Here is a 57671-nt window from a genome sequence, read left to right as displayed (position 1 = left end):
GTAATCCTCTCCAAAATCAATAATCATTTCAACGGGTAAGGCATTCGCTCCAAAGTCAAATACCCATCTGTTATCAGCATCAACGATATTACCATCAACGGCATATTCAGGTAGGTATTGATAATTTGTGCTTCCATTCGTCCAATGGGTTGCTCCATTGGTTCCTGTAACTGTTACTGTTTTATTTAAAGCAATATTATCTAAAGTTTCCCCAAGTTCTGAATGGTAGGTTCCAAAAACTTCCAATTCGTATAATCTCGCAATAAAATCGCTTGGTGCCCCATCCATATATAACCTTACTTTATTCCCTCTTGTAGTTGTAAATGCTTTTAAATACACAGGGTTGATGTTATCTGTTTCGCTAATAACGGTTATCCAACTATTCGTCTGCTCATTAAATATCTGAAAATCAAACTCATATATTTGTCTATTATAACCGTTAAGTCCCGTATAAAAACTCATAGCATCTATATCATAATTAGCACCTAATTCTATTTCTAGCCATTGTGGGGTCGTTCCAAAATTAGAAATACTGCTACTTGTAACCCAACGACTCGAGTTATCAACAATATTACCATCAACTGCTTTATCAGGAGTGTAAGTTGAACTAAATTCAGAACTTGCTGTTGCTGGTTTATTTAAAGCGATATTAGGGCCACTTGGTCTTACATAAAAAATTTGATCAACTGGAGCAGCTTTATAGTAAGTCGCATCACCCGCTTGGGTTGCACGTACTCTAACAACTCCAACACCAGTTACTGATAGCGTAGAACCAGATATGGTAGCAGGTCCACTTAATACTTCATAAGATACAGGTAAGGTAGATGAAGCCGAAGCAGTTAAACCAAAATCAGTCACATCATCCTGAACATCATTAATAGAGTTGAATGTTATCGTTTGACTTTGTAGGGTTTGCGTTGAAGACCCTTCTAAAGTTACCATGGCTGTTGTTACACTATAAGGTGTTGTATTGATAACAACTTCACTTAGTGGTGTTGTGTAAGTGGTGTTTTCAATTTCAGCAAAATCCAAAAACTCATCAGTATGAATTACTTTTACTTGCTTGATGCCATCTCCTTTAAAATCTAAATTAATTTGGTTATTAGTGTTGTATAAATTTAAAATATGCACATATACCAAATTAGTACCTTCTTCTCTAAAAGCGACTACTTTATGTTTAGTATCTCCATACTGATTAGTAGCATCTGTAAAATCTCTTGAAACGCGTTTAGAACCGACAGGGTGGGTAGCCGATAAATGCTTGAATCCATCGTATATCCATGTTTTTCCAGGTGTACCTCCCCATGGTGTTCCTATAAGCCCTGCATTATGCGCTGTAGTTGCTGTATTGGTTAAAAAGCAGTAAAATGAATTACCTCCACCATTATAAAAATCAATCATTTGTTTTGCAATTTCTGCATCACTCACAAATGGTGGGTAATATGTTGGATCTGGAAACTGCTCTCCTAAAACATCAACCCCATTGGCTTCGTCTGTTTGTATTTTACCTGTTTGCTCACTTTGATAAAACGGTTTTCCTTCTGATAAACTAAAGGTTTCCGTAAAATTTTCTTCTCTACTATCTTGATAACCATGTGTTGTTACAATATCTACATTAGCCCATGCATTTGGTCTGTCATTTTTCCATCCATTTATAAAAGTTTTTGGCGATTTTGCACTCCAAGTTCCTGGACCAGCAATTTTTGGCATAGGTACACCTTTTGTATTGTAACTTGGATCATTGATTAGTGCTTTGAACTTATCTGCAGCCATATCATACAAATCTGTTTTCTTTGAAAGATATCCTTTTTCGTTTATCAATTCAATAATATCCACAGTATGCCCTCTATCAAAATACCCTTCACACACACTAAAATAATATTCCGCAATCTTATCCATGATATTTGGAATTGATGGGTCATGCTCATGCTCACTAATTTCCAAATCATCAGGTAGATTGTTTGTACACATCATAATCTCCAAATTGGGATTATACAGTTTAGCATTTGCAATTGCAACGGAAATATTATCGTAAACATCGGGCCTATCTTCATGTCTATGTCTCGTATAGTTTTTAAAAGCATTTAACTTTAAATCTTCGTATAACATTCTAGAAGCCTCCAATCTATTTGCTTCAGAAAGACTTAAATAATGTCCAATATATAATCCTGCACTTGCTCCTGTACCTGTAAATTCTTGTTTATAATCATCAGCATCTACACTAATTTGTTGCGCAGTTACATATCCCACCACAAAAAATGACAGGAAAAAACCTAGTACTGTTTTCATTTTCATAATTTTCTTTTTTAGCTTATTACTTTATCTATTGCTCCTCCCAAAACTCCCAACTTAAATGTGGTAGGGTTGGTGTTAAAACAGCACCTTTTGCTGTTCCTATTTCAAGACCCATGGTGTTTTCACCTCTATTATCTGGTGTATATCGATAGCCTTTCCATTTAGGGTTCTCTATTCCTGTATTCAAACTAAAGGTGTAATCTTTTCCTGTTCTATTAGACACTACAATGGTTCTTTTTCCATTAGGTTTTACAAAAGCTAATACTCTGGCATCTTTGTTATAATTAGCTTCACTAATATCTAACACTTTACAATCCCATGGCATACGTTTTACAAAACTTCCTACGGCATTCCAGTTGTAATCGTTAAAAAACCAATGCCCTGGTTTTAAATTGGCTGCAGCTTTTTCCAGCTTCATAGCCTCTGAACGTATTTTCATCGGGCTGTTTACCCCTACATCCAATTTAAAAGTAGATGCGTCACTAGCTTGAACAAACATGGCATGCGGAGCTCCGTAAATTTCGCCTTCATTTCCTTTGTGAGCACCAATAGCATGAGAGCCTTTTTTTAATTCTTTTTTGTAAACGACATCTGTTCCCCCACTCCAAGTTACTTTAAAATCAGTTGATTGCCAATCTTTTGGGATGAAACCACCTTTATTTTCTACCAACATATAAACCGTAGCATTTTGATTTAACACAAAATTGAAACTCAACCCAGGTTTTTTATTTGATTTACGCTGAATATTTACAAACTCCATAGTTTTAAATTCTTCTGGTAAATCTGTAATTTCTGGACCTCCTACCCAACGCTCGTAAGCATTTATATCTTTTGATGGTTTAGTGTCATCCAAAGATTTCCAAAACCCAAGAGAATACCCACTTGCTTCAGAGTTTTTAAATGGTTTTAAAGCGTGAATCCAGTACCAAGTAGGGTTTTCTCCTAGTTGAAACGAATTCATAATATGCTGCGTCGTGTTTAAACAACGTTCTGGAGTAGCCCCTCCTTTTAAGTATTCATATTCATTTTGAAACCACGGACGTGCAGGTAATTCTTTAGTGATTTTCTTATGATAGTCCATCACTTTTTCTGAATCTACACCAATGGAGTGAATCACATAAGCATCAACCAAACTCGCCACTTCTGGGTCGCTCATACCTTTAGCAATCTTCTTTGGAAAACCCCACTCCGTATCACTCATTAACAAAATAGAATCATCGTAATTTCTAACTGCTTTTGCTGTAGCCGTATGTGCAGCTACATAGTCTTTAGCTGTAAAATATTTACAGGCTGAATATTGTCCGTTATTGGTAAACGGCTCGTTTTGTAAGCCCCATTGCACCGTTTTAATACCAGCTGCTTTTAGGGTTTTAATGTCTTCAACACAGGCAGCTCCAAAGTCTTTTAAAAACTGAATGGTATCGCCTTTATAGATTGGATCTTTTCCAAAATCGGGTCCAAAACAGCGTAATGTATTGTACTTATCTTTATTGTTCTTACCTACATAACTATTGTTAGCTTTCCAAAATGGTGCTGGTGACCAGTATTCTAAAGACACCCCTTCTACACCTGCTGTTTCCATCATTTGTCGAAGTTCTTCCAATTGTTCTGGCCAACGCGGGCGTAAATATTTTCTGGTTTCATCTAAACCTCTCCAATATAAACCTCCTGCTAATCGGCAATAACGGAATCCTTTTAGCATTTCAGTTGCAAAGCGTTCTCTTTCTGATGGCGTTAAATCATGTGGTACCGCATGCTTATTATCGGGTAAACCTGTATTTCCAGAACCTATGGCATCACTTTGTATTTCAAAACCAATACCCCAAACGGTTTGTTTTTCCTTTTCTGGGAAAATTGTTACTTCTCCATCAGGAATTACTACTTTCGCTTCTTTACAACTTACCACTAAAAATAGTGATACTAAAACTATAGATTGAATTAGATGTTTCATTTGTTATACTTTAATTCTTATGAATATTTCTTTTTAATTTTCTCTCGTTCTCTTCTGAATTTTTAAGAGTCTTCTATCCTAACAGAATAGTGTTATGGGGTTGCTAATCTGTTTAAACCAATAAAATTACTTTTCTTTGAATATGCGTTATAGCTTGAATCTGATTAAACTATTTGTTTAAAACTTCCTTTTTATGATTTGCTATAGCTTCATTATACTTTTTAATAATTTCTTGACCTTCTTCTGTTTTTGCAATGTTTTTCACCTCATCGTAATCTGCTTCTTGACTGTACAATTCTTCAAAATTAGTAGCATTTAATTCAGAATTTTCAAAGGTTTTTATATATCTATAATCTTTAGATATTACGGTTAAATTAGGTTTTGCACCTCCGTAAGTTCCTAAGCCTTCATATACAAACTCTTCTCTCCAATTTTTTGCAGTTCCTTTTAATAAAGGCACCATGCTTGTACCATGCATATCCTCTGGAATTTCTACACCTGCCAATTCTAATATGGTTGGTGCCATATCTATATTCAATACAATTCTATCGTTAGTTCCTTTTTTCAAGTCTGGACCCAAAATAAAAAATGGCACGCGTGTTGCTGGTCTGTACGGCAATACTTTACTTGTAAATCCATGGTCTCCCAACATCCAACCGTTATCACTCATAAAGAAGATATACGTGTTTTTACGAAGTCCTAAATCATCAATGGTTTGAAATAAACGTCCTAATGCATCATCCATTTCAGTAATTACTGAATAATATTCTTTGGTATGCTTCTGAATAGCCTCAGCATCAGGATACCCGTATTTTTTGGCTTGTCTTAAATTTCTAACCTTCTTTAAATATTTTGGTTTATCGGATAAATCTTCATTTCTACTGGCTGCCACAGGCATATCCTCTTGATTGTACTTATCTAAAGTTTCTTGTTTCGCTTGCCATTTTAAAACACCGTTCATGTGTGGTAACTGTGTGTTATGATATAAAAAGAAAGGCTGCTCTTTTTTGGCGGCTTCTTTTAAGAAATCTATAGAACGATCTACACAATATTCATCACAATGTTTTTCAGGCTTTACTTGAGTTCCCATATCATCAATGGCTCTTCCGTAATAAGCCCCATTACTATGAAAAATCACACTAAAATCGAAACCTAAATCTTTGGGTTCTTGCCCTAAATGCCACTTTCCTGAAACTCCAGTATTATATCCTATTTTCTTTAAATAATTGGCGACTGAAACCTCATTATCATTTAAGTTACTGCCTAATTCTAACACCCCATTGGCACTTCCGTAACGTCCTGTTAACAATGCGGCTCTACTTGGACTACATAAAGCAAAAACGACATTGGCATTAGAAAACTGCACAGATTCTTTAGAAAATTCATCAATTTTTGGAGTTATAATGACTTCATTCCCATTAACACCTAAAGCATCTTGACGTTGGTCGTCAGTATAAATAAATATGATGTTTGGTTTTTCTGTTACAGCATTAGTCCCTGTAATACTAGTTTCTTTGTTCTTTGCTGTATTACACGACACAAAAACAACGAAAAACAACATTATAATATAATACCTTTTTGAATCTAAAATCTGGAATTTACCGCTCATCTTATTTGCTATTTTCTTCTTCTTTTTTCAACTTCTCCTTAAATGCTTTTAACTGCCCTGGCGAATGAATTCTGATTGGTCTATTATTAAACATATCTTGATACATATAGCCTTTTACTTCTTCCCATTTAGGGCTTCTACCAATACCTGTTGGCTCTGGAAACTCGCTTTCCCAAGCTTCATAATCTTTGACTAATCTTTCAAAAGTTACTTTATTTTCTTCTATTAGGTTATTGACTTCTCCTATATCGTTGCTTAAATTATAAAAGCCTTCACCAAATTTTCCTGCTCTCACAATTTTTAAAGAATCTTCTCGAACTGCAGACCAAGGATTGATGCGCCAAAACAATTGCTTATGTGGTGCTTCATCAATTTCTCCATTTAAGTAGGGTTGCCACGCCACACCATCTAATTTGTTTTTGGGTTGCTCTGTGATACCCGCAGCTTTTAAAAACGTTGGATACAAATCTAAAGCCGATGTTAACTTTGTATATTTTGCATTGGCTTTAATTTTATCGTTCCACTTTATAATGAATGGCACACGATGTCCGCCTTCAAACTCTGTGCCTTTAGTCCCTTTGAAAGGCGCATTAGATGATGTATTAGAAGTTGGCCCACCGTTATCGCTAAAAAACACCACAATGGTATTGTCATCTATACTTTCATCTTTTAAAGTTTGCATAACATGTCCAATAGAACGGTCTAAACTCCAAGTCATGGCCGCTAACTTTTGCCTTGAATGCCCTTTAAATAAAGCCATATCTTCTTTAGTAGCCTCCATTGGTGTATGCACCGCATTGTATGCTAAATAGATGAAAAATGGGTTTTCTTTATTCTTTTTGATGAAATCTGAAGCTTTATAACCTAAATCATCTGTGAGATAGCCCTCAAAATTCACATATTCTCCATTGCGCTGCATAGAGTTACCATTATTTTTAACCTCTTTATCTGGAAAATAATGACGATGCCCGCCTATAAACCCGTAAAACTCATCAAAGCCTCTTGTGTTTGGATGATGTGCTTCCTTATACCCTAAATGCCATTTTCCAAAAGCAGCTGTTTTATAACCATTGGCTTGAAAAACTTCAGACATCATGATTTCTGATTTTGGTACAGGGTTTTCATTATACTCTGCTCCAAAGCGATGTTGATAACGCCCTGTTATTAAACCTGCTCTTGAAGGGCCACAAACACCAGCACTTACATGAAAATCTGTAAACACTGTTCCTTGACTTGCTAACTTATCTATATTTGGTGTTTTTAAATCTTTACTACCATTAAACCCAAAATCTGCATACCCTGCATCATCTGCTAATAGTATGATAATATTTGGTGGCTTTTCTTCTGTCTTACAACTAAATATCAACATGCTTATAGCAAAACAAGTAGTAAATATTTTAAGTGTTTGTTTTGATTTAAAAGTGCCCATTGTATTTTTCATTTAAGTGTTTAGAACATACCTTGAATTACATATCTCTTATAATATGAGATAATAAACCCTTCCTCAAATAGTGCTTATTCGAGGAAGGGTATTACTTTACTATTTAGTAACCCTCATTTTGTGACAAATTATCATTCTTTTCCCTTTCGGCACTAGGTATAGGCCATAAGTATTGTTTCTCTGGAAACTCTGTATCCGCTAAGATTCTACAAAAATCATTTTCCAATAGACCTGAAAAATCAGGTAATCCATCTTCATCAATTTCTGGAGTCTGTCCCCAAAAATAAAGCCCTGGGTTAACCAAATTATCCATTAATGGCCCTCCTGGATTTGCAGATCTAGTTACGTTTAACTGACCAATAATCCCTGTGGCAAATACTTTTTCAGCAAATCTCCAACGAATTAAATCCATATAACGAATGCCTTCATTTGCAAACTCCATACGTCTTTCATTTCTAACTTTCAATCTTAACTCAGCTTGATTTGTTGATGTTACCAGCGGTGCTGATTTTCCAGTTCCTCTATATGCTCTTTCTTTAACATCATTAATTGCTTTTAATACCGAAGCATCAATTTGGTTTAGTTCAATTTTCGCTTCTGCATATGTTAGAAGTACTTCAGCATAGCGCATCCAGATATCATTACTATCTTCAGCAAGATCATCAACCCAGTCTTCATCAATACCTTTTTTCCAAGCCAACCCATTAAAAGACGCAAAATTTTGTCTAGATCTCGTGTCGTTATTAACTCTCATATTTCCTGTAGAATAATCAAGAACTTCTCTGCGTAATGGGTGTGGAGTATACTCAATACCATTGAAATTTGAACCAGCATCGGGTCCTAATCCGTCTCCATCTTCAAGAGATCCAAATGGTACAATAGTCATGGCACAACGTGGGTCTCTATTTTTAAATGGATTTTGAGGATCAAACAATGGTGATTCATCAATTGGCAACCCATCAGTACACTCAAAAGTAGCTAACAATTCCCAACTTGGGTTTCTAGCACAAAATCCTCCAAAATTTCTCGGAATAAAATCTTTGGTATTACCATTAAATTGATCAAAATCAACACTATTAGGTAATTGAAAAATAATTTCGTCAGAGTTTACTGTTGACGATTTAAAAAGATCAGCGAAATTAGCGTGCAAATCATATACTCCTAAGTCCATACAACCTTTTGCAGCTGTAGCCGCTGTTGCATAATCGTTTTGAAGTAACGCAGCTCTTGCTTTAAACGCATAGGCTGTTCCTTTGTTCACAAAATCAGCAATATCTTGATTTGGAGGTAGTCCTTCAATAGCAATATCAAAATATTCATAAATTCTTGGCAAAATTTCTGCTTTGCTTGTCCTACTAAGTACAAAACTTTCATCAATAGTTAAAGATTCTTCAAAAAAGGGCACATCGCCATAATGGTTAATTAAGTATGACCAAAATGCGCCTAAAAAAAAGTAAGCTTCACCTCTAAACGCCGCCTTATCCGTATCACCCAATATGGATTCGTCAGCTTCTATTCTATCAACCACAACTAACATTCGTGTTATAATTTTGTAAACATCCGTCCAGTTGGTCAAGGCACGGCCATTTTCAGAATCAATGGTTCCCGCTTTTACGGCGTCAAGAAACGCACGACGAATAAAATCATCATCTATTCCGTTTTGAGATTTATCAAATTTCCACCATACCGGTCTATATCCTTCATTTAGGGCTTCTCTAAATTGGCCTCTAGTTGCAAAATAACTTGAAGTGCTTGGATTATCTACTTGAACCAAATCCAGCTCGTTACAAGAAAATAAGCTCAATGCAACCACAAATGCTACTTTCCATTTATTTAAATATTTTTTCATCGTTTTTTTTTTTAAAAATTAAGTTTTAAACCGACTATATAAGATTTTGTTATTAAATAATCTCCTCCTCCTTGTTCTGGATCTATACCATCTGGTAAATTATCAAAAGTGAACAAATCATTTCCAGAAACATATATTCTAATTCTTGAAATACCCGTGTTTGTAAACACCTCAGACGGTAATGTGTACCCTAGCGTAATATTTTTTATTCTCAAATAAGATGCATCTTTTAAATAAAAATCTGAAAAACGGTAATTATTACCCGCTGATGTCTCAGATAATTTAGGATATTTGGCAACCAAGTTTTGCTCAGGCGTATTATAGGCACTCCAATAATTACCATCATATAGAGCTGGTGGAGACAAAAATGATTCTTTAAAAGGCCTAATATAAGCAGAACCAATATTTGATAAGTCTTTACCTACTCCTTGAAATGTTAGTCCAAAATCAAATCCTTTATAGCCCATAGTAATGGTTCCGCCATACTGATATCTTGGTAAGGCACCGCCTAAAAAGGTTCTATCTTCATCACTAATAATACCATCTGGAACACCATCTGGCCCACTAATATCTTTGTATTTTACATCTCCTGGGCCAACTCTATTGTTTAGAACAGGAGAATTATCTACGTCTTCTTGAGTTTGGAAAATACCATCAGACTGCAAGCCAAAGAAGGTATTAAACTCTTGCCCTTCAGTTTGGATGAAATTAGTATTATTAGGAAAGATTTCCTTTCCATCTATAAAATCAATATTTGATTTAGAATCAAACATATTAGCAGTAATAGAATAATTAAACTCTCCAATATTATCTCTCCAAGTTGCTGATGCTTCCCAACCCGTGTTAGTCATCTCACCTACATTATCATCTGGATCTGGATATCCAAAATATCTAAGAAGACTTCTGCCTAGTAACATATTTTCTGTTTTCTTTTCGAAATACTCTCCTGTTAATGATAATTTATCATTAAACATGTTTAGGTCTATAGCAAAGTTGGTTGATTTGGTGGTTTCCCAAGTAATATCTGGTATGGCTAAATTAACTTGACCTCCTGAACGCAGTGATTCGATATCATTACCGTTGGTAAACAACACATCTGAAAGTTGAATGTTAGCCTGATATAAATAATTACTACCCAATCTATCATTTCCTAATTCTCCATAAGATGCTCTAAACTTTAAAAATGAAATGGTCTTACTAAACGGCTTCATAAAGTTTTCTTTAGAAATTACCCAACCAGCAGAAACTGACGGGAAATTACCATAACGATAATCAGATCCAAAACGAGAAGAACCATCTCTTCTTATACTTCCTTGTATTAAATATTTTTTCTTATAATCATAAGAGGCCCGAGAAAACATGGATCGATAAGCCAATTCCTTAAAGCTTGTTCCATTATTAAAAATTTGTCCAATTGGCGCCCGGTTAATAAACGGAAAATTATTATCAAGATAATTGTTACCATCTACTCTAAAATTTTCTACCTCAGACTTAAACTCTTCATAACCAACAACAGCATTAACGGTATGGTCTCCAAAAGTTTCATCAAAATTAGCCAAAAACTGTGTTGTTAAGGTAATGGCTGAATCTCGTCTTTCCTGAAGGGTAATATTTGAACTTGCATGGCCAATAATATAACCTTCAGGCGCACCTAATTCCTCTGCATTATCAAAAGCCCAGTACGGAATTTCTTGATTCCAATCTTTCCATTTTGTGAAATTATATTTAGGCGCTATATTAACCGATAACTTCAAGGAGCTTATGGGCTTAAAATGTAGTCCGAATTTCCCATAGAATAAATGATCTCTACTCTTAGTAAATCCACCATGATGCAATCTGGCATGAATATTCTCCCCTGTTTTACCTTCCGCAACATTTCCATTTTCCCAAACCGCAGCATAGATTGGAGCGCCCTCAATGGCACGAACTGTTGGATCTACTCCAGGTGTATCAGAATCCGTTAATTTAAAAGCAAAATTAAAATCAGCACCAAATTTATCAGTAAACTTTAAACTATTATTTATACGCCCTGTGATTCTTTTCCATTCCCGACCTGCATACAATGCGTCTTGAGACTCATAGCCAAAATTAGCCACAGTTTTAACTTTTTCAGATCCCGCAGAAAATGTCATGCTATGACGGTTACCTGTAGAATTTTTCTTTAAAATTAAATCTCTCCAATTTGTATTAGGAAAATTATCTGGATCTATCTGATTATTGGCGAGGTAATTGTTTATAAATTCTTCATCAAATTGAGGAAATTGATCATCAGGATCATTTCCAGCATCATTCCACACCTGTTCATTAAACATTTCCAAATACCTTATAACACCAACTGGGCGTCTAATTTGGGTAGGCGTATTAATTACATACTCCCCGGAATACGAAGCCGTAAACTTACCTGTTTTGGCTTTCTTTGTGGTAATTAAAATAACACCTGCAGCTGCACGAGATCCATAAATAGATGCAGACGCACCATCTTTTAAAATAGACATAGATTCTATTTGATCTGGATTCACATCATTTATACTCCCTACAGGAACATCATCAACTAATACCAACGGATCACTACTTCCAACAAGTGTAGAGATACCACGAATTCTAATGGTATTTCCTGAACCAGGAGCAGAACTACTTCTTGTTACCGTAACACCAGCAACTTGACCTTGTAAAGCATTAGAAACATTAGTAGTACTTCTAGCTACAAGATCATCACCTCCAACAATGGATACAGAACCTGTTAAATCTTTTTTACTCTGAGTACCATATCCGACTACAACCACCTCATCAAGTTGAGATACATCTTCTTGTAAAACAATAGTTAATTTGGTTTGTGTTCCTACTAAAATCTCTTGTGTAATAAACCCTAAGTAACTAAATACTAAGGTGTCATTTTTATTTACACTTATAGTGTAATTTCCATCAAAATCTGTAGAGGTGCCTTTTGAGGTGCCTTTAACTACAATGGCAACTCCTGGCAAGGGAATCCCTCCTTGATCTGTTACAACTCCAGTAATGGTTCTTTCTTGGATGTTGTATTTTGAAATTGAGTTTACAGAATCATCAATAGCAAAACCTGCAATTGAATATCCCATAAAAATCATTAACAAAACTTTAAATGCTCCTTTTTTTACAAAGGATGCCTTAAAAAAATTTTTCATAGTTTAGTCGTTTGATAATTATTAATTAAGTGATAGTTATTTATTACGGCTATTGAGGGTCTCTCATACCCTTGATAGCCTCGTTTTTTTTACTAATAAACTCTAATCTCGTAGATACAAGCTCTTGTATCTCCGTTGGTAGCTTTTACAATAATTTTTAATTCATTGGCATGATATGTTTTAGTTAGTTTATGATTTCTTTGACGTTGATAATTCCCTTCTACGGTTTCTAGTTTTATCCATTCCCCATTTTCTAATGCCCAAATTTCATAGTCTTTCGGACATTGCGGGTCTTTATAAAACGGTGCATAAGCATGATATTCTCTTAATAGATGCCCTGGAAATGTTAATTGAATACTGTTAATTTCTTGTGGAGTGTCCCACGATAATTTAACCCATTGATCTAATGGTAAATTCATGTCAGACATCCAAACATTCGTGTATTGATAAGGGCGTGTAACACCACTAATTACATTGCTTGCGTGGAAACAATCTTGTTCTGGTGATATTTTGAAACTTAAGGTATTACCGTTGTAATAACGTCTCATTTTCTCTTCACCTATTTGATACATTGCTGTATGCCCAGGAATAATACAACCTGCTTCTTTCCACTCAACATTTTTGTTTACTCCTAAATCTAATCTGATGTATTGGTCTTTAGAAAGTCCGCTATCTGGTGTTAAATTTACATTCCAATCTACCCAAACCTTTTCGCCTACTGGAACTTTCAATACCGTTTTAGCCAAAGGCTGATCTGGATTTACTCTATAGTCCCAAAGGTGATCTATGGCATGAATCCAAGCTTCAACCTCTTGATCTTCATTTGATAAATTTGATAAACACACCGAAAGTGTTTCTATTTTTGAACCGTCAATAGCAATGATTTGTCCTTTTATAGTTTCTAAAACCTCAACATGATATTGAGGTTGGTCTGTCCAAATGGACAAGCCATGATGCGCGCCTTTTGATTCTGGTCCAGCACCGTATAACTTATCTGTACTACTAGCAGTAACATTTGCTTTTAGCGCTAAATCAAGTACATCTTCATTTTTAGAGTTTGGTAAAAAACAACCTCCTTTTAATAATTCCTGCTGTACTTCTTCTATAAAATCTTTAGGAACATCTTTAACCCCTTTACCTTTATCTAACGCTATGGAAGCCGCTATTCCAACTGCTTCTCCCATTGTAGCGGTAGTTCCCATTACACGTAATGTTCCTAATGCAGCATGAGTTGCACTAATATTTCTACCTGCCATCATTAAATTATCAACATCTTTGGCTATTAGAGAACGTAAAGGAAACCCATAAGGTCCGCAATACGATTGTACTAAATATTCATTAAAGGTGTTATACTCTTCGCCTTCAGTTGCTGCAGATTGTTCAGCATGTTCTGCCAACAAACCTCCTGGAGTATGTAAATCTATAAACCAGCCACCGAAACCAACTTCATCATTAAAAACCGTTTTATCTTGGATGTCGTTTTCATTAATTAAATACTCCCCCATAATACGACGACTTTCACGCTTTCCTGGAACTTGCCCAATCCAATCTAAAGCATAGTTTTTGGTTTGCTCTTTCATGATAGGGTCGTGGTTTTTCATCCAATCCCAAATCCCCAATGTATGTCTGGTTAATTCATGACGAATATCTTCATTATCATAAATAGTATGAAAAGGCACGCCTATTTCAATCCACCAAAAACCACCTCTTTTTTCTTTTGGAATTCTTCCTTGCTCGTAAAAATATGCAGGGTCGTCATGTTTTACAGCCCAATCAGGTGCTTTATAAGGCACAGGTCTTCCCATATCTTTCGCTCTAAAATGTATGGAGTTCCCCATCACATCATCACTTGCTTTTTCTGGTGCATGAATTTCGTTAAACTCATCTTTTCCTTCACTTCCCATACGCCATTCGCAACCTGCTCTATCTGCTACAACACCATCTCCAGTACAATCAATAAATACATCACCATTAACTGTTAATTCTGTTTCAGCATTTTGAATATTTGCAATGACAGCTTTGATGTTTTTTTTATCCGAAGACATTTCAACATCAACCATTTCAGTATTCAGATAAAATGTAAGGTTTTCTTCTTTAACAGCTAGATCATACATGACCATATCCCAAACACTATTTATCCAACCGTTTTCATAAATTTCAGCATGATTTACAGCTCTTTCTTCAATCATTAATTCTGAAATAATACCTGTTTCTCTAGCATAAGCATGAAACGCAGCAGCCCCATGGATGGTAACTCCAATTTCTGAAGAACAATTCCCTCCAAATACTGGTCTATTTTGTATTAAACACGTTTTTTTACCCTGACGTGCTGATGCCACTGCAGCTGAATAACCTGCCATTCCACCTCCACATACAACAACCTGATAATTCTCTTCTCTTTTTTTCATTATTATATTAAAGTTCTTTTCTTTTCTATTCTTTTAATTGACATCCAAATAAGTCCGCTTAACACAAATAATATTAAAGCAAGAATCCATTGGAATGCGACATCTGCTGTAGCTAAAACAGCTAAAATGGTAACGATACAAGCCAATACAGCAATTGATATTGCCATAATTTTACCAGGAAATAGCGATGGTTCGATTATTTTATCGGCTTCTTTTGATTGATCGATTTTTATAAATTTAGGACTCTCCGTTTTGGTTAAAATTTCAATCCCTGTTAAAACAACAACTGGAATAAGAACACCTGCTACTGCCTCTATAGTTCTGTAATACGTTGAAAGCCATTCTGAAAAATCAGCAGAGACATTCCCCCTAAACCAACCATCATCACTTAAATAGCCATATTTAATGAGGACTAAAAATATAGCACTTATAATAATGGCGGCAAAAACGCCTTTTTCACTAATTTTTGGCGAAAACATACCCCATAAAACAGGTAAAACAGTAATACCAGCGACTAATGCTGTAATAGATAATATAATATCTTCTGCACCACCCATGTTTGGTACTAAAATAGCAATCCACGTTACTAATCCTCCTAAAACTAATGTTAAAATTCGACCAACCCTTACCAATATTTTTTCTTTGGCTTTTTTAAAGATTCTACTATAAAAATCTTTTGTTAATACGCCTGCATATACATTTAATTCAGAATTTATCATACTAACTGTAGCTGCAAACATTGAAGCTATCATAAGCCCAAGCAAACCTTCTGGAAGTGCATATTTACAAGCCAAAACATAAGCTTGCTCATAATCTGCTGATGGGTCTATTACGTGATACATCATAGGAGGTAGCATCCAAATAACAGGACTTATTAAATATAATAACCCAAATAAATAGGTTGCTTTTCGTGCTTCCTTATTAGTAGTTACGCATATAAAACGTTGTACGAAAGCCCACTCGCCTCCTACTTTAAACATATGAATAACAACCCATGCCGCCATAAACACCCATGTAAATTCTTGGTTAACTGGGTTGAAAAAATCGTCTGGAACTTTATCTACAAAAGCTGAGACACCTCCCATTTTAGATAGTGCTAAAGGAATAACAGCTATTACTGCAACCATTAAAATAATAAACTGCAATACATCTGTTAATAAAACCGCCCATAAGCCTCCAAAAATGGTATATAAAATAATGATAATACCACAAAAGATGATTATTGTATTTACAGCTGAAATACCTATGCTTTCAATAAACATCGCATTCCAGTTAAGTGGTATTATAGCCTGTAAGACTACCGCCAAAGAATACAATGCTACTGCCATACCCAATAAACGGTACAAAATATTAAACCAGGTGTAAACATTTAATGCCCAATTTCCAAAGCGCAAAGAAATAAATTCTGCTGCTGAAGACACTCCCAGTTTCCTCCATTTTCCTGCCAAATAATAGCCTACAAATAGTGCACTAATACCAAGACACATTGAAATACTTACAGCTACAAAACCTGCCTTAAATGCAATGCCACCCCAAACCACAAAGGTTCCTGCTGAAAACATAGTCATAAAAGCAGACAATCCACTCAACCACCAAGATGATTGATTTCCTGCAGCAAAATAATCGTTAGAGTTTTTTATCTTTCTACCTAAGTAAACACTTATACCCACATTCCCCAGGATATATAAAAAAAAGACAATTAGATCTTTTGAAGTCATAAAATTAGTTTAGTTGGTTAGTTAATTAGTTGGGGGTGTTGTTTAAACACCTATAAAATTATGCTTATAAGTCATTACCTCTTCAATTTTGGCTATTTTTTCTTGTAAAACATCAATATATTCCTGCACAGGCACTTCATTATTAATATTTGCCAAGGCTATTGCTGCTCTTGCTGGTTCTCCTATTTTCACAGCTATACTAGCTCTGCTACCAAAAACCGTGTATCCAAAACCTTGTTTTCTAATTTGATTGATGGTTGCCATAAAATCATCTTTAGAACTAAAACCAGATATTACCTCATTAAAATCAATAATTTCTGCGATGCCCTCATCTGTTTTTTCAGATAAAAGTTTAAGTCCAATACTTGATTGTGTTGCTGGGAACAAATCGACTCTTCCTAATCCATCAACTGGTTCTATCCCAGGCTCCCAGTGATAGGTATAAGCCACCTTATCGCGCCATAAAACACCCATGGCAACCACCACATTCAATTCTGTTAATTCTATTAAATACCTTAAGGCATTTTTAATAAGTTTAGATCCGTGTAAAATTTGAGCCGACAATACATGTATAGCAGGCCCCAGTCTGTATTTCTTATTTATTGAAACCTCTGCAAAACCTTGATAAGCCAGTGTTTTAAGAATTCTATTTACTTTTGTTTTTTCAATTTTTAAAGTTCTAGATATATCGGCACCTGACATTTCTGTATCTGTAGAAGCTAGAAGTTGTAAAACTTCCATACCATCTATGAGTCCAAGAATAGGTTGTGAAGGTAGTTTATTCATTAAAGTTGCTATTATAGCAACAAATATAATAAAATATATGATATATTGTCATTTATGTATACAATATTTACATTGCATAATAAAATCTTAAAATAAAACTTTTGAGAATTTATAAACCAAAAAGAAAGGTTATTCCTATTATCAAGCCAAAAGTCGTATCATTAGAAGACATGCTCTAATCTTTAAACGACTAATATTCACAAAGTTTAAACTCATCTCTAGTAATCTAATGAAGCGAAAGATAACATTTTTTTAATGTCCTCGATTGTAGAATAAAACTTTTCTGATGAATTATAGAAATGTTTGTGCTTTGCCTAGCACATAGTATTGATCTATAGACCTAAGTTTGATAAATATAAATAGCTTAAAATCGTAATAAAACAAAATCGTTTTTTAATCCTGTCAAATCTTTTTTTGCTTTGTAGGTATTAGTCCTTAGCAAAAAACCTTACAAAGTTTTTAAAACTAGCAGAATTATATTAACGTGATATCTATCTTGTATCTAATATTAAGTAAAATAAATATAAATTGAAATTACAATAGCGCAAATTCCAAAACCAACTGGTTTCATGTACTTCCATGGTGTGATATCTACTTGCTCTGTATAAACTTGCACGTAATCTTCAGTTCTTGGTTTTAATTTCCCAATAATTAGCATTAGGATAACGATGATTAAAAATATCAATCCCATTAGGTGTAAGAAATGTGGAAAAGCTTCAACCTTAACCAAATCTAAGGCTACAGCATCTGTAATTCCACTAGCCTGAGCTTTTTCTAAAGCAGAACTTACCATTATTGGTTTAATGACGTATAAAGATATGAGATATACAAAAAGACCAAATACAATAGAAATATTTGCTGCAATTTTAGGCACTCTTTTAGTTAAATATCCTATTAATATAATCGCTAAAATGGGTACACTATAAGATCCATTTAACTCTTGTAGATAATTAAAAACACCACCTTCAACACCATATAATAAAGGTGCTATACCCATAGAAAGTAAAGCTAAAAAGAATCCAAAAGTTTTACCAGCTCTAACCACCTGTTTTTCATTAGCATCTTTATTGATGTATTCTTTATAAACATCTAAACCAAATAAGGTTACAGAACTGTTTAGCGCACTATTAAATGAACTTAAAATAGCACCAAATAAAACCGCTGCAAAGAAACCAATTAAAGATACTGGCAATACTTTCTTAACTACCATTGGATACGCTTCGTCAGCATTAGGTAAATCGCCATTAAAAATTTGAAACGCAATAATTCCTGGTAATACGACTATAAAAGGTCCTAATATTTTTACAAAAGCGGCTAACGATAATCCTTTTTGCCCTTCTACTAAGTTTTTGGCTCCTAAAGCTCTTTGAATAATGGCTTGATTGGTTCCCCAATAGTAAAAATTAACAATCAGCATTCCTGTAAATAAGGTCCAAAATGGTACTGAAGATGTCTTACTTCCAATGGCACTAAATTTTTCTGGTAAATTAGTTGTTAATATATCCATCCCTTGAAAAACATTCCCATCTCCTATATACATTAGTCCAAAAATAGGAATTAAAGAGCCTCCAATAATTAAACCTACAGCATTAATAGAATCTGAAACTGCTACTGCTTTTAAACCACCAAAAATGGCATAAATACTTCCGATGATACCAATACCCCATACGGTTACCCATAAAGCCGATTTATCTCCTAAGCCCATCATTTCAGGTAAATCAAACATGGTATTAATAGCTAATGCTCCAGAATACAATACTGTTGGTAACATAGAAATGGCATAACCAAACAAAAACAAAATAGTTACTAAAGTTCTTGTAGATTTTCCATAACGTCTTTCTAAAAATTGTGGAATTGTAGCAATCCCGCCTTTTAAATACCTAGGTAATAATACCATAGCCGTAAAAATCATGGCTATTGCAGCAACAACTTCATACGCCATAATTAATATTCCTTCGCTAAAAGCAATACCATTCATCCCTACAATCTGTTCAGTAGATAAATTGGTTAACAATAATGATCCCGCAATTACTGGTCCTGTTAAACTTCTACCTCCAAGAAAATAACCGTCAGATGAGTTTTCATTAGTTTTACGCGTTGACAAATAAGAAATAACGGCTACTAATAATGTAAATGCCGCAAAAGAAATGATGCCCATAGTTTAGTGTTTTTGGTTTGTTAGTGTATTTAAAAAATTATGTTCTTACCTTTTTATTTACTATAAATCCTTATGATATTTTTGTTTTAACACAAAATTGCTAATATTAAATGTCTTAATCTTTATTTCTACTGAATCTTAATATTAAAAAATTCAGTACTACAAGTACTAAAACCAATACAGAAATTTTAAATATCATAATTTAGAAATAGTTGGGGAAATTATAAACGGTGCTGAAACATATTGTAATATGCTTCGTTTGCATTGATTTTATCTTTGAAATCTCTAACTGTGGTGTTATTATCAATTACTAATAATTCAATACCAGCTATATCTGCAAAATCTTCCATATACTCTGTAGTGATGGCTTGAGAATACACAGTATGATGCGCACCTCCTGCTAAAATCCATGTAGTAGCTGCAATATCCAAATCAGGTTTTGCATCCCAAAGTACTCTTGCTACTGGTAAATTTGGTAAATCTGCCATTGGTTTAACAGCTTCAACTTCGTTTACTATTAATCTGAAACGATTTCCCATATCTACTAAAGACGCATTAATTGCATCGCCTTCTGGTGAATTAAACACCAATCTAACAGGGTCTTCTTTTCCTCCAATACCTAAAGGATGTACTTCACAAGACGGTTTTTTATCTGTAATTGAAGGACAAATCTCTAACATGTGAGACCCTAATACATAAGACTTTTGTGGTGTAAAATGATACGTGTAGTCTTCCATAAAAGAAGTCCCTTCTTCTAATCCGTAAGCCATCACTTTCATGACTCTTACCATAGCAGCTGTTTTCCAGTCGCCTTCACCACCAAACCCATAACCATCAGCCATTAAACGCTGTGTAGCTATACCTGGCAATTGTTTTAAAGCCCCTAAGTTTTCAAACGTATCTGTAAACGCTCCAAAACCACCTTCTTCTAAGAAAGCTCTTAAGCCTAATTCTATTTTAGCGGCTTCAATTAAAGAATCTCTTTTTTCTCCACCTTCTTTTAAAGCATCTGATAAGTTATAGGATGCTTCATAGACTTTTAATAGATCCGCTAATTGAGCATCAGTAACTTCGTTAATTTTAGCAACAACATCTGAAGAGTCAAAACCATTTACAGCAACACCAAAACGAATTTGAGCTTCTACTTTATCGCCTTCAGTAACAGCAACCTCACGCATATTATCTCCAATTCTTGCTACTTTTAAGTTTTGCATTTCATTCCAACCTAAAGCAACGCGAGAGAAAACACCTAATTTCGCATGTACTTTTTCATCTTGCCAATGCCCAACAACTACCTTACGTTTTTTACGCATTCTAGACATAATGAATCCAAACTCTCTGTCACCATGTGCAGACTGGTTTAAGTTCATAAAATCCATATCGATAGAACCCCAAGGAATCTCCGCATTAAATTGTGTATGTAAATGACATAATGGTTTGCTTAGAATATTTAAACCAGCAATCCACATTTTTGCTGGTGAAAAGGTGTGCATCCAAGTAATAACACCAATACAATTATCGTCATTACTAGCATTTTTGCAAAGTGTTGTGATTTCTGAAGGTGTAGTTACTATAGGTTTAAATACAATTTTTACAGGAATTTTATCTGAACTATTCAATCCTGCTGCAACTATTTGAGAATGACTGGCTACTTGTTTTAAAGTTTCCTCTCCGTACAAATGTTGGCTCCCAGTTACAAACCAAATTTCTTTTTTAGAAATATCTATCATCTTAATCTCTTGTGTTTTTCTTTACTTAATTATTGTCCGTAATATGAATTCTCTCCATGCTTACGTTCATAATGTTTTTTAATTAATGAATCTTTTAACCTTGGTGCCGATGGGTTTATTTGTTTGGTTAAATAAGCCATTTCTGCAACAACTTCTAACACCTTACTATTGTAAACCGATTTTGCTGCATTTTTACCCCAAGCAAAAGGGCCATGGTTTCCTAATAAAACCATTTCTACCTCTTTATAATCTAAGTTTTTCTCTTTGAAACAGTCTAATATTTGAATGCCTGTGTTATGCTCATAATTTCCAGCAATTAATTCATCAGCCATAGGAGCTGCACAAGGAATATCTGCCGTTAAATGATCTGCATGTGTGGTACCAAAAACTGGAATATCCATTTGCGCTTGAGCCCAAGCCACAGCATACGTAGAATGTGTATGTGTAATACCTCCAATCTCTGGCCAATGTTTATATAAATAGGCATGCGTTTTGGTATCAGAAGAAGGTCTCATATCCCCTTCAATAATAGTGTTATCAAAATCTACAATAACAATATCTTCTGGTTTTAAATCTTCATAAGGCACTCCACTGGGCTTAATAGCAAACACACTATTTTCCCTATCTACTGCACTTACATTTCCAAAGGTATATACTACTAAATTTAATGCATTTAGTTGCATATTCGCTTCGTAGCATTCTTGTTTTAAGTCTTTATAAACTGAACTCATTTTCTCTTTTTTTTATGGATGTATCTACAAATTCACAAAGTGCTTCGTAAGATTTCATAGATTCTTTATAGGCTGCTACTTTTCCAACTTCTGGATAATATTCAGCTTCAAAATCACTACCCATTTTTTGACTAGCTTCAATAACGTTTTCATAAATACCTGCTGCTACCGCTGCATAAATTGCTGCTCCTAATGCTGGTGCTTGGTCTGAAGCCGCTACTTTAATAGGTCTATTCAACACATTAGCCAAAGTCTGCATAATGAATGATGACTTTCTTGCTACACCACCAATACCAATTACGGTTTTTATTTCTACACCTTCTTCTTCAAATCTATCTACAATTTTCTTAGAGCCAAAACATATCGCATTTACCAATGCTTTAAAAATATGTGGCGCTCTAGTTCCCATAGACAAGTTAGTCATAGCCGCTTTTACTTCTTGATTGGCATCAGGAGTTCTACGTCCGTTAATCCAATCTAAGGCAATTGGAATACTTTCTGATAATGGAATTTTATTGGCTTCTTCACTTAATTTACTGATAAAACTTGCATTTACTTCTTTGTCTAATGCTTCTTTTTGTTCATCCGAAAGAATTGAAGAGGTTAATACTAAATGATCCATTGTCCAAGACAACATATCTTTAAACCAAGCTAATAAGTCTCCAAAAGCCGATTGTCCTGCTTCCAGCCCTATAAGTCCAGGAATTACAGAACCATCTACTTGTCCGCAAATACCACGAACCGCTTTTCCTTCTTGAATATTATCTGGTGAAGATACCATAATATCACAAGTTGATGTCCCCATTACTCTCACTAAAGCATACTCTTCAATTTTTGCTCCAACCGCACCTGAATGTGCATCAAATGTACCTACAGCAATCACAGTATCTGTACTTAAGCCTAATCTTTCAGCCCATTCTTGATTTAAGTGACCTGCAATTTTTTCTGAAGTAAAAGTCTCGTTATATAAATTGTCTCTAAGGTTAGCCAAATATGGGTCTAACTTTTCTAAAAATTCCTTTGGAGGCAATCCATTCCAGTCTTCATGCCACATTGCCTTGTGTCCTGCTGCACACCTACTACGTTTAAACGATGCTAAATCTGTAACATCAGAGAGCATAAATGTCATTAAATCGCAATGTTCTAACCAAGTATGTGCTGCATTTTTAACCGCCTCGTCTTCTCTAACAATGTGCAAAATTTTTGCCCAAAACCACTCTGAAGAATAAATTCCGCCTTCGTATTTTGTAAAATCTTCACCTCCCCAAGATGCCGCTAATTCATTAATTTCATTAGCTTCTTTTATGGCTGTGTGGTCTTTCCAAAGTACCATCATAGCATTAGGGTTCTCTTCAAAGCCTTTTGTAAATGCTAAAGGTGTCCCATCTTCTAAAACAGGTACTGGTGAAGATCCTGTAGTATCAATACAAATACCTTTTATTTGTGAAGCATCTACTTCAGATTTCTTAACTACCTCTTTAATGGTGTTTTCTAATCCTTCAACATGGTCTAAAGGATGCTGTCTAAATCTGTTTTTAGAAGCATCACAATAAGCTTTATCTAACCATCTTTTGTACCAATGTACACTAGATGCTAGTTCATTACCGTTATTTGTATCTATGAGTACAGCTCTTACTGAGTCTGACCCATAATCTAATCCTATTACATAGTTTTTCATCAAACAAACATTTTAGTATAGCAAATATAGTATTTATTTTTATAAGTGTAAAAAAAACACTTGTGTTTTTACTTTTTAGATTTTATTTTTTTATTTTCAGTATTATCAAGGTGTTCTTCTAATACGGTTTTTAATTCTTGGACTCTTGGAATTGTCAAATCATTCATAATAGGATTCATTTGAAATGGATCTTCTTTCAAATTATAAAATTCTGAATGCTGCACTACTCTATTTTCATCAAATTCTATAGTAAACAACTCCGTTTCTGTTCTAACCGACCGCCAATTTTTATAACCCACAAAAGCATATTCTATTTTATTTTCGGCAGCACTTAAAATTGATTTACTCCAATCTTTTCCATCAACCGAATTTGTGAAACTTAAATCCATAAGTCCCAATAATGTAGGTGCTAAATCTACGGAATTAAACACCTTGTTTTCTTCGGTGTTTGCTTGTATGTGCTTTGGCCATCTTATAATTAATGGTACACCAATAGATTCTTCATAAAAAATTCGTTTTACCATTCTTCCTTGCGAGCCCATCATTTCTCCATGGTCTGCGGTATAAACCACAATGGAGGTTTCTTTTAACATTTTATCAGGGTAACGTGGGTCTGGTGTATTTGCCAAATACGTTTCTAATTTCCCAAAATTATCGTCGATTGAATTGATGGCTCCATAATATCCTGGTAAGCATTTGGTTTGCGAATAATGATTATTAGGCACATTGGGTCTTCTTTTTAAATCTGTTCTTACTGAATCGGAATAATTTGTTCCTGTTCTATATGGAATTTCATATTCAAGAGGCGCTTTATAATCGAAACTTTCTGATCCTTTACTGCCCTTACCATAATAACTGTTTTTTTTCGCTTTACCAGCAATACGATAAGATGCTTCGTTACCATCGATAGGTTTTGGTCCATGGATAGTATGTGGCGGATTGTATGACACATATAACGCAAATGGTTTTGAATTGTCTCTAACCTTGAAGCTGTTTTTTAAATAATCTAATGCTTTTCTGGTGAGGTGATTAGGGCCCCAGCTTTCTTGTTTTCGTAATTCTAAATCTTTATAATCTTTTGAAGGCGTAAACGGATTTGGCAAGGGTTTTCCATTTTTAGCATATGCACCTAACCCATCAATTTCATTTTCATAATGATTCCATTGTATATCAAAATGCTGATGATTATGCGTTGGTGTTCCATACCAATATTTAAAACCTCGTTTTGCGGAGTCTTTGGTAGCTGTAAATTTTTCCCAATTTCTGCTGTTGTATTTATCAATATGCCATTTGCCTAAATGTGCAGTTTCGTAACCATTTTTACTTAAAATATGAGCTATGGTAATATTATCGTAATCAAATTTTTGATAATTGGCATTATCAACCAATTGATGAGTGGAAGGATAATTTCCGGTCATTAACGTAGCTCTATTAGGTGAACATAATGGGGTAACGACTACTGAATTATGAAATATTACCCCTTCTTTTGCCATATTATCCAAATTAGGCGTTTTTACGGGGTCTCCTTGATTTACTGTACCATCAAATCGTGCATCATTATAATAACTCAAACCCATTCTACGATGCTGGTCTGAATACACAAAAATTAAATTAGGTTTGATTTTTTCTTCCTTTCGTTTACAAGAAAACACCATAAAAACAATTAAAACTAACAAAAAGCATCTTTTTAAAACCAAATTTAAAAAGCGTGATATTTTAAAAGTAATACTTCTAAACTGCTTACTCATTGATAGTTATTGTAAAAAAATTAACGCTTAGGTCTAAAGTTTTTAAAACGTCTTGTCTTCAATTGCTACAGGTAAACCTTAACCTTGTTGTCTTTAAAACGAAACAAATAGGAAACATAAAAAAAATCTTCCAGTTTAAACCATACCTGCAAGGTCCAAAAAACAGACCTTGCAGGATGACTTAAGAAACTATTCGAAATGAATATCTTTCACGTATTTGTTAATTTTAAACTCCCAATCATCAGTGCTTTTAATATCTTTACCTAAGAAGTTTAGATTTTTTAATTTTATATCTTGAATACCTCCTTTACCTGGGAAACCGTGAAAAATAACTGGTTGTGGCTCTCCACTTAAATATTTTATATTTGAAAACGTGATGTCTTTTATGGCTCCTAAATCTTTATTTACTGTCCAAGGTGTTACTCTTTGATCTAATTTAATAATTGGTTTTAGGGCACGTTCAATAGTGATGTTTTCAAATTTCACATTAGAAACCACATCTGCATCTGCCACTAATATACCAATAACACCTTGTGCTGTTTCTGCATGTGTGGCATGTATGATATCACAATTTCTAAAGGTAATATCGTTAACAGGCATTCTTGTTTCGTAAGTTATTCCTAAGGCGTAACCCCAATCACTCCAAATGGTACAATCTTCTACCAATACGTTTGATGTTGATGTACGTTCTTGTGGAACTTCTACAATAAAAGCATCCATGTTTCCTGTATCCATCGATTTCATTACAATACCATCATCTCTTTGTCTTAAAAAACAGTTTTTAATATGTACATTTTGACTTAAAACAATATTTAAACCATCCGTATTATAACCAGCTCCTATTTCTTTAATATTATCTATCACTACATTTTTAGAACGATAAATAGTGGCATGCCAACAGTTAGCTCCTCTCATAATTACGCCTTCAATTTCTACACCATCACAATTGTTGGTATGTATTGGGTTTTTACGTCCCATTTTCTCCAAAACACGATTAAAATCAAGGATACCTCTTCCTTTAATCTTGATGTTTTTAGCATTGATAGCTTCAATACCATGGTCGTATCTATCTAATTCTATCTGGCGTCTTTTTCTATATTCTTTTCTATAAATAGAATCGCCTTCAAATACATCAAAATAAACTACAGCACCACCTGCAACATATAATGTTTGATTACTTTTTAGTTTGATGGTATTTACTACGTGTTCTCCTGGACCAAAATAAATGACGTTTTCATCATCAGGACTTGGTACATTTTCTTCTTTTGGGTTTACAAATAAGTGCAACACCTTATGCTCGTTTCCATCAGGCTCAATAGTTAATGCTCCTGGTTTATCCACATAAAATTCAATGGTATTATTTTTTACGGTAGCTTCAATATTTCTGGATAAGGGTCTGATAGTTGCCGACGAAATTTCTCTGTTAACTTTTACAGATACTTTTACTTTTCCTGAAATATCAAAATATCCAAAACCTACGGTTGAATATTTTATTTCACTTTCGCCCATTAGTGTACCTTCTGTAAATCTGGTATCGAATACTTTTCCGCTGTAACAAAAAACATCAGAACCATCAACAGTAATTTTATAATCCTCAAAAGGTTTTTCGCTTTTTGGTGCCGAATAAACTGTTAAAGCTTCATTTTTCGCTATTGCAACTTCTTTTTTATCTTCTTTTTTGCAACAAGTCACCAATATTACTAAAACTAATAGAGGCAAATACGCCATGTACTTTTTGTATTGTTTCATCTGTAAATATTTATTTATTTTTTAATGATCAGATGTAGTTCGCCAATTAACATATCGCTTAGTATCAAGTAATGGTTATGGCTCATTTCATCTTTATTATCTTATTTTAAATCTGTGTTTTGTTCTTTTCTAAAGTCTGAATCTTTTACCCAATGTAATTCTGGCATTTCTTCACCTTTTATGAATCTGTTGTGGTAGTTCATGAATTTTGGAGGAAAGGTTCTGTAATTATCAAAGACATCGCCTTCTCCTAAAATTCTTGGGTCTTTTTGTGCTGTTAATTCTGCTTTCATTTGTGCAAACAATTTCTCTTTTTTAGCCTTAAAATCAGCATTAGCAGCTAAATTATTCATACACAATGGATCTGTTTTAATATTGTATAATTCTTCTTCTACCCTTTTCCCAAAACTCATTTCCCAGTACTTTTTATCTTTAGTACCATAGGTATCTAAAATGGCTGTTTTTGTTGGCCCTCCATCACAGTTTAAATAACCTGTTTCTGGGTTTCCTGCTGGCCATCTGTCTGTTTTAAAATTTTTAAGGTATAAATAATCACCTTTAAAAATACCTCTAATTGGGTATCCGATATTATTTGGGCGACCGATATCGTGACGTTCTTTACCAATTAAAATGTGGTCTCTACTTGCATCTACAATACCTGATTTGTCACCCGTTAATAATGGTGCTAATGATTTTCCTTCAATAGCTGCCATCCCTGATGCTTCTTGAGAAATACCTGCAAATTCTAAAACTGTTGGTGCTAAATCAATAAAGTTTACATAATCATCAATTTTTCTATCTGCTTGCTTAATCCCTTTAGGCCACATAATGGCTAATGGCAAGTGGTTAGACAATTCATATTCTTGCCCTTTAATTCTTGGGAATGGCATACCATTATCTGAAGTTACAATAATAATGGTATTATCTAATTTATTATGGTCTTCTAATTGTTTGATTAGCTTTCCTAACTGTGCATCAAAATATTCTAACTCTAAAGCGTAGTCTAAAATATCTTTTCTAACCTCATCATTATCTGGCCAAAAAGCAAAAACCTCATCAATTTCGTTTAGTTTTTTACCTGCTCTTAGTCCTGATTCGTATTCGTATTGTCTATGAGGTTCCCAACATCCGAACCAAAAGAAGAAGGGTTTATCTTCTTTATTATCTTTCAAGAACATATCAAAATTTCCAGCATAATCACAGTCGCTAATTTCTGTTGTAGGTGGATTTAATTTAGCATCGTTGTAATACTTTACCAATAAATTTCTTTTTGAACCATCTTCATTAAATGCTACCCCTGGCAACCATCCTTTTCCTGTGTACCCAACGTGGTATCCGTTTTCATTTAAAGTTTCTGGAAAGGTTTTAAATTTTGATGGGAAATACGGCATGTGATTACCACCTTGTTCTAATTGCCAAGAATTACGCCCCGTTAAAACCGAAGCTCTTGAAGGCGCACATTTAGCATTAGGGGTGTAGGCATTGTTAAACAATACGCCCTCTTTAGCTACTCTATCAAATGCTGGGGTTTTAATGTAGTGACTCCCATAAGCTCCCATGTGTCTCACGGTAGCATCATCTGCCACTACCAAAAGTACATTTGGACGCTCTGTTTTTTCTTCTTGTTTCTCCTTATTTTCGCTTTTACAGCTTACAAGAAGACTGACTAAAAGGCCAAAACATAGTATTAGTTTATCAGTTTTCATAATAACGGTTCTATAATTATATTTAGTTAATCTTAAAAAATTCACAAATGTTTTATAACTCCTCATCAATAACTTGGTACTGCTTCTTTTTCCCAATTTAGTAATTTAGTTTTCAATGTTTTTCCAATTTCAATTTCTTCATTGATTAAATCTTTCTTTTCAGAAATATCCTCTTTAACATTAAATAATTTATACTTGCCACTCCTGTATTTTATCAATTTCCAATTGCCATTCATAATGGCTGCATATTGGTCTTCATAACTACGAAAAAAATAAAGGTCTCGTGTTTCTAAAGTTTCTCCATGTATTAAAGGTAGTAAGCTCTTACCATTAATCTGTTTATCTAAACATCTTTTTCCACTAGCTATTTCAACCAAAGTGGGATACACATCGATGGTTTGTATGGGTGAATCGCAAACACTATTTGCTGTAGTTACACTTGGGTAATACACAATAAAAGGTACTCTGGCTCCTCCTTCTCCCAAAGTGTTACCACCAATTTTACCGCCGCTTAAAGGTGCATTCGTAAATTTACCTCCTTGGTCCGATATTAATAAAATAACTGTGTTATTAGCTATACCCTTATCTTCCAGAGCTTTTCTCACTCTTCCTACAGATTCATCAGTAGCTGAAACCATAGCCGCATATTCTGCATAAGCCCCTTCAAAACCTTCTTCTTTATATTTCTTTACCCAATCTGTTCTGCCAACATGAGGACTATGTACGTTATAATACCAAAATGATAGCACAAAGGGTTTGTCTTTATCATAATTTTCAATAAAACTAACTGCCTTATCTGTTAAAACATCCGTTAAATAATCATTCTTTAAGCTGTTCTTTGAAAAATTATATGTATCATTTTTTGAATTGAAATAAGGAGGATAATAACTTTTAGGATGTGAAGCACTTGTTACTCCAAACTGTTCATCAAAACCTTGATGAATTGGGTAATAAGGTTCTTCTCCCAAATGCCATTTACCTATAAACATATTATAATATCCAAACTCTTTTAATCTTTCTGCATAAGTTATTTCTTCTAATTGTAGCCAATTTCTAGAAGGCATTTTCGCAGGGTCATTAGGCCAATAGTTATATTCATTATCTGCCCCTCCAGATATATGACGAGGCAACTCCATTCTTATAGCCTCTTTTCCTGTTAGCAATGTTGCTCTACTTGGGCTGCATGTGGGTGTTGGAATGTATGCCCGAGTAAATTCTAAACCTTCATTTTTTAATTGGTTAATATTAGGAGTGTGAAATTTCGAATTTCTATAACCCACATCTGACCAGCCATAATCATCAACAAATAATATTACAACATTTGGTTTTTCCTGTGCATGGCAAGAAAATGTGATAAGCATCAATAAAAATATTATGCAAATACGCTTCACTATTTTAATCAGTTTTAAAAAATATGACACTTTACAAGTGTTAAAATAACACTTGTAAATATAGTTATAAATTTAGATTATCCAAATTATTAAATATAAAAAGTGCTTAATGGCTTAAATACTTAGTTTTAAACACAAAAACCAATATTGATTTTTAATCTATATAAAAACATTTAAATATAAATCTATACTCTAATTATTTAAAAAACTTCAAATGAAATATTGAAAATATGTAACCTAATTCTTTGAAATAATTTTTGATTGCGAAAAATTATTCCCAGTAACTTTTATTATATATAGCCCTTGCTGTAATTGGTTTAAGTTTAAGGTGTTTCTTTCTCCATTATTTATAACCTTACTAAAAACTCGTCTGCCATTAACATCGTATAAATCTGCTGTTAAACTTTTGTTTTTTAGAGCAATAGGCACTAGAATATTAAGAACATCGTCCGCTGGATTTGGATAAATACGGATATCATTATCCAACTTAATATCATCATTACTACTAAGTGTAGTGCCATTATCTAATAAAAATAAACCATCTAAAGCAGGTACTGTAACTGTTGCACCTACATCAGAACCATCATTTACTACTGTATCATGCCCTGAAGTTGCTGTTAATCTTTTAAAAGATCTTCCTGGAAATAATTGACTTAAATCAAAGGTATAATCGCTAATAGACGGGTTAGACAAAACAACTCCGTTTTCAAAGGCTCTTGCCAATGCTTGAGCTGCTGGTCGTAATCTAAAGTTTGTCAGATCAATATTCGCATCACCTTCAATAGTTAACTTAATATCTACAGTTGTAACACCTATATCTCTAATGTAATAACTTGTTTTATAAGCTTTATCAGTAGAAAAGAATCCTAATATTTCTTCTGCATCATTATCATAATTTGCTCCTCCCAGTATTTCCATTTTTATCAATCTTGGCGTTTCTTCAGGAAAAGCATCTAATTTAGCTTTAGCTAGTGCATCAAAACTAAATACAAAATCTCCAGATGGCACCGTAACATTCTTAAAAGTAACTGTAGCTTCTCGTTCGTTATTATTAATAGAAACTCGTAACCTTCTGTTAAACTGAGTAATGGTGCAAAAGGTATTTTCTGTTGAAGTCATTAAAGTGGTTAATCCATTATTGTTCCATAAATCTGCTGTACTCTCAGACAAATCTATATAATCTCCTAAAGGTGCTCCTAACCAATGTGGGATAGCCAAATTACCTGCATATAACTCGTCTTGAATAATAATACTTGTTCCTGGGTGTCTAGGATATTTACGCACAAAAGAATTAAAAGCAATCCCCAAACATTGTGAAGATGCTAACACAAAACGTTCGCGCTTTCTAAATTCATCATCAGTAGTACTCTCATTGTCCTTGTGAGTTACATAACTAAACTTTGGAGCATTGGAAATTGATGTGTAATAATTAAACGAATTTACCGATTTAGAAAACTGTTTATAAGTATTTTTTATATCCCCAAAACCTTCTGCTTCTATACCATTTATAACAGATGCAACGCGTTGGTTTCGAAAACTCCCTCCATCTGCCATAATCATTTTTCCAGCACCCATTTTAGTTCTCAAAAACTCATAAAACGCCACAACTCCCAACTCGTATTTTTCACGAAGTTCTGGAGAATAATTATCACCTACTCCATCATTATTTTGATCAACTTCCCTAGCGTTTCTATAGTCCACATAACGAGGAGAAATATCAAATTGAATACCATCTACAGATTCTAACAAACCTCCAGGGTTAAACCAACCCGATACTTCATCAGAAAAAACATCAATACAGCGTTTTCCGTTACTATCTACTGGAGAATCAATTGCATAATTGTATAACCAAACCAAGTTATTGTCATTCCAAGGCCCACCTACAACATGAGGTGCTAAATATACTCCTGCATCGAAATTTTTTGCTGTAGTACCATAACGTCCTCTTATCACTTCTATTTGATTTCCGTTTTTTGAGACCAATGTTACTTGTTCTGATTGATCCCAGAGCCTATTTCCAGAACCATCAAGAGGTACAATAATTATATCATCATCTCTATCTGCACGTCCATTACCAAAGCTTAACCTAAAAACTGAGGCATCGTTTACTGTAATAGTGGTTTGCGAAGTTGTTATAGCTTCAGTTGAAGTTGTTCCAGGATGATACATCCAATGACCTGCAAAATATAATGTACCGTTATTCATACGTGGATCTCGTTCTCTTCCGTTAAAATGTACCATAACTAATTTCTCAGGATGGTTGACAGCAAACTGATTGAACCAACTAGCACTTTTGGCAGTATCGAAAGTAGGCAGCTCTTCTGTGAACATTTTTCCAATAAAACCATCTAACTTAACTAAATTTTTTTCCCAATCTGAGTAGTTGTCAAATTGATGTGTTTTTTCTGAAAGAAACCTAAATACAAAAGATTTTGGATAGGTGTCATTTTGAAATATATCTTTATTTACTAATTGTGCATAACAGAAATTCATTCCGCTAAATAAAATCAGTATTACTTTTAATGATTGTAGGTTTTTCATAATTGTATTCTATTTGGCTATTTTATTTTATTTTTTTATTAAGAAAAGACCATTTAGACCTGATACTGAAACGGTTTTTCCAACATCATTTCCATTATTAACTTTTTTATCTTGATGAGCTGATGCCTTTAATCTTTTAAATTTTGAATCTGGAAACAATTCATCTAAATGAAACGTAAAAGGTTCTAAGGATGGGTTAACCAATACAACACCATTCTCAAAAGCTCTTGCTAAGGCTAATTGCCCATTAACAAGTCTAATGTTTTCTATAGCTACTTCTCCTCCTCCTTCAATTTCAATTTCTAAGTCTCCATTTGATGCTGATACGTTTCTGAAGTAAAAACTACAAGGAAGTGCCTCTAAAGAATTGATATAATTCATTACAGAAGATGCTGTTCTTTCTACATCTTGAATAGCGTCTGTACTTACAGTAATTTGTCTAGGTACCAAAGCATTAAACCCAGAAATAGGTGCTGCTGTTTTTGCTGAAAATTTCAAATGAAAATCGCCTGTACCTAATGGCACGTTTTTAAGGATTAATCTCATACTCTTTTCTGCCTTATTTGTCTTAGAGGATATTATCAATTTATCATCCTCAATTTTATAACTACAGCCAATAGTTTCTATCTCAGTATCGTTTAAATTTAAGGATTTAGATAATTCTGTTTGCTCGGATAAATCAATGATTTGACCAACTGGTTTTCCTAACCAATAGGGTTTATTTTCATCACCTTTAACCAATTCATCTAAAATACCAATTCTATAAGGTCTTTCTGATTTTGTATTTACAAATGTGTTAAAACCAATCTCTAAACATTGTGCTGTTGCAACAACCATACGTTCAATGTCCTTTTTTTCTTTAGCTGTACCTTTTTTAATCTTATTGGTAACATAAGACAACGAAGGTGTTATCGCATAACGTTTCCAATAACTAAAAAAGTTTAATGGCTTTGCATACTCTTTGTAGGCATCTCCCCAGTCGCAAAGTCCTTCTGCTTCCATACCACTGGCAACACCTACAGCTCGCATCCCATAATCTACTCCACCATCACCCACTATTAATTTATTTGGCCCTAATGCTTTACGCAATAAGGTGTAAAAATTGTAGGTTCCCATGCCGAAAACATTATCGCCGTTTATAAACCCTTTATCAATTTCACCATTGGTATCAATATCTACAAAACGTCTTCCTTGGCTTTTCTTGTTTGCTTTCCAAGAGGCGATATCAAATTGAATACCATCAAAAGCGAAAGCCATACCATCTTTGGCAAACCAAGAGCCTATATCTTCTGCCAAAACATCGGCACATTGTTTTCCGTTTTCATCTACTGGACAAACTGATGATAAATTATAATACCACAATAAGTTATTATTTTCTACATCGCCCCAAGGACCACCACTAGCATGTGGAGCTATATACGTTTTCCCTTTTTTAAAGTCTCTGGCTTTGGTTTCGTATTGTGCTCTAAGCACTTTTATACGTCCTTTTTCTTTAGACAATAATGTTACTTGCTCTGCCTGCTCCCATAATTTATTGCCTTCATCATCTATAGGTACTAGAACAATATCATCGTTCTTTTTTGCTCCATTTAACCCAAAACCTGTTTTAAAAACTGAATCGTCTGAAACTTGAATGTAAGCATCTGATACAGAAAGGTCTTCTTCTAAATAGCAACCTTTGTTATAAATCCAGTGACCTGCTGAATATTTTGAAATGCCTTCCCAATTAGGATCACGTGAGCGTCCATTAAAATGAAGTATTGTTAATTGCCGAGGATGTTCTAAGGCAAATCTGTTCGCATAATTTAGTATTTTATCTTGCTCTCTATCTCCTAGCTCTTCTGCCATTGCTTTAATAAAAATACCACTTAATCGCTCATACTCTTTAACCCATTGGTTGTATGGATTACTTACTTTGTCTGGTTTTCTAAAAAAGAAGGCTTTGGGATATTGGTCTCCTAATAAGGTTTTAGAGGTTATAGGTGTATCACTATGTATATTCACCTTATTTATAAAGGTTTGAATTTGTTTTTTATTTGCTTTTAAAACATTCTTTAATTGTGATGCATTACTATAAGTATAGTTGCTTTTAATCAACAAGTTGTAACCTTGTAAGTTTTCTTTTCTAAGATGTTTGTACTTATACTTTTTTAAGATTTTACAAGTTAAAATAGGTTTGGTAGTATTATGAGAAATAATACCATTATTTGATTCAGTTCCTTTTTTTATTGTTTGTGCTGATACCACGTTAAACAGAAAAAAGAAACCTATTATGAAATAAGAAAAGTAGTGACGAATCATCTTATATAATTATAAAAATGGGCAGAAATAAATATAACTTATTCTTGCCCATTTAATTTATTGTTCTAATTAATACCCAGGGTTATTTGGTAATAAATTAGGATTAATTACTGTTTGTGTTTTTGGTATAGGAAACCACATTTTAAATTCGTTACCTACCCAATTTCCTTTAAGAGTTGTTATTGTAGGATCTGTATTCCACTTACCAACCCCTATTTCTAGAGCTTCTATAGCAGACTCATGCCTACCAAATCTAACCAAATCAAATCGTCTTTGGCATTCAAAACATAATTCTCTTGAACGTTCATCTAAAAGTTCTTCAATAAAATCTGCTTTATTATATGCTATATCTAAAGCATCTCTAACCGCAACATCATTACCTGCAGCTCTTAGTCTTACTTTAGAAATAGTAGTTCTTGCACCTGTTTCATCTCCTGTGTAGTACTGTGCTTCAGCTTTTAATAATAAAACATCTGCAAATCTTAACAGTGGAAAGTTACCTGCTGAGTTAAATCTAGCTAACCCTCTTGTTTCATATGGTAATTGTCTAAATTTTCCTTGGCTATAAAACCTATCATTCTTAACATTATTTACAGGTAATGGGACATAATAAAGAGCTTCATCTATCATTTCTGTAGGAGAGTTATTAGCAAACCCCCTTGTTAGGTTATGATCTCTTCTAATATCTGCCTCATCATATTTTAAATACAATTCTCCTGTTGGTACAAAATCTGTTGGTCCAGCACCTAATGGAAATGTTCCTCCATTTCCTCTAGCTAATAAAATACGGAACCAATAATTTGTTGCTTGTTGGTTTTCTTGATTAGTACCTTCTGCCATTAAAAAACATTCTTTTCTCTGGTCTGCAGCTGTGGTTTCTCTAAATAATCGATCATATTCATCAATCAAAACATAACCACTTTCTGTTTCTAGGCTATTTAATATAGTAAGTGCTTTAGTATATATATCATTTGCATCAACCCACTGAAAGCTATTAAGCGCAAAGTTTAAACTTTCGCCTACATTATTCATTTTACTACTACCTAAATAACAGTATGTTTTTGCTAAATACGCTCCTGCCACCCATTTATTGGCTCTACCTAAAATTGCCGATGTTTCATTTAAATTGTTATAAGCATATTGCAAATCTTCAATGATTTGGGTATAAACAATTTCTAATGATTGTCTTCCTTGATTCGGTTCTGCTATAGGTGTTGTATTAACAGGAATGGCACCAAACATTTTTGCCAAATACATATGATAAATTCCTCTTAAAAACGTAGCTTCAGCTATAATCTCATTTTTCCTAATTTCCTCTTCTTGACTAGAAGCAACCATTAATGGCACTCTATCTATAAGAACATTTGCAGCGTTAATACCTGCATACCAGAAGTACCAATTATTTACTAACTGAGATTCCTCACCTGTATAAGCGGCAGTGGAAAAACTCAGAACTCTGTCACTTTGATTTCTATCAATCATCTCGTCAGTACCACCATTTAACACATAATATAAACTACCTCCAAAGGTATCATTGTTACCTACCCCATTTACATTATTTGCGTTAATCACAGAATATGCACCATTAAGCGCAATTTCTGCCTCATCAATATTATTATAAAACGTTTCGGTAGCTATAAATGACTCTGGACTTCCGTCTAATACATCTTCACAAGATGAAACTGCGAAAGCAAGCATCAAAATACAACTATATTTAACTAATTTTTTCATGTTTCTTTTTATTATTTTTTTATTAAAACGACACATTCATTCCTAATGTAAATGTTCTTGCTCTTGGGTAAGAACTTCTATCAAGACCTGATAATAGTCTATTACTGCTACTTACATCAGGGTCATAACCAGTATATTTTGTCCATACTTTTAAATTGGTACCCGTTACATACAATCTTGCGCTTTGAAATCCTATTTTATTTAAAACCTTAGTAGGTAGATTATATCCTAAAGTAGCGTTTGCTAACCTAATGTACGAACCATCTTCAACAAAATAACTAGATGTATAATTTGAAGTACTATTATTACGTATTATGGTAGGGTATTCATTAGTTGGATTATCTGGTGTCCATCTGTTATTATAGAAATCTTGTCTTACGTTCCATAAATTTTGCCCCTCTGTATTATATCTTGATTGATTAAATATTTCATTTCCGTATTGCCATTCTAAAAAGAAATTAAAATCGAAGTTTCCAAACTTAAATGTATTGTTGATCCCTCCAAAGAAATCTGGATTGCTATTACCAATATAAGTTTTATCATCATCATTAATAACGCCATCTCCAGCATCTGGTATACCATCACCATCTGTATCTACAGTTAATTGATCTTTAAATTTTAAACTTCCTGGGTTTATTACATCTTGTAAGCCTGTTACTACATCAGGTTTTAATTCTCCAGACTCCCCGTTAACAAAATCATCTAATTGATAGACCCCATCAAACTCAAACCCGTATATAGAACCAATAGGCTGACCAGCTTCTATTCTACCTATATCCTGAATTATGGCGCGTCCTACTGTTACTGGAATAATACTACCATCAATACCTAAACTTGTTACTTCGTTTTTATTGTGAGATACCGTTATATCTGTTTTCCAAGAAAATTTAGAGGTAGTAATGTTATAGGTTGACAAAGATAAATCCATACCTATATTTTCCAAGCTACCAATATTTTCTATTCTAGAAAAATAACCTGTTTGTGAGGATAAAGGTCTATCTAACAACATATCGTCTGTTGTTTTTTTATAGGCATCAATGGTTAAATTTATTTTATCATTAAATAATCCTAAATCCAAACCAACATTATATTGACTGGTAATTTCCCAGTCTAAATTTGGGTTAGAAACTCTAGCAGGAATTAATCCTAATGTTTCAACATTATCCAACGCTATTATAACGTTTGCAAATCTTGAAAAAGACACACCACTTTCAATACGCTCATTACCTGTTACACCATAACCTCCTCTAAACTTAAGGTTACTAATAACGTTAGAGTTCTTTAAAAAATTTTCTTTACTTACCGTCCACGCTAATGCAGCAGATGGAAAGTTTGCAAATCTATTTTTTTCGGTTAAAGCATCAGAACCATCTCTACGTATTGACCCTGTAAAGAAATACTTTCCTTTATAATTATAGTTTAACCTCCCTAGATATGATATTCTATTTCTCACATCACGATTTGTGCCCTTTTCTAAAACTGTACTTGCAATAAAAATATCATTAATTCCAGTAGTTTCAAAAGGAAACCCTCCAACATCTAACAGAAAGTTTTCTCTAACATTCTTAGTTAACTCACCAGCAGCTAACAACTTAAAACGGTTGTTTTTATTGATATTGAAACTGTAATTTAATTGATTTGTTACAGATAAAGCAGATGTAGAAACTTGTCTTAAGACACCACGACTACCAAAGTCTCGCCCAATCTGCGTTGTTTGATCATGAAACTCATCTCCTTTTGATTCAGAAGTATTACTGGTTCCTAATATTTTATATGAAAATTTATCGGTAAAATTATAAGTTAATGCTAATGACATTAAATTTCTAGATAAGGTAGAATTTCTATCTACACCGTAAATTCTATCTAATGGAGAATTATTTAACTGATCATCAAGAACATCAGAATTTGGCACTGGAATAGGGTTTGCTATTAATAAACTTCTCATAACCCCTCTATATCCTCCAGAACCTGTAAAACCTGTTGTTTTGGTATATGTTGAAGACAAATTAAAATCTGCTTTGAATCTATCTGAAAACTTATGCCCTACTTTCATTCTACCATTAAGGCGCTCAAAACCATTATTTATAAGAAGCCCTTCTTCATCATAATAACCAGCACTTGCTGAAAATGTAGTAGTCTCATTACCACCAGACATAGATACACCATGCGATTGTGTAAACGCAGTTCTTAATCCTTCTTCTTCCCAATCATACTCTGTTAAACCTGATACATCTAATAAAGAACCATCTTCATTTAAATAATCTGAAGTATCTCCCTCTATACTTAACCTGTGTTCTATATATTGTTCAGCTCGTAGCATGTTCATCTCATTAGCCGCATTAGAAACTCCTAATGACGACCTAAATGTAAAAGAGAATTTACCACTCTTACCGCTCTTTGTTGTTACAATAATAACACCATTAGCACCACGAGATCCATAAATAGCTGTTGCCGAAGCATCTTTTAAAAACTCTATGCTTTCTATATCATTAGGATCTAATGTTGACAATGGATTAAATGAACCAGAGTTGTTTATAGTAGAAGTTGCTACATCACTTTCATCGGCATCAATTTGAATACCATCAATAACATAAAGCGGTGTAGACCCTCCATTAATTGAATTAACACCCCTAATACTTACATTAACCGCTCCACCAGGTTCTCCAGACTGCAACTTTACCTGCACCCCAGCAACTCTTCCTTGCAATGCCTCTAGAGCTGATGTTGACCTTGATTGCACCAAATCTGCCGCCTTTATACTAGCTACAGAACCCGTTAAATCAGATTTTTTTACAGTACCATAACCAACAACCACAACTTCTTCTAAAGAGTTTAAATCCTCTTGTAAGATGATATTGATTGTTGAGCTATTCCCAACAGTTACCTCTTGCTCTTTATAGCCTAAATAAGAAAACACCAGTATATCTGAATTGGATACTTTTAAAACGAAGTCCCCATCAAAACCAGTAACGGTCCCCTTGTTAGTCCCTTTTATTAAAATACTTACTCCAGGCAATGGCATGCCATCTGTTACAGAGGTAACCACTCCTGTTACAGTTTTTGATTCTTGTGCACTTGAATTAAGTGACATTAGCAAGCACGCTAAAAGCACTAACAAATGCTTTCTCTTAAGTGCCATGAATACATGATCAAATAATTGATTAATTGTCATTTTTTTTAGTTTAGTTTGAATTTAATTGATAAGTGTAAATATAACACTTGTAAAATACGGTAATTTTTTTTAAATAAGCAAATAATATGTTGACTAAATATAAATTTAACAATAAATAATCATTTGATAATTAATTTTATAACTAATACAAGCAATATCTGTCTCATGTTTTAAAATATTTTTTACTTGTTCGCAGTTTATAAAAACCAAATGGCATCAACACTTGTTTTAGATTCTCAAAACATGTTATTATAATGTAAGATTCTGGAATAAATTCGAAATAACTTAAAACAAACATTCTGATATTTTTAATACCAAAAAAAATGCAACATGTTCTAAAAACTATAGACATGTTGCATTTATGCTTTTTTACGAAATAATTTGTATTCTCAATAAAGAAAATTCTATTTCTTCACAAACTTCTCAACTTTAGCATTATCAAGTACTAAGAAATATAATCCAGATTTTAAACTTGAAACGTCTAAACTTGATGCATTATTTTTTTCTCTAATAAGTTGACCAGAAATATTAACTAGTTTTACAGTTTGTATAGTTTTAGAAAATGTAATATTAGCATCTACGAAAGATGGATAAGATATTCTTTTTGCGCTTTCATTAACAAACTTATCAACCGAAAGCGTGTTACCTTGCACTAAAAAACCACTTGCATTAATTGTAGTACCCGTGTATCCATCCATTGAGATTAAAGCTAACTGATCTACAGTTAAGTCAGTATCATTAGAACCAAATTTAACATTACTAACCTTAGAGCCATCATAAGTTGCTCCTGTAATAGTAACAGTACCTCCTGTCCAATCTTTTCCGCTTGAATTTGAAAAAGAAAGATCTGAACCATTTGTAATTGCTATAACAAGATTTCCTTGAACATCAAGAGTATTCGTATTTGCCGTTTGGTTAGTATTAACATTAAGAGTTAAGTTTTTTCCAGCAAAAACACGTATAGGTGTATCTAAAGTATTTGCAACATTAAACTCTAAAACTGCAGAACTATTAGCTCTTCCTTCATATTCCGAAAACCCTAAATCAGCAAGAACAATATCGGTACCAGCAATATCTAACTTACCTGAAAATAATTGAACATCATCCGTTGCTGCAGAACCATCAAACCCAGTAGCAAGCTCAACATTACCTCCAATACGAAAATTATTCGCAGTAGTTAGAGAACCAGAGTAAGAAATTTTACTTGAAGCATCATCTCCAGATCCATGATCTACATCATTTGAATGAGTTACTGCTCCAGAGAAAGAAATGGTACCAGCTGCACCACTAGCTATTTCTACTTTAACTCTTTGCCCATCCGTATTAACAATAACTAAAGGCGCACTAATTACTAAGTCAGCTCCAGTTACTAAAATTCCTGACGCATGATTTGTAGCATTCCCTGTAGTATCAATAGTTAACGTACCAGAACCTGACAATGTAGTATTAGCTGTAACAGAAAGCAACTCTACAGTAGCATCAACATCCATTGTTACATCTGCATTTAAAACTGCTGTATCACCAGCAACTGGAACAGTATCATCACTCCAGTTAGCTGCTGTACTCCAATTGTTATTAGCTCCTCCACCATCCCAAGTGCGAGTAGCTTGTCCAAAAGCAGTAAAGCCCACAACAGACATAATTAATAATAAAAATGTGTAATTTTTTTTCATGATTTTTAATTTTATATTTTAATAAGCTATTTTAATTAATTTCAATTCTATATTTAAAGAAAAATTTTGAATAAAATTAATAAGTGTTATATTTACACGTGTAAAGATATCATTTTTTTTTATAACAACAATTTTTTTAACAAAAAGTACGATTTAAAAAGTTAAATATCAAAAAACTACCGTACTTCCGTAAACTTTAATATATTTATATGCTAACGTTAAATAGAACCTCTATGCTAAATAGTTACACCAAAGAAGACAAAGTAATGCTTGCAATTGACTGTATTATTTTTGGATTTGATGAAGAAGGCTTAAAAATTCTTTTAATTAAAAGAGATTTTGAACCCGAAAGAGGCAAATGGTCTTTAATTGGTGGCTTTTTAAAAGTAAATGAAACTCTTGATGAAGCTGCTTCAAGAATTCTTTATACACTTACTGGTGTACACGATATATATATGGAACAGTTTTACACTTACAGCGAAATAGATAGAGACCCTGTAGAGCGTACACTTTCTGTTTCTTATTATGCCTTAATAGATATTGAAAGGCATAATGAAGAGCTCATTGAAAATTACAATGCTAGTTGGCATAGTATAGCTGAAGTGCCTAAATTGATTTTTGACCACGACAAAATGCTTGACAAAGGTCTTAAAAGATTAAGAAGAAGAACCTCTATAGTGCCTATTGGTTTTAATTTATTACCTGAAAAGTTTACGATGCTACAGCTTCAAAAATTATATGAAGCTATTTTGGATAAGCCACTTGACAAAAGAAATTTTATAAATAAAATAAACAGCATGGATATCCTTATCAAATTAAACGAGAAAGATATGAGCTCTTCAACCAAAGGCTCTTTTCTTTATATGTTTGATGGAGAAAAATACAACGCTAAATTAACGGATAACTTTTATCTTAAATTATAAAATCTATCCTGACTTAAATTATAAAAATCAATTAACAAAAACCACTTATCTATCGTTTAAGTGTGAAATGCGCTTTAAAGGTTCTTAAACTACCGTCTTTAGGTTCGGTATAAACTAAATTAAACCAATAATCGCTTGTTGGCATTAAAACACCATTAAAGGTTCCATCCCACCCCTTGCCATTAGGACTTAACTGTTTTAATAATTTACCATACCTATCAAAAATGAGTATTCTAGCCTGCATCTGATTTGATATGCCTGCAATATTCCATGTTTCATTATCCCCATCTCCATTTGGCGTAAAATATTTGGGATAATCCATAACCATAATAGTTTTTTCAGTTTGCCCACAGCCTTCTAAATCTTTTACCGTAATAGTATGTTCGCCTAAAGGGACATTTCTAAAAATATTATCCATTTGCCAAGGTTCTTCATCTATACGATACGTATATACTTGTGGCCCCAAGCCTGTGGCTGTAACTTCAACAACATTATCTTCTATAAACGCATACGATACCACTTCAGCATTTACCATAGGTGGTTCGCTTGTATATACTGTTCTATTAAATATGTTGGTACAAGTTGTTATTCTATTGGTTACCTCAACACTATAATCACCACCGCTTACTGGTACTAATGTACTGCTAGTTTCAAGTGGTAAAATTGTTCCGTTTAACCTCCATATAAAACTGAAATTAGCCACATCTAAACCTGTATCTATAATGGGAGGTGTAACGACCTCTTCGGTCCCATTCGTATTTAAACACAACAGGTAATCAGATTCTAGATTTGCTTCGGGCAAAAGATTGCCTTGTATGATAAATGACCCAACGTCGTAACAGATCATATCGTTTGTTAAAATATTTTCAACTCTTACCCAAATCTGTTCTTTAGGCAAACTATTAATATAGGTACTGCTTATTGATTCGGTTAGGTTGCCATGAATAGCTTTAGACGCTTCATTATAATAAGTCACTAAAAAATCTGAAGGGTTTCGCCCATTTAATATTTCGACATCTTTACTATTAAAATTAAATTCGCAAATACCATCGTTATCACCAAAATTATCACAAACAGCATAAGGACTAATGCTTATTGGTATATTTGGTGTTTCATAAAATTCAATATTGAATTCGTAACTTTCTAAAAACACATTATTGGCATCAAAAGCTTTTGCTTTATAAACGTTTGTATCTGTAACATTTAAGGAGGCACCATTAGCTCCCACTATAAGCTCATCGGTATTTGTACCACTACCATCGTCTTGATACCACACATAGTTTACGGCATTGGCTGTAGTGGCATCTAAATTAAGTACATCGCCTTGACAAGCAACTTTACTTGAAACGATAGGAGCGTCTAATAATTTACAATTTATAGTTGCAGCACCAGCAATTTGTGTTACGGTAATAAAGCCAGTTTCTGTTGAAATATTAGTAATCAACAGCAAAAAATAATCGCCTGCATTGGTACTTGCTATATTTGCAAATTCAACCACATCGTTAGCATAACTACAATCTACATTATTTGCTGCTGTTAAATTTGAGACACAAGGTGAAACAGGATTGGTGAAAGGCCCGTAAAGAATATAATCCACATCCAAATTTGCGCCCCCGCCTAAAGTTCTGCTCTGTTCTATCTGTAAGGTCATGCTACCTGGTTGCTCAATTTGAAAATAAAACCAGGAAGGGTTAAGCACCCCACCCAAGCAACCATAATTTGGACCAAGTTCTCCTCCATTTAGTCCAGAGGTATTCGGATAAGAAAACTCACTTGAACTACACAAAGGCTCTGCATTTGCACATAACTTTGCACTACCACTTTGAGTCCAAATAATTTGAAACCAAAAAAGAAATACTATTGTAACTAATGTGATTTTATGAACATTCATATAATTGCAAAAAACTTTACAATATGCCTATTATTAGAACACCCAAATTGTAACAATTTGGGTGTTCTTTTATTTGTCTTAATAATAAAAATTATTGAAAAGCGTACTTTACTTACTGTTTAACAATTCTTTTTGTTACACTCGCTCCATTTTTAGCTTCTAATTTTACTACATATATCCCAGTACTTAAACTAGACATACTAATACGCTCTAAATTATTAGTTGCTTGTAAAACATTTTTTCCTAACAGGTTATATACTGCTACAGACGATAAAGGTTCTTTACTATTAATAGCCAATTCGCTTTTTACTGGATTAGGATACATAGTAAACTTAAATGCATCTAGTTTTTTTGTTGATAATGTTTTACCTTTTATTAAGTAACCATCTGTACTTAATTTATTATCAGAATATAATATACCATCTATTGAAATTGCATTTAATTGAGCTTGTGTTAAGCCATTAGCATTTGTGCCAAATCTAACTGAATTTGCTGTAAACCCTGTAATATTAACTTTTCCTGCTCCCCATTCTTTTGCTGAAGAATTTGCAAATCCAACAGCAACACTAGCTCCAAGAACTATATTATAGCTAGTAGATGCAGTAGCACTGACACCAGAAGCAAAACCAATATTACCCATAGATGGTTGATTGGCATTGACGTTTATTGTAAGCACATTATCATTAAAAATATTATAATTAGCTCTCATAATATCAGCGTTATTTAATGATAAGGTTGAAGTACCACTCACTTGATATCTAGTCGCTGTTTCTGATAAAAAACCTCCAGGTACTGTATTATTTGCTTCTATATTACCAGAAAATACTTGAAAAGAACCGCTAAAACCTGTATTATCACCAGTAAAACTAACAACACCTGTACCTTCACTACCACCAGAAAGACGTAAAGTTTCAACTCCTGAAACATTGCAATTTACATTTATAGTATTACCATTTCCAGAAGATAATTCGCTTACTGTAGTTACTGTTAATGAAGAATTAGAGGTAAAAGTAATTGTTCTCCCTGGTCCTCCACTAATTTTTATTTTTGATCTTCCTCCATTAGTACCATCGGTTCCTGTATTATTAATAATCACAGGTACTTCAATAGTTGCGGTTCCATTAGCACTCATATTTGATACATCAGAGTTGCTTTCAATACTTTTAGCATCAAGTGTCAAGATATTGGAACCAGACAATGTTCTATTTTTAAACACAACAGATTTAAGCGTAACATCAACATCAAGGGTCATATTATGTGATAATTGTGGAATATCAGAAGCAGAAGTACCAGGCACAGTACCTACATCCCAATTAGCAGTAGTATTCCAATTAATACCAGCTCCATTTGTTATATGAGTTATTTGCCCAAAAGCAGTAAAACTTACTACCGATAAAAGTAGTATTAAAAAAGCGTAATTTTTTTTCATGATTTTAATCTTTAATTTAGTTAGTAATTGCAATTATTTTAACACCTATTTTGTTTATCTTAAATTATTACAGTGGTTAATTTAGAATGAGAGAAACATATAAGTGTTAAATTTACACTTGTGAAAATATAATAAATATAAATACGTATAAATTAAATCTGTTTATCTGCTAAAAAAAATCGATTATCTACTGTTTTGTACTTAAAGCTTATAGTTACAAGCAGTTATACAAATAGTATGCACAAAAAAAACGTCTAAAAAATTTTAGACGCTTCATAATTAATCTATACCTATTTTTAGGCTATTCTTTTTTAGCTCTCTTCGCTTTTACGTATGCTATCCATTTTTGAAACCTTGCTTTCCCTAAAAAATCTTTCGTTTTCTTTCTTTCTACTCCTCTTACTTCTTTTCTTTCTGCACCATTTTTTATAGCATCACTAACCTCTTTCTTAAATTCAAGAATTTTTGCTGCTTCATCTTCTGTTAAAGATAAAACTTCTGTCATTTCTGCTACAGCCTTTTTGTCATTTTTTGTTTGTGCGCCTACAGTAACTGTAAGAAATAACACAAAAATCATTAATACTAATCTTTTCATTTGTCTTTGTTTTTAGTTAATAATATATATCATCATTTAAATGATAACTTGGTAGGTAAACTTATAGTTTACTTATTCTTTTTTTGATTCACCAAAGGCCTTAGGCAATGGTAGTACTTTTACATTCTTATTATAGATGTCTTGTATTTGAGCTTTACGATCTGGACGTTGGGATGAGATATCATTAAGCTCAGTAATATCATGTTCTATATCATATAAACTCCCTTCAGCATGAGGATATTTGTTTGTATTTATCCTTCCGTTTTTTCCTGTTTTTATATTGGTATTTCCAACTAATTTTTCATCACCAACTCTTATAGAATACACACTGCGCTTATGCCTTCTAAAAAACAAATAGTCATGTGCTACCTCTCCTTTTTTATCTCCAATTAAATACGGTATTACATTTACACCATCAATAACTCTATCAGCAGGCACTTTAGCTCCTGCTAATTCGGCTGTAGTTGTAAATATATCCATAGAAGAGACCATTAAATCTGATACTTCTCCTGCTGGCAATGTGCCTTTCCAGTGCATCACATAAGGCACTCTTACTCCGCCATCGTAAATACTTCCTTTCCCTGAACGCAAAGGCAGGTTTACACAACCAAAATCTACAGGTCTGGATAGTGCACCTCCGTTATCACTTAAATAATAAATAAGGGTGTTTTCTAGTAAATTTTCATCCTCTAAAAGTGCCATGATTTTGCCTACCCCATCATCAACTTTTAGAAGCATCGCTAAATATATTAATCGTAATTCTTCTGTTAATTCTTTTTTAGCTTTTGGATTATCATCCACTTTTCTATAGGCTCTATGATCGAACATTCTATCATTGCCTGTTTTAATCCACATATCCGTTTTGGTCTTTAACCGATTATAAACCGATTGAAACTTGGGTTGATGTGCCACAATACGTTTGATGGTTTTTTCCTTAGCTGTAAACGGGCTATGTGGTGCATGGTAAGCTACATAAGCAAAAAATGGATTGTCTTTATTTCTTTTTATAAACGATAAAGTTTCGTCTGTTACTGCATCGGTTAAATATTTACCATAGGCTGGAATTGGATACTCGCCACTTTTCCAACAAGGCGGAATATCTAGCCCTTTTTTCATCATTTTAAAATCTTTATAGTAGCCATGAGAAATATCATCTTCCTTAGCATAATCATCATCTCCCCAAAAGTAATCAAAGCCTCTACCTATTGGTCTTAAATCTGGGGTAATAGCCCCCATATGCCATTTCCCAAAAGCTCCAGATACATAGCCTTTTTCTTTAATAATTTTTGGTAAGAATATTTCGGTATTTAAAGGTCCTGTATCTCCATTTTTCCAATTATTATTCTCCTCCATTTGAAATCTACTTGAGCTTCGCCCTGTTAGAAGTGAAGATCGAGACGGTCCGCAAGTAGAATTTGCGACATAACCATTTTTAAAAAACACCCCTCCGTTTGCTAATTTTTCAAGATTTGGCGTTAATACTTCTACTGATGCTGGGAATTCCTTTGGATTATGAAAACTAAAATCTGCATAACCTTGATCGTCTGTTAAAATTACAATTACGTTTGGTGGTCGTTTCTTAGATGGGTTTTCTGTAGCAACTTCTTTTTTTAATTTTTCTCCCTTTTTACTTGCACATGCAAAAGACACTATTGCTAATAAAAGTAAAAAACCACCAAAAATTTTTAATTTCTTGCTTATCATAATTGTATTTACCTTATAATTGAATATCATTCTTTAAAATCTAAAAACAAAAACAATGCCAGTTGCTATTATCTTATTTTTTTATCAGTTTTTGTTTGTACACTATTTGTCCGTTTTCACCTTTCACAATTAATATATACACAGCAGAAGATAAATTGGTAATATCAAAAGGCACAATATTACTTCCAGTAAATACTTGTGATTTTTTATATACAGAACGCCCTTCAATAGTATGTAGTTCTATGTCTCCTTTAAATTGATTTGCTGTTGAGAATGTAATATTAAAAATAGAAGCAACAGGATTAGGGTATAAATTAATCGTTTTTTGATTATTTGGATCTTCAGCTGAAAGTGTTAAACCTATATATAACTCACTTGAACTTGATTCATCAAAAGTTACTGGCGGTGGTAAATCCTTTACATAGGTATCATAAAGTGTTTGTAATTCGTCTTTTCTTGAAGTATCTGTAATAGGATTTAACTCTGTAATATCGTTTTGTATATCGTATAAATCGCCACCTATAGTATGTACTCTGTTTTTTCCAGACTGCTCGTTAATGTTTCTTACTAATTTTTCATCACCAGTTCTAATGGCATATATATTATCATTAGTTCTTCTAAAAAACAAGTACTCATGTGCTACTTCTCCTTGTTTATCACCTATTAAATACGGTATTAAATTTACACCATCAATAACACGGTCAGAAGGCAAATCTACTCCTGCCAGTTCAGCTGTAGTTGTAAATATATCCATGGCAGACACCATTAAATCAGATTCTTGTCCTGCTGGTAAAACATTTTTCCAATTCATTACAAAAGGGACTCTATTACCACCGTCATAAATACTTCCTTTACCATCTCTTAGAGGTAAATTAACACAACCAAAATCTACAGGTCTCTCTAAAGCACCTCCATTATCACTTAAATAAATAATAAGGGTATTATCCAATAAATTTTCATCTTCTAAAGTCTGCATAATGTCACCAACACCATCATCAACTTTCAATAACATGGCTAAATATAACAACCTTAATTCTTCAGTAAGGTTATCTTCAACTTCTGCAACGGTCTTTCCTGCTGCTTCTATTTCATTTTTTCTGTATTCTTTATGATCAAACAATCTTTCACCTCCTGTACCTGACCACATATCTGTATAGGTTAACAAACGATCATAAACGGTCTGTAAACTTGGTTTATGTGCTACAATGCGCTGAATAGTTGCTTCCTTTACTTGAAACGGGCTATGAGGTGCATGATAAGCCACATAAGCAAAAAACGGGTTGTTTTTATTTCTTTTAATAAAAGAACGCGCTTCATCAGTTACAGCATCTGTTAAATATTTTCCGTAATCTGGAATATCAAACTCAGCAGGAGCTCCTCCTTGAGACACCCAGCAAGGAGGAAGCTCTAAACCAGCTCTTTGCATTCTATAATCTTTGTAATACCCCAATGCAGTACCTTCAGGTTCTGTTGTATATTCATCATTCCCCCAATAATAATTAAAGCCTCTTCCTATAGGACGCAAATCATTACTTGCTGTTCCTAAATGCCATTTTCCTATAGCACCAGAAACATAAGCTGTATTTTCAAGAAGTTTAGGAAGAAAAATTTCTGTATCTAAAGGTCCCGTATCTCCATTAGCCCAATTATCATTACCTTCCATTCCAAATCGACTACAACTACGACCTGTTAATAAAGAAGCTCTAGAAGGTCCGCAAGTAGCATTTGCTGCGTAACCATTACGAAAATAAATACCTCCAGTAGCTAAAGCATCTAAATTTGGCGTAAGTACATCTGCCGAAGCAGGAAATTCTGTGTCATCATGAAAACCAAAATCGGCATAACCTTGGTCATCAGTAAGAATGACAACAACATTTGGGTTTTCTGGTAGTCCTTGAGCTTTAGCATTAAAAAAAGCCACTAAAAGTAATAAAGTACTTAAAATTATGTGTTTTTTGTTTAACATAAGTAGGCTATTTAACAATTGGAAACTATTTTTATGAATCAAAACTTTTCAATAAATTACTAATCAGCAACAAATATACAAAAAAAGAAGTGTTAATACAACACTTACAGAAATTATACTGTATAGATTATTAATTTTTAGTTAAGTATTATAGAGAAGAGCCTTTCGACCTCACTTAAGATTAGATAAAGTCTAGACCTATTAGTTTCTCAGTTTTGTAGAGACTTTAATATCATTCTGTTCTTCTTTAAAACAAGAACCTGAAATATTTATCCAAACCAATTTACAGACCAAATAAAAATTTTCTTGAAACGAACTATCCCCGAGGCAGAGCCATAGAGGTATTTCGCGCGTTTCATTTTGACCTTTAATGGTCAAAAATCGAAATTTTATATTTAGATTCCCGTTTTATTCATTAATTCATATTTAAATCATTGGATTCATGAATCTTCGATTTCACGGGAATGACAATTTCAATGGAAACCCCGACGCAGAGCGCCGGGGAATTATTTTTGAGTAAATATAGCAGCTCCGCTAAATAACAAAAACCCCATATCAAAATACAATCTATACAACCAACTGAGACAACTAATAGATGTCAAAAACACTTCAAAAGGACAACAATAGAGTGCATTCGATGAACCTTTCACATTTAAGTAAGGGTATGTACTTTCTAGAAAGTATTGCGAATTGCAATAGTAAAGTTCATAAGAATTAAACCTTTTTAATTGTCTTTTGGATAAGTTTTCACTTGCACAAAAGGCAATTAATTCGTCTATCGTTTTTCTCGCAACCAATAATTATAACAACAAGTTATTGTGATTATTAAGTCACTAAGAAATCATCTTAATGACTTTTGCAGATAAATATATTATGAATCACAAAAAATAATTGGCAAAAATCATAGTCACTTATTTAAATCACTATCTAGATAAACTTGCCTACGCGTAAATTATATCAAGGATTAGTTAATGATATATTTAGAGATTTTTGGGGTGTTTTGAGATCTTTTTCCATCATTTAGAAAAATTTTGCACAAAAAACAAGTGTTATTTACACACTTATTAAATAAATGTTCTATATTTGTAACCACCCTCTTGTAGGGTAACCTGTTTTTACCGTAAAATAAACAAGAATAAAACCACTAAACTATAATGAAAAAAACAATCGCAATTTTCGCTATCGCAGTATCACTATTTTCTTGTAGTGACGTAAAAAAAAGTGATTTCGTTTACCAACCAAATTATCCAGAAAACGAACTATATATATTAACCCCTAAAGCAAAAGAAGCTCCTAAAGTTAATGGACCTTCTGTATTTGGAGTTAGACCTGGGTCGCCATTTTTATATACAATTCCAGCTTCTGGAAATCGTCCTATGGAATTTTCTGTTACCAATTTACCTGAAGGGCTTTCTGTAGATTCCAAAACAGGTATGATTTCAGGTACAATTCTTGATAAAACAAAAAAAGAATACATCGTAAGTTTTAATGCTAAAAACAAGAAGGGTGAAGCCTCAAAAACATTCACCATAAAAGTTGGAGATGAAATTTGTTTAACACCACCTTTAGGTTGGAACAGTTGGAACTGTTGGGAAAACTATGTAGATCAAGACAAAGTTCTAAGATCTGCCAGAGCTATGGTTAACAAAGGATTAATAAATTACGGTTATTCTTATGTAAACGTTGATTGTGCATGGCAAGGAAAACGAGGAGAGAATATGGCAATTCAACCTAACCTTCAAAGATTTCCTAACATAAAAGCGATGTATGATGAAATTCACCAATTAGGCTTAAAAGCAGGTATTTACTCTTCACCATGGGTGACTTCTTATGGCGGTTTTATTGGAGGTGGTAGTGATACAGAAGATGGCTATTGGGACTCCACGATGCAAGATCCTAAAAGAACTCCTGTGAAGATTGCTAAGTACAAACACGTTGGTAAATATTGTTTTGAAAAACAAGATGTACAACAATGGATAGAATGGGGTGTAGATTATTTAAAATATGACTGGGCGCCTAACGATTCTCTTAGTACTGTAAATATGGCAAATGCACTTGCAGACTCTAGTAGAGATATTGTGTATTCAATTTCTAACACCACACCCATATCTTTAGCAAAAGTTTGTGAACAATATGTACATGTATGGCGTACAGGTGGAGATTTAAAAGACCGTTGGATTGGTAAAGGAAGAGGATGGAGTTTTTCTAAAGTATGGGACGAACAAAAAAAATGGCAAGAACAAGGTTCATACGGTAAGGTTGGCCGTTATTTAGACCCAGATATGTTAGTCGTTGGAAATGTTTCTACGGGAACAGATGGTGTAAGCATACAACCTTCTCTCCTAACCGCAGATGAACAATATACACATATTTCTTTATGGGCATTATGGTCTTCTCCAATGTTGATTGGTTCTTCTATTGAAAACATGGATGCGTTTACGTTAAATCTTTTAACCAATACAGAGGTCTTAGATATAAATCAAGACCCACAATGTGTTTCTGGAAAAACGATTTACAGTAAAGATGGTATTGAAATTGTAGTTAAAGATTTAGATAATGGAGAAAAAGCAATTGGGCTCTTTAATAAAAATGAAACAGAACAAGTTGTAAAACTAGATTGGGCATTGGCCAATTTAGAAGGTATCAAAGTAGTAAGAGATGTATGGAGAAATCAAGACATCGGAAAATTTGAAAACAGTTTTTCTACTTCTGTTCGCCCTCATGGAACTGTTTTAATCACTATTAAATAATTTTATAATTATGAAGAATGTTTTTTACATTAAACTATTGTTGCTATGTAACATTTTAGTTGTTCATGCGCAAAAAGTAGATTACAACCCAGAATATCCAAAATCAGATGATGGTCTTTATATATTAAGCCCAACAGAAAGTCCAAAACCAAATATAAACGGAGCTAGCGTTTTTGGAGTACGACCAAATAAAGTTTTCTTATATACCATTCCAGCATCAGGAGATAGACCAATGAAATTTTCTGCTAAAGGTTTACCCAAAGGTCTTAAACTTGATTGTAAAACAGGTATTATTACTGGGAAAATTATAAACACAGAAGAAAAAAATTACGAAGTAACTTTTAAGGCTAAGAACAAAAAAGGATCCGATACCAAAAATTTTACCATTAAAGTAGGGCAAACTATTTGTTTAACTCCTCCTTTGGGCTGGAATAGTTTTAACTGTTGGGCACGTCGTGATGTTACACAGGAAAGAGTTCTAGAATCAGCACGAGCAATGGTTGACAAAGGCTTAATCAACTATGGATTTTCTTATGTGAATATTGATGTGGGTTGGCCAAAAAATCGAGGTGGTAAATTTAATGCAATACAACCAAACGAAAAGTTCCCTGATATAAAAGCGATGTTTGATGAAATTCATGCTTTAGGTTTAAAAGGAGGTATTTATTCTTCACCATGGATTACTACATACGGTAATGGTACTGGTGGTAGTAGTGATAATAAAGATGGTTATTGGGAGAAATCAATGAAAGACCCAAGATTTACCAAATTGAAAAATACGCAATGGAGACGTATTGGAAAATATAAATTTCATTCCAACGACGTAAAACAGTGGGTAGATTGGGGAGTGGATTATCTTAAATACGACTGGGCTCCCATCGATTCTATCAGTTTAGTTCTTATGGCAGATGAGTTAGAATCTTGTGGAAGAGACATTGTTTACTCCATCTCAAACAATACAAAATTTAACATGGCAAATCTTGTTAAAACTCGTGTAAATTGTTTTCGTACTGGTGGTGACTTAAAAGACAGATGGGATACCGATGGAAAAGGTTGGAATATGCTACGAGCGTGGGACATGCAAAATAAATGGTTGGAAGTGTATAGAGGAGAGCCTGGTCACTTTACCGACCCTGATATGTTGGTTGTAGGAAAACAAATGATGCAAAGTAAAGAGCTTGTGCCATCACGATTAACTGCCGATGAGCAATATACTCACATATCACTATGGACACTTTGGGCTTCACCAATGTTGATGGGATGCCCTGTAGATCAGATGGATGACTTTACACTAAATTTATTTACCAATGCCGAAGTATTAGATATTCATCAGGATGCAACCGCTGTGGGAGGTATTCCAGTATATCAAAAGAATGGTATTGAGATTGTGGTAAAAGATCTTGAAAATGGAGATAAAGCTATTGGTCTATTCAATAAAAACGAAACAGAGCAAGTTGTAACATTAGATTGGGAAACAGCAGGGCTTAGTGGGAAGAAAAACATACGTGACGTTTGGAGAAATAAAGACATCGGGGAATTTGAAAACAGCTTTTCTGCAAACGTACGTCCTCACGGAGTTATTTTATTAAAAATTGAATAAATCAGACAATTAAATTTAACACCTTATAATATATTAATTAAAAACAACTAATTTAAAAATGAAAAAAACAATTCTATTTAATCTCCTATTTGTACTGTGTCACCTTGTACAAGCTCAAGAAGTAGATTACGCACCTAAATATCCAGAAGCTCGCAATGGCTTTTATATATTAAGTCCTAAAATAAAACCATCTCCAAAAATAAATGGAGCAAATGTATTTGGGGTACGTCCTGGATCTAAATTTTTATACACAATCCCTGCATCCGGAGATAAACCAATGACTTTTTCTACGTCTCCTTTACCAAAAGGACTTTCTTTAGATTCTAAAACAGGTATTATTTCTGGAACTATTGAAAATAAAGACATTAAGGACTACAAAATTGTACTTAAAGCTAAAAACGCCAAAGGAAAAGATAGTAAAGAGTTTACAATTAAAGTAGGAAACACAATTTGTTTAACACCTCCTTTAGGTTGGAATAGTTTTAACAGTTGGGCACGTAGAAATGTTACTCAAGAAAGAGTTTTAAAATCTGCTAGAGCTATGGTTGATAAAGGATTGAACGACTTCGGTTTCTCTTATATAAACATAGATGTAGGTTGGCAAGGAAAAAGAGGTGGAGAATACAATGCTATTCAACCCAACGAAAAATTTCCAGACATCAAAGCTATGTATGATGAAATTCATGCATTAGGATTAAAAGGAGGAATTTACTCATCTCCATGGATTACTACTTACGGTGCTGGTGTAGGTGGCAGTAGCGACAATAAAGATGGTAAATGGGATAAATCTATGATTGACCCTAAAGGAACTAAACTTAAAAATTCTGCATACAGAAGAATTGGAAAGTATAAATTTGATGCTATTGATGTAAAACAATGGGTAGAATGGGGTGTAGATTACTTAAAATATGACTGGCAACCTAACGATGCTGAAAGTATTGTTAGAATGGCAGACGCTCTAGATGCTTCTGGAAGAGATATTGTATTATCGCTTTCTAATAATGCACATTTTGATATTATTGAACTTTGTAAAACTCGTGTACAATGTTGGCGTAGTGGAGTAGATTTAAAAGATCGTTGGAACACAGATGGTAAAGCATGGAACTTATTACAAGAATGGGATAAACAACGTAAATGGTTAGATGAAGGATACAGAGGTGGCCCTGGTCATTTTCCAGATCCAGATATGTTAGTTGTAGGAGATTTAAGTTCAACGGACTCTAACGTTTTATTACGTCCTTCTAATTTAACTCCAGATGAGCAATATACACATATTACACTTTGGACTTTATGGGCTTCTCCTATGTTAATTGGATGTCCTATAGAATACATGGATATGTTTACTCTAGGTTTATTTAAAAACTCTGAAGTTATTGATGTTCACCAAGATGCTGTTGCCATACCTGGTAAAACTATTCTTAATGAAAATGGAATTGAAATTATTGTAAAAGATTTGGAGAATGGCAAAAAAGCTGTTGGTTTATTTAATAAAAACGATTCTGAAGAAGTTGTAACATTAAACTTTAAAGCTGCTGGTATCTCTGGAGATAAAAAAATACGAGATGTATGGAGAAATAAAGATATTGGAACTTTTAAAGATACTTTCTCTGCAAAAGTTCGTCCTCATGGTGTTGTTTTCATAAAAATTGAATAAATACGTGCATACAACGATACAAAGTTTTAGAAAAACACTAAATTTAATACTCTTTTGTATTTCATTTAGTGTTTTTTCTCAAATTAAAAAACCTAACGTTGTTCTATTTCTTATAGACGACATGGGATGGAAAGATCTGGGTAGTTTTGGAGCAAAAGTCTATGAAACTCCTAACATAGATAAACTATGTGCAGACGGTACTAAATTTACAAATGCCTATACCTCTGCTCCTGTTTGTGCTCCTGCACGTGCCGCTATTTTATCAGGTATTCATAATATCAAACTAGGTATGTGGAGTGCAGCACATTACATTCCTAATAAAACAAAGCTATTGTCTCATCATTTAAAAGACCAAGGCTATGCAACTTGGCATGTAGGAAAATGGCATATGGGAAAAGAAAGAACAAAAACTTTTCCAGAACAAATGGGATTTGATGTAAATATAGGAGGCTATTCTTCTTATGGCCCAGGGCATCACTTTTGGCCTTATGGAGTTACTATTGATGAAAATGGCAAAAAACAATTCAACTACCGTAATGCTGTACCTGGTTTGTACGAAGGAGGTAAAGAAGGAGAATATTTAGCAGATAGATTGACTGATGAATCTATCAAGCTTCTAGAAAATAGAGATAAATCAAAGCCCTTTTTCTTAAACTTTTGGCACTATGCAGTACACACTATACATGAATCTAAAGAGGAATTAAGAATAAAGTATCAAAATAAAATTGACAGTTTAGGTATTCAAAAAGAAAGCGCTCTTGAAGCACATGCAGTTGGTACAAAATTAGTCACTTCAGAATCATATGCTGTGTATGCAGGAATGATTCAAAGTGTTGATGAATCTGTAGGTAAAGTGGTCGATCACTTAAAGAACGAAGGAGAATATGAAAACACAATTTTTGTATTCTATTCAGACAACGGCCCTCTAACAGACAAAGTTCCTTGTGTTCCTTTAATGGGAGGTAAAAATACAACTTACGAAGCTGGAGTTAGAGTGCCTGCTTTTATTACTTGGCCAGGAAACACACAAGCAAACAAAGTGTCTGAACAACCCATCGTAATTATGGATGTAATGCCTACCATATTAGATGCTATTGGAGCAAATGCACCAACAACAGCGTCTATAGATGGTATTTCTTTAATGCCTTTATTAAAGAAAAACAAGACGGTTGAAAAAAGAGATTTCTTTTGGTATTTCCCATCAAGCAGACACAAATGGGGAGGTCGTAGTTCTGCTGCTGTATTGTCAAAAGAAGGGTATAAATATATTTTATTTTTTGATGGCAGTCCGTCTGAATTATACAATATCAACAAGGATATTGCGGAACAAGCAAATATCATCCAGAAAAAACCTAAACTAGCAGAAGAATTACATGCTAAATTGGTTTCTTATTTAAAGAATGAGTTCCACAAATTACCTATAGCACGTAGTCCAAAAAAACAAATAAAAGAAAAATACAGTCCAGATACCGAAACAATAAAAAAATATTTGGGTATAGAATAATCTTAATTCGAATTAGAATCTGTTGTACGGAAGTTTAGAATTTAAAATTAAACAAACATCACAATGAAAAAAATAATGATAACTGGGCTATTAGTTTTAAGTTCTGTAGTATTTATACATGCTCAAAA

At 33.7% G+C, this 57671-nt stretch carries 33 protein-coding genes (2 of these 33 cut by a window edge); 6 read left to right on the top strand and 27 right to left on the bottom strand.

The window, feature by feature from the left end; all coding sequences use genetic code 11:
* The 22 genes from Q0739_RS12065 to Q0739_RS11960 all read right to left on the bottom strand — a co-directional run.
* On the bottom strand, positions 1 to 2289 hold the 5' portion of the coding sequence (locus Q0739_RS12065) for a discoidin domain-containing protein (RefSeq protein WP_298238993.1). It extends 486 nt beyond the left edge of the window; 2289 of the gene's 2775 nt are visible here — the first part of the coding sequence; its start codon is at positions 2287 to 2289; its stop codon lies off the left edge, out of view.
* 34 nt (positions 2290 to 2323) lie between these two features.
* Entirely contained in the window at positions 2324 to 4246 is a 1923-nt protein-coding gene (locus Q0739_RS12060; protein WP_298238992.1) for a glycoside hydrolase family 30 beta sandwich domain-containing protein, read from the bottom strand.
* A gap of 169 nt (positions 4247 to 4415) precedes the next feature.
* Entirely contained in the window at positions 4416 to 5855 is a 1440-nt protein-coding gene (locus Q0739_RS12055; protein WP_298238991.1) for a sulfatase-like hydrolase/transferase, read from the bottom strand.
* Between the two features lies 1 nt (position 5856).
* Positions 5857 to 7296, bottom strand: a complete 1440-nt coding sequence (locus tag Q0739_RS12050) for a sulfatase-like hydrolase/transferase (protein ID WP_298238990.1) — start codon at positions 7294 to 7296, stop codon at positions 5857 to 5859.
* Positions 7297 to 7399: 103 nt separating this feature from the next.
* Positions 7400 to 9145, bottom strand: a complete 1746-nt coding sequence (locus tag Q0739_RS12045) for a RagB/SusD family nutrient uptake outer membrane protein (protein WP_298238989.1) — start codon at positions 9143 to 9145, stop codon at positions 7400 to 7402.
* Between the two features lie 11 nt (positions 9146 to 9156).
* Complete coding sequence (locus Q0739_RS12040; protein ID WP_298238988.1) at positions 9157 to 12306, bottom strand: TonB-dependent receptor; 3150 nt, start codon at positions 12304 to 12306, stop codon at positions 9157 to 9159.
* A 92-nt stretch (positions 12307 to 12398) separates the two neighbouring features.
* Complete coding sequence (locus Q0739_RS12035) at positions 12399 to 14714, bottom strand: FAD-dependent oxidoreductase (RefSeq protein WP_298238987.1); 2316 nt, start codon at positions 14712 to 14714, stop codon at positions 12399 to 12401.
* A gap of 2 nt (positions 14715 to 14716) precedes the next feature.
* Positions 14717 to 16432: a sodium:solute symporter family protein gene (locus Q0739_RS12030; protein WP_298238986.1), complete on the bottom strand. Its 1716-nt coding sequence runs from the start codon at positions 16430 to 16432 to the stop codon at positions 14717 to 14719.
* Positions 16433 to 16474: 42 nt separating this feature from the next.
* Positions 16475 to 17218 carry a helix-turn-helix domain-containing protein gene (locus Q0739_RS12025; RefSeq protein WP_298238985.1) on the bottom strand — a complete coding sequence of 248 codons (744 nt, stop codon included), beginning with the start codon at positions 17216 to 17218 and terminating at the stop codon, positions 16475 to 16477.
* A 508-nt stretch (positions 17219 to 17726) separates the two neighbouring features.
* Positions 17727 to 19376, bottom strand: coding sequence for a solute:sodium symporter family transporter (locus Q0739_RS12020; protein ID WP_298238984.1), 1650 nt, complete (start codon positions 19374 to 19376; stop codon positions 17727 to 17729).
* 221 nt (positions 19377 to 19597) lie between these two features.
* Positions 19598 to 21106, bottom strand: a complete 1509-nt coding sequence (gene araA / locus Q0739_RS12015) for an L-arabinose isomerase (RefSeq protein ID WP_298238983.1) — start codon at positions 21104 to 21106, stop codon at positions 19598 to 19600.
* A gap of 29 nt (positions 21107 to 21135) precedes the next feature.
* A complete protein-coding gene (locus Q0739_RS12010) occupies positions 21136 to 21837 on the bottom strand; it encodes an L-ribulose-5-phosphate 4-epimerase (protein ID WP_298238982.1) in 702 nt (233 codons plus the stop codon).
* Positions 21821 to 23515, bottom strand: a complete 1695-nt coding sequence (locus tag Q0739_RS12005) for a ribulokinase (protein WP_298238981.1) — start codon at positions 23513 to 23515, stop codon at positions 21821 to 21823. Before Q0739_RS12005 ends, Q0739_RS12010 begins: the two co-directional genes overlap by 17 nt.
* Before the next feature lie 68 nt (positions 23516 to 23583).
* Complete coding sequence (locus tag Q0739_RS12000; protein WP_298238980.1) at positions 23584 to 25191, bottom strand: sulfatase-like hydrolase/transferase; 1608 nt, start codon at positions 25189 to 25191, stop codon at positions 23584 to 23586.
* Positions 25192 to 25452: 261 nt separating this feature from the next.
* The gene (locus Q0739_RS11995) at positions 25453 to 27012 is read right to left on the bottom strand and encodes a glycosyl hydrolase family 28 protein (RefSeq protein ID WP_298238979.1); all 1560 of its coding nucleotides are present in this window, start codon (positions 27010 to 27012) and stop codon (positions 25453 to 25455) included.
* Positions 27013 to 27113: 101 nt separating this feature from the next.
* Positions 27114 to 28718, bottom strand: coding sequence for a sulfatase (locus Q0739_RS11990; RefSeq protein WP_298238978.1), 1605 nt, complete (start codon positions 28716 to 28718; stop codon positions 27114 to 27116).
* A gap of 65 nt (positions 28719 to 28783) precedes the next feature.
* Positions 28784 to 30079: a sulfatase gene (locus Q0739_RS11985; protein ID WP_298238977.1), complete on the bottom strand. Its 1296-nt coding sequence runs from the start codon at positions 30077 to 30079 to the stop codon at positions 28784 to 28786.
* Between the two features lie 267 nt (positions 30080 to 30346).
* On the bottom strand, positions 30347 to 32650 hold the full coding sequence (locus Q0739_RS11980) for a T9SS type A sorting domain-containing protein (protein ID WP_298238976.1): 2304 nt from the start codon (positions 32648 to 32650) through the stop codon (positions 30347 to 30349).
* A gap of 27 nt (positions 32651 to 32677) precedes the next feature.
* Entirely contained in the window at positions 32678 to 34951 is a 2274-nt protein-coding gene (locus tag Q0739_RS11975) for a hypothetical protein (protein WP_298238975.1), read from the bottom strand.
* A gap of 69 nt (positions 34952 to 35020) precedes the next feature.
* Positions 35021 to 36682 carry a RagB/SusD family nutrient uptake outer membrane protein gene (locus Q0739_RS11970; protein ID WP_298238974.1) on the bottom strand — a complete coding sequence of 554 codons (1662 nt, stop codon included), beginning with the start codon at positions 36680 to 36682 and terminating at the stop codon, positions 35021 to 35023.
* Positions 36683 to 36704: 22 nt separating this feature from the next.
* A complete protein-coding gene (locus Q0739_RS11965; RefSeq protein ID WP_298238973.1) occupies positions 36705 to 39854 on the bottom strand; it encodes a TonB-dependent receptor in 3150 nt (1049 codons plus the stop codon).
* Between the two features lie 404 nt (positions 39855 to 40258).
* Positions 40259 to 41527 carry a T9SS type A sorting domain-containing protein gene (locus Q0739_RS11960; protein ID WP_298238972.1) on the bottom strand — a complete coding sequence of 423 codons (1269 nt, stop codon included), beginning with the start codon at positions 41525 to 41527 and terminating at the stop codon, positions 40259 to 40261.
* Between the two features lie 233 nt (positions 41528 to 41760).
* Between Q0739_RS11960 and Q0739_RS11955 the strand changes: the two genes are divergently transcribed.
* Positions 41761 to 42450, top strand: coding sequence for an NUDIX domain-containing protein (locus Q0739_RS11955; RefSeq protein ID WP_298238971.1), 690 nt, complete (start codon positions 41761 to 41763; stop codon positions 42448 to 42450).
* Positions 42451 to 42499: 49 nt separating this feature from the next.
* Here Q0739_RS11955 and Q0739_RS11950 read toward each other — a convergent pair whose 3' ends face one another.
* The 5 genes from Q0739_RS11950 to Q0739_RS11930 all read right to left on the bottom strand — a co-directional run bounded on the left by Q0739_RS11950 (position 42500) and on the right by Q0739_RS11930 (position 50035).
* Entirely contained in the window at positions 42500 to 44341 is a 1842-nt protein-coding gene (locus tag Q0739_RS11950) for a T9SS type B sorting domain-containing protein (protein ID WP_298238970.1), read from the bottom strand.
* Positions 44342 to 44453: 112 nt separating this feature from the next.
* Positions 44454 to 45770, bottom strand: a complete 1317-nt coding sequence (locus Q0739_RS11945; protein WP_298238969.1) for a T9SS type A sorting domain-containing protein — start codon at positions 45768 to 45770, stop codon at positions 44454 to 44456.
* Between the two features lie 301 nt (positions 45771 to 46071).
* Complete coding sequence (locus Q0739_RS11940; RefSeq protein WP_298238968.1) at positions 46072 to 46365, bottom strand: hypothetical protein; 294 nt, start codon at positions 46363 to 46365, stop codon at positions 46072 to 46074.
* Positions 46366 to 46437: 72 nt separating this feature from the next.
* Positions 46438 to 48069, bottom strand: a complete 1632-nt coding sequence (locus tag Q0739_RS11935) for a sulfatase-like hydrolase/transferase (RefSeq protein WP_298238967.1) — start codon at positions 48067 to 48069, stop codon at positions 46438 to 46440.
* A 73-nt stretch (positions 48070 to 48142) separates the two neighbouring features.
* Positions 48143 to 50035: a sulfatase-like hydrolase/transferase gene (locus Q0739_RS11930; protein WP_298238966.1), complete on the bottom strand. Its 1893-nt coding sequence runs from the start codon at positions 50033 to 50035 to the stop codon at positions 48143 to 48145.
* A 1154-nt stretch (positions 50036 to 51189) separates the two neighbouring features.
* Here Q0739_RS11930 and Q0739_RS11925 point away from each other — a divergent pair.
* The 5 genes from Q0739_RS11925 to Q0739_RS11905 all read left to right on the top strand — a co-directional run.
* Positions 51190 to 52785, top strand: a complete 1596-nt coding sequence (locus tag Q0739_RS11925) for a putative Ig domain-containing protein (RefSeq protein ID WP_298238965.1) — start codon at positions 51190 to 51192, stop codon at positions 52783 to 52785.
* A 10-nt stretch (positions 52786 to 52795) separates the two neighbouring features.
* Entirely contained in the window at positions 52796 to 54385 is a 1590-nt protein-coding gene (locus tag Q0739_RS11920) for a putative Ig domain-containing protein (protein WP_298238964.1), read from the top strand.
* Between the two features lie 58 nt (positions 54386 to 54443).
* Positions 54444 to 56039, top strand: a complete 1596-nt coding sequence (locus Q0739_RS11915) for a putative Ig domain-containing protein (protein ID WP_298238963.1) — start codon at positions 54444 to 54446, stop codon at positions 56037 to 56039.
* Positions 56032 to 57543, top strand: coding sequence for a sulfatase (locus tag Q0739_RS11910; protein WP_298238962.1), 1512 nt, complete (start codon positions 56032 to 56034; stop codon positions 57541 to 57543). The genes Q0739_RS11915 and Q0739_RS11910 overlap by 8 nt, the downstream gene beginning before the upstream one ends.
* 63 nt (positions 57544 to 57606) lie before the next feature.
* A protein-coding gene (locus tag Q0739_RS11905) for a putative Ig domain-containing protein (RefSeq protein ID WP_298238961.1) crosses the window boundary here: on the top strand, positions 57607 to 57671 show its 5' portion. The gene runs 1546 nt beyond the window's last position; 65 of the gene's 1611 nt are visible here — the first part of the coding sequence; its start codon is at positions 57607 to 57609; its stop codon lies beyond the right edge, outside the window.

The sequence above is a fragment of the uncultured Algibacter sp. genome (assembly GCF_947487605.1).
Taxonomy (GTDB): Bacteria; Bacteroidota; Bacteroidia; order Flavobacteriales; family Flavobacteriaceae; genus Algibacter_D.
Note: the sequence above shows the minus strand (reverse complement) of the source record. Positions and strands in the feature narration are given on the sequence as shown.

Excerpts from the sequence above, each read along its gene's own strand:
- Q0739_RS12060 (WP_298238992.1), bottom strand. The coding sequence starts at position 4,246 with ATGAAACATCTAATTCAATCTATAGTTTTAGTATCACTATTTTTAGTG.
- Q0739_RS12055 (WP_298238991.1), bottom strand. The coding sequence starts at position 5,855 with ATGAGCGGTAAATTCCAGATTTTAGATTCAAAAAGGTATTATATTATA.
- Q0739_RS12050 (WP_298238990.1), bottom strand. The coding sequence starts at position 7,296 with ATGAAAAATACAATGGGCACTTTTAAATCAAAACAAACACTTAAAATA.
- Q0739_RS12045 (WP_298238989.1), bottom strand. The coding sequence starts at position 9,145 with ATGAAAAAATATTTAAATAAATGGAAAGTAGCATTTGTGGTTGCATTG.
- Q0739_RS12040 (WP_298238988.1), bottom strand. The coding sequence starts at position 12,306 with ATGAAAAATTTTTTTAAGGCATCCTTTGTAAAAAAAGGAGCATTTAAA.
- Q0739_RS12035 (WP_298238987.1), bottom strand. The coding sequence starts at position 14,714 with ATGAAAAAAAGAGAAGAGAATTATCAGGTTGTTGTATGTGGAGGTGGA.
- Q0739_RS12030 (WP_298238986.1), bottom strand. The coding sequence starts at position 16,432 with ATGACTTCAAAAGATCTAATTGTCTTTTTTTTATATATCCTGGGGAAT.
- Q0739_RS12025 (WP_298238985.1), bottom strand. The coding sequence starts at position 17,218 with ATGAATAAACTACCTTCACAACCTATTCTTGGACTCATAGATGGTATG.
- Q0739_RS12020 (WP_298238984.1), bottom strand. The coding sequence starts at position 19,376 with ATGGGCATCATTTCTTTTGCGGCATTTACATTATTAGTAGCCGTTATT.
- araA (WP_298238983.1), bottom strand. The coding sequence starts at position 21,106 with ATGATAGATATTTCTAAAAAAGAAATTTGGTTTGTAACTGGGAGCCAA.
- Q0739_RS12010 (WP_298238982.1), bottom strand. The coding sequence starts at position 21,837 with ATGAGTTCAGTTTATAAAGACTTAAAACAAGAATGCTACGAAGCGAAT.
- Q0739_RS12005 (WP_298238981.1), bottom strand. The coding sequence starts at position 23,515 with ATGAAAAACTATGTAATAGGATTAGATTATGGGTCAGACTCAGTAAGA.
- Q0739_RS11995 (WP_298238979.1), bottom strand. The coding sequence starts at position 27,012 with ATGAAACAATACAAAAAGTACATGGCGTATTTGCCTCTATTAGTTTTA.
- Q0739_RS11990 (WP_298238978.1), bottom strand. The coding sequence starts at position 28,718 with ATGAAAACTGATAAACTAATACTATGTTTTGGCCTTTTAGTCAGTCTT.
- Q0739_RS11985 (WP_298238977.1), bottom strand. The coding sequence starts at position 30,079 with ATGCTTATCACATTTTCTTGCCATGCACAGGAAAAACCAAATGTTGTA.
- Q0739_RS11980 (WP_298238976.1), bottom strand. The coding sequence starts at position 32,650 with ATGAAAAACCTACAATCATTAAAAGTAATACTGATTTTATTTAGCGGA.
- Q0739_RS11975 (WP_298238975.1), bottom strand. The coding sequence starts at position 34,951 with ATGATTCGTCACTACTTTTCTTATTTCATAATAGGTTTCTTTTTTCTG.
- Q0739_RS11970 (WP_298238974.1), bottom strand. The coding sequence starts at position 36,682 with ATGAAAAAATTAGTTAAATATAGTTGTATTTTGATGCTTGCTTTCGCA.
- Q0739_RS11965 (WP_298238973.1), bottom strand. The coding sequence starts at position 39,854 with ATGACAATTAATCAATTATTTGATCATGTATTCATGGCACTTAAGAGA.
- Q0739_RS11960 (WP_298238972.1), bottom strand. The coding sequence starts at position 41,527 with ATGAAAAAAAATTACACATTTTTATTATTAATTATGTCTGTTGTGGGC.
- Q0739_RS11955 (WP_298238971.1), top strand. The coding sequence starts at position 41,761 with ATGCTAAATAGTTACACCAAAGAAGACAAAGTAATGCTTGCAATTGAC.
- Q0739_RS11950 (WP_298238970.1), bottom strand. The coding sequence starts at position 44,341 with ATGAATGTTCATAAAATCACATTAGTTACAATAGTATTTCTTTTTTGG.
- Q0739_RS11945 (WP_298238969.1), bottom strand. The coding sequence starts at position 45,770 with ATGAAAAAAAATTACGCTTTTTTAATACTACTTTTATCGGTAGTAAGT.
- Q0739_RS11940 (WP_298238968.1), bottom strand. The coding sequence starts at position 46,365 with ATGAAAAGATTAGTATTAATGATTTTTGTGTTATTTCTTACAGTTACT.
- Q0739_RS11935 (WP_298238967.1), bottom strand. The coding sequence starts at position 48,069 with ATGATAAGCAAGAAATTAAAAATTTTTGGTGGTTTTTTACTTTTATTA.
- Q0739_RS11930 (WP_298238966.1), bottom strand. The coding sequence starts at position 50,035 with ATGTTAAACAAAAAACACATAATTTTAAGTACTTTATTACTTTTAGTG.
- Q0739_RS11925 (WP_298238965.1), top strand. The coding sequence starts at position 51,190 with ATGAAAAAAACAATCGCAATTTTCGCTATCGCAGTATCACTATTTTCT.
- Q0739_RS11920 (WP_298238964.1), top strand. The coding sequence starts at position 52,796 with ATGAAGAATGTTTTTTACATTAAACTATTGTTGCTATGTAACATTTTA.
- Q0739_RS11915 (WP_298238963.1), top strand. The coding sequence starts at position 54,444 with ATGAAAAAAACAATTCTATTTAATCTCCTATTTGTACTGTGTCACCTT.